At 73.5% G+C, this 57,671-nt stretch carries 4 protein-coding genes and 1 pseudogene (1 of these 5 running past the window's edge); all 5 read left to right on the forward strand.

Features of this window, described 5'->3' with window-relative positions; translation table 11 throughout:
- Nucleotides 1-10 precede the first annotated feature (10 nt).
- Nucleotides 11-7,300 (forward strand): annotated as a pseudogene (locus VFZ92_RS13065) (type I polyketide synthase); the annotation flags it as partial.
- A gap of 182 nt (nucleotides 7,301-7,482) precedes the next feature.
- The gene (locus VFZ92_RS13070) at nucleotides 7,483-22,296 is read left to right on the forward strand and encodes a type I polyketide synthase (RefSeq protein WP_330876152.1); all 14,814 of its coding nucleotides are present in this window, start codon (nucleotides 7,483-7,485) and stop codon (nucleotides 22,294-22,296) included.
- Between the two features lie 25 nt (nucleotides 22,297-22,321).
- Nucleotides 22,322-44,182 carry a type I polyketide synthase gene (locus VFZ92_RS13075; protein ID WP_330876153.1) on the forward strand — a complete coding sequence of 7,287 codons (21,861 nt, stop codon included), beginning with the start codon at nucleotides 22,322-22,324 and terminating at the stop codon, nucleotides 44,180-44,182.
- Nucleotides 44,183-44,472: 290 nt separating this feature from the next.
- On the forward strand, nucleotides 44,473-50,712 hold the full coding sequence (locus tag VFZ92_RS13080; RefSeq protein ID WP_414719888.1) for a type I polyketide synthase: 6,240 nt from the start codon (nucleotides 44,473-44,475) through the stop codon (nucleotides 50,710-50,712).
- Between the two features lie 43 nt (nucleotides 50,713-50,755).
- On the forward strand, nucleotides 50,756-57,671 hold the 5' portion of the coding sequence (locus VFZ92_RS13085; RefSeq protein ID WP_330876155.1) for a type I polyketide synthase. Its footprint extends 12,929 nt past the window's final position; only the first 6,916 of its 19,845 coding nucleotides appear in the window; the start codon lies at nucleotides 50,756-50,758; the stop codon falls past the right edge of the window.

Consider the following 57,671-nt stretch of genomic DNA (forward strand, 5'->3'; position numbering starts at 1 on the left):
GATGGACCCGATGCTGGACGACTTCCGCGCGGTGGTCTCGACGCTGACGTTCCACGAGCCGAAGATCCCGATGCTGGGCGAGGTGACGGACCCGGAGTACTGGGTGCGGCACGTCCGGGAGGCGGTGCGGTTCGCCGACGCGGTCACGACGCTGGAGGCCAAGGGCGTCACGACGTTCCTGGAGCTGGGTCCCGACGGCGTGCTCACCGCGATGGGCCAGGAGTCCGTCCGCGACGCGGTGCTGATCGCCGGCCTGCGCAGGGACCGCGACGAGGCCAAGACGCTGGTCGCCGCCGTCGGCAAGGCGCACGCCCGCGGTGTCGACGTGGACTGGGCCGCCTACTTCGCCGGGACCGGCGCGCGGCGGGTCGCTCTGCCGACGTACCCGTTCCAGCGCGAGCGGTTCTGGCTGGAGGGCTCCGGTTCGGTCGGCGACGTCACGTCGGCAGGCCTGGACTCGGCGGACCACCCGCTGCTCGGCGCGGTCCTGCCGATGCCCGACGGCGGTGTGCTGGCGACGGCGCGGCTGTCGGTGGCGTCGCACGGCTGGCTCGGTGACCACGTGGTCGCGGGCGCGGTCGTCGTGCCCGGCACCGCGCTGGTCGAACTGGTGGTCCGGGCGGGTGACGAGGTCGGCTGCGGGCACCTGGAAGAACTGCTGCTGCGCGAACCCCTCGTCCTGCCGGAGCGCGGAGGCGTCAGCCTGCACGTCGCGGTCGGCGAACCGGACGACGGCCGCCGCGCGGTGACCGTGCTGTCGCGGCCCGACGGCGACGAGGTGCTGTGGACGACCCACGCCACCGGCTTCCTGACCGACCAGACCACCGCACCGGACTTCGACCTGACCACCTGGCCGCCGGCCGGCGCCACCGCGCTCGACGTGACCACGCTGTACGACGACCTGGCCGCGAGCGGACTCGTCTACGGCCCGGTGTTCCAGGGCCTCAAGGCCGCGTGGCGCGACGGCGACGACCTCTACGTGGAGGCCGAGTCGGAGCACCGCCAGGCCGCCGAGTTCGGCGTGCACCCGGCACTGCTGGACTCCGTGCTGCACGCCATCGGCATCGGCCAGACCGGACCGGGCGCGCTGCCGTTCTCCTGGGCGGGCGTGAGCCTGTTCGCCGCGGGCGCCTCGGTGCTGCGGGCCAGGGTCACCACCCGCGGCGGCTCCGTCACCGTGCTGGCCGCCGACGGGACGGGAGCACCCGTCGTGCGGGTGGACTCGGTGGTGCTGCGGGAGTTCGGCGGCATCGACCGCAAGGCCACCGACCCGCTCTACGGCGTCGAGTGGACGGCCCTGCCGACCGACGACGTCGCCCCGGACCCGGACGCCCAGGTCCTGGTCGTGCCGGACGGCGACCTGCACGACGTGGTCGCGGGTGTGCTGGCCGACCTCCAGGAGTTCCTGGCGGGCGAACGGGACCGGCTCGTCGTCGTGACGTCCGGCGCGGTGTCGGTCGCGGGCGAGGACGTGTCCCCGGCGCAGGCCGCCGTGTCCGGGCTGGTGCGCTCGGCGCAGTCGGAGCACCCGGACCGGATCGTGCTGGTGGACAGCGACGACTCCGCACCGCTGGTCGGCTTCGGCGAACCGGAGATGGCGGTCCGCGGTGGCGCGGTGTACGCGCCGCGCCTGGTGCCGCTGGCGCTGGGAGCCCGCAAGACCCTCACCGGCACGGTGCTGGTCACCGGCGGCACGGGCGGACTGGGCGCGGAACTGGCCCGGCACCTGGTCGCGGAGCACGGCGTGCGGCACCTGGTGCTCACGTCCCGCCGCGGCCTCGCGGCACCGGGCGCGGCCGAGCTGGTCGCGGAACTGGACGCACGGGTCGACGTGGTCGCCTGCGACGTCTCGGACCGCGCTGCCGTGGAGAAGCTCCTCGCGGGCGTCGAGAACTTGACCGGTGTCGTGCACACCGCCGGTGTGCTGGACGACGGCGTCCTGGAATCCCTGACGCCGCGGCGCTTCGCGACCGTGCTGGCCCCCAAGGCCGACGCGGCCCGGCACCTGCACGAGCTGACCGGTGAGCTGGAGCTGTTCGCGCTGTTCTCGTCCTCGTCGGGTGTGCTCGGCGCGCCGGGCCAGGCGAACTACGCGGCGGCCAACACCTACCTGGACGGCCTCGCCGCCCACCGCCGCGCCACCGGCCAGGCGGCGATCTCGCTGGCCTGGGGCGTGTGGGAGCAGACCACGGGCATGGGCGCGGGCCTCTCGCCCGCCGACCTCGCGCGGATGGCCCGCGCGGGGATGCCGGTGCTGCCCGTCGCCGACGGGCTCGCGCTGTTCGACGCCGCCCTGCGGGCGGACACGGCGCTGGCGCTGCCGATGAAGCTCGACACCGCCGTGCTCCGCACGAGCACCGAGGTGCCCGCCCTGCTGCGCGGCCTGGTCCGCGCGCCGAAGCGCCGCACCGCCGCCAAGGCGTCCGCCGAATCGGCGCGGTGGTCCCAGAAGCTCCTGGGAGTCCCGACCGAGGAGCAGGACCGGCTGCTGCTGGACCTGGTGCGCGGCCGGGTCGCGACCGTCCTGGGCTACCGGGACGCCGGCCAGGTCGAACCGGGCCGCGGCCTCGTCGAGATGGGCCTGGACTCGCTGTCCGCCGTGGAGCTGCGCAACGCGCTCGGCGCCGCGACCGGACTGCGGCTGCCCGCGACCGTGGTGTTCGACTACCCGACCTCCCTGGCCCTGGCCGCGCACCTGCGCACCGAGCTGGTGGACGAGGACGAGGTCGTCGAGCAGGTCGTGGCGGCGAAGGTCGCGAACGACGACCCGATCGCGATCGTCGCGATGGCCTGCCGCTTCCCCGGCGGCGTCCGGTCGCCGGAGGACCTGTGGCAGCTCGTGCTCGACGGCCGCGACGCGGTGTCCGGGTTCCCGACCGGTCGCGGCTGGGACCTCGACGGCCTGTACGACCCGAACCCCGACGCCATCGGCAAGACCTACACCCGCGAGGGCGGGTTCCTGCACGAGGCGGGCGACTTCGACCCGGCGTTCTTCGGGATCTCGCCGCGGGAGGCCCTGGCGATGGACCCGCAGCAGCGACTGCTGCTGGAGACGTCGTGGGAGGCGTTCGAACGCGCGGGCATCGACCCCACGACGGTGCGGGGGAGCCGCACCGGCGTGTTCGCGGGCCTGATGTACCACGACTACGCCACGAACCTCGGGACCGTCCCGGACGAGGTCGAGGGCTACCTCGGCACCGGCACCTCCGGCAGCGTCGTGTCCGGCCGCGTCTCCTACACGTTCGGCCTCGAAGGCCCGGCCGTCACGGTCGACACGGCCTGCTCGTCGTCGCTCGTCGCGCTGCACTGGGCCGTGCAGGCCCTGCGGACCGGTGAGTGCGACCTCGCGCTCGCCGGTGGTGTGACCGTCATGGCCACGCCCGACACGTTCGTCGACTTCTCCCGCCAGCGCGGGCTGTCCGCCGACGGCCGTTCCAAGGCCTACTCCGAGGGCGCGGACGGCACCGGCTGGTCCGAGGGCGTCGGCGTGCTCCTGGTCGAGCGGCTCTCCGACGCGCGGCGCAACGGCCACCAGGTCCTCGCCGTCGTCAGGGGCAGCGCGATCAACCAGGACGGCGCGTCCAGCACGCTCACCGCGCCGAACGGCCCGTCGCAGCAGCGGGTCATCCGCCAGGCCCTCGCGAACGCCGGTCTGTCCACGTCGGACATCGACGTGGTGGAGGGGCACGGCACGGGCACGCCGCTCGGCGACCCGATCGAGGTGCAGGCGCTGCTGGCCACCTACGGCCAGGACCGCGAGACCCCGCTGCTGCTGGGCTCGCTCAAGTCCAACATCGGTCACGCCCAGGCCGCGGCGGGCGTCGGCGGTGTGATCAAGATGGTGCAGGCCCTGCGCCACGGGGTCGCACCCAAGACGCTGCACGTCAGCGCGCCGACCTCGCACGTCGACTGGGCTTCCGGCTCGGTCGAGCTGCTGACCGAGCAGCGCGAGTGGCCGAGCTCGGGACGTCCGCGGCGCGCGGCGGTGTCGTCGTTCGGCATCAGCGGCACCAACGCGCACACGATCATCGAGCAGGCGCCCGAAGCCGATGTTCCCGCGGCCGACCGGAAGTCCCCGGCGCTGGTCCCGATCGTGCTGTCCGGCAGGACCCCGGAAGCGCTGAGGGCGCAGGCACGACGGGTGCCGTCGGCCGACCTGCTGGACCTCGGGTTCTCGCTGGCCACCTCGCGGGCCCGGTTGGAGCACCGCGCGGTGCTCGTGGCCGAGGACCACGACGACCTGACCAGGCAGCTGGAGGCGTTCGAGCCGACCGGTGCCGCGGTCGGCGGGCGGCTCGCGTTCCTGTTCACCGGCCAGGGTTCGCAGCGGATCGACATGGGACGTGAGCTGCACGAGGCGTTCCCGGCGTTCGCCAAGGCGTTCGACGAGGTCGCCGCCGTGCTGGACGTCCGCTTGGACGAGTCCCTGGACCGCACGGAGTTCGCGCAGCCCGCGCTGTTCGCCGTCGAGGTCGCGCTCTACCGCCTCGTCGAGTCGTGGGGTGTCCGCCCGGACTTCCTGGCGGGCCACTCCATCGGCGAACTGGCCGCCGCCCACGTCTCCGGGGTGCTGACCCTGGAGGACGCGGCCGTGCTGGTCGCGGCGCGCGGCTCGCTCATGCAGGCCCTGCCCGAGGGCGGCGCGATGGTCGCCGTCCAGGCCGCGGAGGAGGAGGTGCGACCGCACCTCACCGACCACGTGTCCATCGCGGCGGTCAACGGACCGAACTCGGTGGTCGTCTCCGGCGCAGAGAGCGCCGTGGCCGACGTGCTCGCCCACTTCGGCGACCGGAAGTCCAAGCGCCTGGCCGTGTCGCACGCGTTCCACTCGCCGCTGATGGACGACGTGCTCGACGAGTTCCTGGTCGTCGCGAAGGGCATGGCGTTCAACGCCCCGCGCATCCCGATCGTCTCCACCCTCACGGGCGCGATCGCCACCACCGAGGAGCTGTGCTCGCCCGAGTACTGGGTGCGGCACGTCCGCGAGGCCGTGCGGTTCTCCGACGCGGTGCGGACCCTGGAGGCCGAGGGCGTGTCCACGTTCCTGGAACTGGGCCCGGACGCCGTGCTCACCGCGATGGGCGCGGACAGCGTGACCGACGCCGAACTGGTGCCCGCCCTGCGGAAGAACCGGCCCGAGGCCCGCACGCTGCTCGCCGCGCTGGGCAGGATCCACGAGCGGGGCGTGCCGGTCGACTGGGCCGCGTACTTCGCGGGCAGCGGCGCTCGGCGGATCGACCTGCCGACGTACGCGTTCCAGCACGAGCGGTTCTGGCTCGCGGGCGACCCGGCCGCGATCACCGTGGACGAGGTGGACGCCCGGTTCTGGGAGGCCGTGGAGAACGGCGACCTGGAGTCGATCAGCTCGACCCTGGCGCTGGACGGCGACCGGCCGCTCAGCGAGGTGCTGCCCGCGCTGTCGTCGTGGCGCCGCACCCGCCGGGAACGCTCCGCCGCCGACGGCTGGCGCTACCGGGTCCGCTGGGAGCGGATCACCACGGGATCGTCGACGGCGGGCCGCTGGCTGGTCGTGGCACCGGAGAACGGCCACGACGCCGCCCTCCTGGCGGGCCTGACCGCCCGCGGTGTCGAGGTCGTGCCGGTCGACGCGTCGACCGACCGCGACCGGCTCGCCGAAGAGCTGATCACCGCCGGCCCGGTCGACGGCGTGCTGTCGCTCGCGGCCGACCCGCTGTCGACCGCGGTCCTGGTGCAGGCCCTCGGCGACGCCGTGGTCGACGCGCCCCTGTGGTGCCTGACCCGCGGCGGGGTGTCGACCGGCGGCGAGGACGTGGACCCGGTGCGGTCCGGGGTCTGGGGACTCGGCCGGGTCGTCGCCCTGGAGCACCCGAACCGCTGGGGTGGCCTGGTCGACCTGCCGTCCACCCTGGACGACCACGCGCTGGACGCCCTCACCGCCACCCTGGCGGGCACCGAGGACCAGGTCGCGATCCGCGAGAACGGCGTGTTCGGCCGACGCCTCGCGCACGCACCCGCCGAGGACGGCGCCGCGGAGTGGACACCGAGCGGCACGGTCCTGGTCACCGGCGGCACGGGCGCGCTCGGCGGGCACGTGGCCCGCTGGCTGGCCGGTGCGGGCGCGGAGCACCTGGTGCTCACCTCCCGCCGCGGTGCCGCCGCACCGGGAGCCGCGGAGCTGACCGCCGAACTGGAGGCCCTCGGCGCACGGGTCACCGTGGCCGCGTGCGACGTCGCCGACCGGGACGCCGTCGCGGCACTGGTGGCCGAGCACCCGCCGACGTCCGTGGTGCACACGGCGGGCGTGGAGCTGTTCCAGCCGCTGGAGGACCACGACCTGGCCGAGTTCGACGCCGTGCTGGCGGCGAAGGTGGCCGGGGCCCGGAACCTGGACGAGCTGGTCGGGGACGTGGACGCGTTCGTGCTGTTCTCCTCCATCGCGGGCACGTGGGGCAGCGGCGGCCAGTCCGCCTACTCCGCGGCGAACGCGGCCCTCGACGGCCTGGCCGAATCGCGGCGAGCCCGCGGCCTGGCCGGTCTGTCGGTCGCGTGGGGCCCGTGGGCGGACGGCGGCATGGCCGACGGCGACGCGGCGGAGCAGCTCCGCCGCCGCGGCGTCACGGTGATGCCCGCCGAGCAGGCCGTGGCCGCGCTGCGCACGTCGCTCGCGCAGCGGGACACGACCATCACGCTGGCCGACGTGGACTGGGCGCTGTTCGCGGCGGTGTTCACCGCGGCCCGACCCAGCCCGCTGCTCAGCGAGCTGCCCGAGGTCCGCGACGCGGCCACCGGGACGCCCGCCGAGCCCGAGACGTCCGACCTGGTCAGCCGTCTGAGCGCGGTGAACCCGAAGGAACGCGACCGGATGCTGCTGGACGTGGTCCGGACGCGGGTCGCCGCCGTCCTCGGGCACGCCGGGATCGACGCGGTCCAGCCCACCCGCGGCTTCAGCGAACTGGGCTTCGACTCGCTGTCCGCCGTCGAGCTGCGCAACACGCTCGGCGCGGCGACCGGTCTGGCGCTGCCCGCGACGCTCGTCTTCGACTACCCGACGTCCGCCGCACTGGCCCAGTTCCTGCGCGGCAAGCTCGCGCTCGACGAGCAGGAGGCGACGCCCGTGCTGGACGAGCTGGGGCTCCTGGAGAGCGCCGCGGCCCGCACGGACCTGGGTGAGCAGGACAAGGTAGGGGTGGTCGCCAGGCTCCAGGCGCTGCTCGCCAAGTACTCGTCCGCCGTGGAGGCCCCGAGCGTCGCCGAACAGCTCAACACCGCTGATGACGACGCCATCTTCGACTTCATCGACAAGGAGTTCGGAGTGTGACCCGAATTGCCTCGACAACCGAATAAGGGCACCTGTTTTCCCAGCTCCAGGGGGTAAATGGGTAGGGGGCGCCTAGGGGGCCGTCAGGGGTGTCATCCCTGACGGCCCCTCGTTAGTTTTCGAATCAGTGGTCTGTCGGAAGTGCCGGAGACGTGCTGGTTTCTGTGAAGAGGTGGCGTTGAATGTCCAACGAGCAGAAGCTTCGTGATTACCTCAAGCGGGTGACCGCGGACCTGCACAACACGCGCCACCGTTTGCAGGAGGTGGAGGAGAAAGGACAGGAACCCATCGCGATCGTCGCGATGGACTGCCGTTTCGCGGGTGGAATCTCCTCGCCCGAACAGCTCTGGGACTTCATCGTCGACGGCCGCGACGCGATCGTGCCTTTCCCCACCGATCGCGGCTGGGACCTGGAGAACCTGTACCACCCGGACCCCGAGAACGAGGGCACCTCCTACATCACGGAGGGTGGCTTCGTCGACGGCGCCGCCGACTTCGACCCCGGCTTCTTCGGCATCTCCCCGCGCGAGGCGATCACGATGGACCCGCAGCAGCGGTTGCTGCTGGAGACCGCGTGGCGCACGTTCGAACGCGCGGGCATCGACCCCCAGTCCCTCAAGGGCAGCCGCACCGGTGTGTTCACCTCCACCAACGGCCAGGACTACTTCTCCGTCGTCACCGAGGGTGACTTCGCCGGTCTCGAAGGCCACATCGGCACCGGCACCGCGGCCAGCATGGTGTCCGGCCGCCTCTCCTACACGTTCGGCCTCGAAGGCCCCGCCGTCACCGTCGACACCGCTTGCTCCGGGTCGCTGGTGACGCTGCACCTCGCCGTCCAGGCGCTGCGCGGCGGCGAGTGCGACCTGGCGCTCGCGGGCGGCGCGACGATCATGTGCACGCCCGGCGCGTTCATCGACTTCAGCCGCGCCCGCGGCCTGTCCGCCGACTCCCGCTGCAAGTCGTTCGCCGCCGGTGCCGACGGCACGGTGTGGGGCGACGGCGTCGGCCTCGTCCTGGTGGAACGCCTCTCCGACGCCCGCCGCAACGGCCACCAGGTCCTCGCGGTCGTGCGCGGCTCGGCGGTCAACCAGGACGGCGCGTCGAACGGACTCACCGCCCCCAACGGTCCGTCGCAGCAGCGCGTGATCCGCAAGGCGCTGTCGAACGCCGGTCTGACGCCGCTCGACGTCGACGTGATCGAGGCCCACGGCACCGGCACCAAGCTGGGCGACCCCATCGAGGCGCAGGCGCTCATCGCGGCCTACGGCCCGGAGCGCGAACGCCCGCTGCTGCTCGGCTCGGTCAAGTCCAACATCGGCCACACCCAGGCCGCCGCCGGTGTCGCCGCGGTCATCAAGACCGTCCTGTCGCTCCAGCACGGCGTCATCCCGAAGACGCTGCACGTCGACGAGCCGTCGCCGCAGATCGACTGGAGCTCCGGCGCGGCCGAGCTGGTCACCGAGACCCGCCCGTGGCCCGAGACCGGTCACGCCCGCCGCGTCGGCGTCTCGTCCTTCGGTTACAGCGGCACCAACGCCCACGCGATCCTGGAGCAGGCTCCACTCCTCGATGTGGAGGTGGCCGAGCGCCACGAACTGCCGATCGTGCCCGTGGTGCTGTCGGGCAAGACCCCCGAGGCGCTGCGCGAGCAGGCCGCGAACCTGGTCCCGCTGGTGGAGCGGGGGATCGACCTCGCCGACCTCGCGTTCTCCGCCGCCACCACGCGGGCCAACCTGGAGCACCGGTCCGTGCTCGTCGCCGACGGCCGCGACGACCTGCTCGCCGGTCTCGTCGCACTGGCCGACGGCTCCACCGCACCCGGCCTGGTCCGCGACGAGGCCGTGATCGGCCGCACCGCCGTGCTGTTCACCGGCCAGGGCAGCCAGCGGATCGCGATGGGCCAGGAGCTGTACGCCGCGTTCCCGGTGTACGCCGAGGCCTACGACGCCGTGTGCGCGCACCTGGACCCCCGCCTCGCCGAGGCGATGGCCGACGCGGACCTGCTCAACCGGACCGAGTTCACCCAGCCCGCCCTGTTCGCGATCGAGGTCGCGCTCTACCGCCTGGTCGAGTCCTGGGGCGTGCGCCCCGACTTCCTGGCGGGCCACTCGATCGGCGAACTCGCCGCCGCCCACGTCGCCGGGGTGCTGTCCCTGGCCGACGCCGCCGCGCTGGTCACCGCGCGCGGCAAGCTGATGCAGGCCCTGCCGACCGGCGGTGCGATGGTCGCGGTGCAGGCCACCGAGGACGAGGTTCGCCCCCACCTGACCGACCGCGTGTCCATCGCCGCGGTCAACGGGCCCCGCTCGGTCGTCGTCGCGGGCGACGAGGACGCGGTCGAGCAGGTCGTGGCGCGCTTCGCGGACCGCAAGTCCAAGCGGCTCACCGTGTCGCACGCGTTCCACTCGCCGCGCATGGACGGGATGCTGGCCGAGTTCCGGACGGTCGCGGCGGGTCTGTCGTTCCGCGCCCCGATGATCTCGATCGTCTCCACGCTGACCGGCGGGCTCGTCACGGCCGAGGAGATCACCTCGCCGGACCACTGGGTCAAGCACGTCCGCGAGGCCGTCCGCTTCGCCGACGCGGTGAAGACCCTGGAAACCGCCGGTGTGGCGACGTTCCTGGAGCTGGGCCCGGACGGCGTGCTGACGGCGATGGCCGCCGAGAGCACGACCGCCGCCCTGGTGCCCGCGCTGCGCAAGGACCGCTCCGAGGTGCGGAGCGTCGTGTCCGCGCTGGGCGCGGTGCACAGCCGTGGCGTGCGGGTCGACTGGTCCTCCTACTTCGCAGGCTCCGGCGCGGTGCGCGTCGAGCTGCCCACCTACGCGTTCCAGCGCGAGCGCTACTGGCTCGACGGCACGAAGTCCAAGCAGGACGTGCGGTCCGCGGGCCTCGGCGCCACCGACCACCCGCTGCTCGGCGCGGTCCTGCTCTCGCCCAACGGCGAAGCCCTGTTCACCGCCCGCCTCTCCCGGTCCGGCAACGCCTGGCTCGCCGACCACGTGGTCGCGGGCAACGTCGTCGTGCCCGGCACCGCCCTGGTCGACCTCGCCATCCGCGCCGGTGACCAGCTCGGCTGCGGCCACCTCGACGAGCTGCTGCTCCAGGCGCCGCTGGTGCTGCCCGAGCGCGGCGGCGTCATGGTGTGCGTGTCGGTGTCCGAGCCCGACGCCTCCGGCCGCCGCCCGGTCACCCTGTACTCCCGCCCGGAGGGCGACGAGGAGACGGCGTGGACCACCCACGCCACCGGTGTCCTCGCCGACGAGACCGTCTCCGCCGGGTTCGACCTGACCGCGTGGCCGCCGCCCGGCGCCGAGCCGGTCGAGGTGGGCCCGGTCTACGACGACCTGGCCGGTGCCGGCCTGTCCTACGGCCCGGTGTTCCAGGGCCTCAAGGCCGCGTGGCGCGACGGCGACGACGTGTACGCCGAGGTGGCGCTGCCCGACTCGGAACACCGCCAGGCCGCCAAGTTCGGTGTGCACCCCGCGCTGCTCGACGCCGTGCTGCACGCCCTCGCGCTGAACTCGGGGAAGGGCGAGGGCGGCTCGCTGCCGTTCTCGTGGAACGGCGTGAGCCTGCACGCCGCGGGCGCGACGGTGCTGCGCGCCAAGATCTCCCCGTCCGGCCACGGCGACGCGGTCTCGGTGCACGTCGCCGACGGCGGCGGCTCGCCGGTCGCGCGGATCGACTCCCTGGTGCTGCGGCCCATCGGCGGCCAACCGCTGAAGTCCGCCACCGGTCACGCCGACTCGCTGTTCCGCATCGACTGGACGCCGCTGTCCCTGGAGGACAAGGCGCCCGACACCAACGCGGTCACGCTGGTGGTCCCGGACGGCGACGTCCGCGAGGTCACCGCCTCCGTGCTCGCCGACGTGCAGGCGTTCCTGGCCGAGGAGTCCGACGCGGTGCTGGTCGTGGTGACCAGCGGTGCCGTCACGGCGCTGCCCGGCGAGAACACCACGAACCTGGCGCACGCCGCCGTGTCCGGCCTGATCCGGGCCGCGCAGTCCGAGCACCTCGACCGGATCGTGCTGGTCGACGCCCCGGAGGGCCTGCTGGGCACCGAGGTCGCCAGCGGCGAGAGCGAACTGGCGGTCCGCGGCGGCAAGGCCTACGCGCCCCGGCTGGTGCGGGCGTTCTCCGGCACCGTCCCCCGCTTCGACGCCGAGGGCCCGTGGCGGCTGGACTTCTCCGCGCAGGGCACCGTCGACAACCTCATCACCGTCCCGTGGCCCGAGGCCGAGCGCGACCTGGAGCCCGAGCAGGTCCGGATCGGCGTCCGCGCGGCGGGCGTGAACTTCCGCGACGTCATGAACACCCTCGGCATGTACCCCGGTGACGCGGGCCTGATGGGCCTGGAGGCGGCCGGCGTCGTGCTGGCCGTCGGGTCCGCCGTGGACCGCCTCGCCGTCGGCGACCGGGTCATGGGCATGATGGACGCCTCGTTCGGCCCCGTCGCGCTGGCCGACCACCGCATGGTGTGCCCGATGCCCGACGGCTGGTCGTTCGCCGAAGCCGCCGCCGTGCCGCTGGTGTTCCTGACCGCCCTGTACGGCCTCAACGACCTGGGCGGCCTCAAGCCCGGCGAGTCGGTCCTCGTCCACGCAGCCGCCGGTGGTGTCGGCATGGCCGCCACGCAGGTGGCCCGCCGGCTCGGCGGCGAGGTCTACGGCACCGCGTCCACCGGCAAGTGGCACGTGCTGCGCGCGGCCGACCTGCCCGAGGACCACATCGCCTCCTCCCGCACCACGGACTTCGAGCGGCAGTTCACCACCGCCACCGGCGGACGCGGCGTCGACGTCGTCCTGGACGCCCTCGCGGGCGAGTTCGTGGACGCCTCCCTGCGCCTGGCCGGTCTCGGTGACGGCGGCCGGTTCGTCGAGATGGGCAAGACCGACATCCGCGACGCCGACGAGGTCGCCGCCCAGTACCCCGGCGTCACCTACCGGGCGTTCGACCTGATCGAGGCCGGGCCCGAGCGCATCCGCGAGATGCTCTACCAGCTCTACGACTGGTTCTCCGCGGGCGACATGAGCCCGCTGCCGGTCACCACCTGGGACCTGCACCGCGCACCCGAGGCGTTCCGCTACCTCGGCCAGGCCAAGCACATCGGCAAGGTCGTCCTCACCATCCCGGCGAAGCTCGACGGCACCGTCCTCATCACCGGCGGCACCGGTGGTCTCGGCGCGGAACTGGCCCGGCACCTCGTCGGCCAAGGAGTTCAGCACCTCGTGCTGACCTCCCGCCGAGGCCCGGACGCGCCCGGTGCCGCCGAACTGGTCGCGGAACTGGACGCGCGGGTCGACGTCGTGGCCTGCGACGTGTCCGACCGCGCCGCCGTGGAGGCGCTGCTGGCGGGCATCCCGAACCTCTCCGGCGTCGTGCACACGGCCGGTGTGCTGGACGACGGGGTCCTGGAATCCCTGACGCCCGAACGGTTCGACGCCGTGTTCGCGCCGAAGGTCGACGCCGCCCGGCACCTGCACGAGCTGACGCTGGACCGAGACCTGGCCGTGTTCGCCCTGTTCTCCTCCTCGGCCGGTCTGCTGGGCTCGCCCGGCCAGGCCAACTACGCCGCCGCCAACACCTACCTCAACGGCCTCGCCACCCACCGCCGGTCGCTGGGCCTGCCCGCCGTCGCGATGGACTGGGGCCTGTGGGACCAGAGCGCGGGCATGGGCGCGGGCCTGTCGAAGGTCGACCTCGCCCGCATGGCCCGCGCGGGCATCCCGGCCCTGTCGGTGCCCGAGGGCCTGTCGCTGTTCGACGCCGCGCTCGCGCTGGACGCGGCCGTGGCCGTGCCGATCAAGCTCGACCTCGCCGCGCTGCGCACGAGCAAGACCGAGCTGCACCCGCTGCTGCGCGGCCTGGTCCGCCAGCCGGTGCGCAGGGCCGCCGCCGGTAGCGGCGCGGAATCCTCGCAGTGGAGCCAGAAGCTCGCCGCGCTGAGCCCCGCCGAGCAGGACGACCTGCTGCTGGACATGGTCCGCGGCCAGGTCGCCATCGTGCTCGGCTTCTCCTCCGCCCACCAGGTCCAGGCCGGTCGCGGCCTGGTCGACATGGGCCTCGACTCGCTGTCCGCCGTGGAGCTGCGCAACACCCTCAGCTCCGCCACCGGTCTGCGGCTGCCCGCCACGGTCGTCTTCGACTACCCGACGCCCCAGGCGCTCGCCGGTCACCTCCGCGAGGAACTGGTCGACACCGGCGACTCCGGCGCCAAGAAGGCCGTCGCGTCCACGGTCGGCTCCGACGAGCCGATCGCGATCGTGTCGATGGCGTGCCGCCTGCCCGGCGGTGTCCGGTCGCCGGAGGACCTGTGGGACCTGGTGACCTCGGGCCGCGACGCGATCACGCCGTTCCCCACCGACCGCGGCTGGGCCACCAAGCTCGGGTTCGACGTGTCCGGTGGAGGTTTCGTCGAGACCGCGACCTCTTTCGACCGCGACTTCTTCAGCATCAACCCGCGCGAAGCGCTGGCGATGGACCCGCAGCAGCGGATGCTCCTGGAGACCACGTGGGAGACGTTCGAGCGCGCCGGCATGGACCCGACGTCCGTGCGGGGCAAGCAGATCGGCGTCTACATCGGCGGCAGCGCCACCGACTACGGCGACGGCATGGACATCCCGGAGGAGCTGGCGGGCCTCGTGCTCACCGGCATCACCCCCAGCGTCATGTCCGGTCGCATCGCCTACACGTTCGGCCTGGAAGGCCCCACGTTCACCGTCGACACCGCCTGCTCGTCCTCGATCGTCGCGCTGCACCTCGCCGCGCAGGCCCTGCGCAACGGCGAGTGCGACAGCGCGCTCGTCGGCGGCGTCATGGTCCTCGCCACGCCGTCCGTCTTCGCCGAGTTCGCCACGCAGAGCGGTCTCTCGCCCGACGGCCGCTGCAAGGCGTTCTCCTCCGGCGCCGACGGCACCGGCTGGTCCGAGGGCGTCGGGATGCTCCTGGTGGAGCGCCTGTCCGACGCCCGCCGCAACGGCCACGAGGTCCTCGCCGTCGTGCGGGGTTCCGCCATCAACCAGGACGGCGCGTCCAGCACGCTCACCGCCCCCAACGGCCCGTCGCAGCAGCGCGTCATCCGCCAGGCCCTCGCCAACTCCGGCCTCACGCCGGACGAGGTCGACGTGGTCGAGGCGCACGGCACCGGCACGCGGCTCGGTGACCCGATCGAGGCGCAGGCGATCCTGTCCACCTACGGCCAGGACCGCGACCGCCCGGTGCTGCTGGGCTCGCTGAAGTCGAACCTCGGCCACACGCAGGCCGCCGCCGGTCTCGCGGGCATCATCAAGATGGTCGAGGCCCTGCGCCACGGCGTCGCGCCGAAGACCCTGCACGTCGAGGAGCCGTCGCCGCACATCGACTGGGCCGCGGGCGCCGTCGAGCTGCTGGCCGAGAACACCCCGTGGCCCGAGACCGGCCGTCCCCGCCGGGCCGCCGTGTCCGCGTTCGGCATCGCGGGCACCAACACCCACCTGATCCTGGAGGAGGCGCCCGCAGCCCGGCCCGAGAAGGTCGAGCGGACGTCGGTTCCGCTGGTGCCGGTGCTGGTGTCGGGCAAGACGTCCGAGGCGCTGCGCGAGCAGGCCGCGAACCTGGCCGCCTACCTGCACGACGAGAACACCGAGCTGGTCGACGTCGGCTACTCGTCCGTGGCGACCCGTGCGACGTTCGACCACCGCGCGGTGGTCGTGGCGCGGGACTGGAACGAGCTGATCGACGGCCTGGACGCGCTCGTGCTCGGCCAGGCGCCGACCGGTGCCGTGGTGGACGGGGCCCTCGCCGTCCTGTTCACCGGCCAGGGTTCGCAGCGGCTCGGCATGGGCCGCGAGCTGCACGAGACGTTCCCCGCCTACGCCAAGGCCTTCGACGAGGTGTGCGCGGAGTTCGACGTGCCGGTCCGCGAGGTCGTCTTCGGCACCGACGCCGACGCCCTCGACCAGACCGGTCTCACGCAGCCCGCGCTGTTCGCCGTCGAGGTCGCGCTGTACCGGCTGGTCGAGTCGTGGGGCGTCAAGCCCGACTACCTGGCGGGCCACTCCATCGGCGAACTCGCCGCCGCCCACGTGTCCGGCGTGCTGTCCCTGGCCGACGCCTGCGCGCTCGTCGGCGCTCGCGGCCGGTTGATGCAGGCCCTGCCGACCGGCGGGTCCATGGTCGCCATCCAGGCCACCGAGTCCGAGGTCCGCGCCCGGCTGGTCGGCCGCGTCTCGATCGCGGCCGTCAACGGCCCCACGTCGGTGGTCGTGGCCGGTGACGACGACGCCGTGGAGGCCGTCGTGGCCGCGTTCGCGGACCGCCGCACCAAGAAGCTCAGCGTCTCGCACGCGTTCCACTCACCGCGCATGGACGCCATGCTCACCGACTTCCGCGCGGTCGCCGACCGGCTCACGTTCCACGCGCCGCGCATCCCGATCGTGTCCACGCTGACCGGGCAGCTCGCAGACCCGGAGGACCTGGCGTCGCCCGACTACTGGGTCCGCCACGTGCGCAACGCCGTCCGGTTCGCCGACGCCGTCCGCACGCTGGAGGGCAGGGGCGTCAGCACGTTCCTGGAGTTGGGCCCGGACGGTGTGCTCACCGCGATGGGCCAGGACAGCGTCACCGACGCCGTGCTGGTCGCCGGGCAGCGCCGCGACCGGCCGGAGGCCAAGGGCCTGCTGCGCGCGGTCGGGCTCCTGCACGCCCGCGGTGTCCGCGTCGACTGGTCCGCGTTCTACGAGGGCAGCGGCGCGCAGCGCGTCGACCTGCCCACCTACGCCTTCCAGCGCGAGCACCTGTGGTTCGAGCCCGCCAAGGAGGCCGGGTACGCCCCCGACTCGATCGAGGCCAAGTTCTGGGACGCCGTCGAGCACGAGGACCTGGCGTCGCTGGGCGCGGCACTGTCCGATGAGGACTCGCAGGCGTTCGACGCCGTGCTGCCGGTGCTGTCGCGCTGGCGCAGGGACGCCCGCAGCGAGTCCACCGTGGACGGTTGGCGCTACCGGGTCGAGTGGCGGCCCACCGACGTCGGCACCGCCTCGGCCCGTGGCCGCTGGCTGGCCGTCGGGACCGACGACGCCGCGTCCGCGCTGACCGACCGCGGGGTCGAGGTCGTCACCGTCACCGACCCGGCGTCCGCCGCCGACCTCGGCCGGTTCGACGGCGTGCTCGCGTTCCCCGCCGACGTCACCGAGGCGCTGCTGACCGTCCAGGCGCTCGCCGACGTCGACGCGCCGCTGTGGCTGGTGACGCGCGGAGCCGTGATGACCGGCCGCGCCGACCGCCCCAGCACCCCCGAGGCCGCGCAGCTGTGGGGCCTCGGCCGGGTCGTCGCCCTGGAGCACCCCGAGCGCTGGGGTGGCCTGGTCGACCTGCCCGCCGACCTCGACAAGCGCGCCGCGGACCGGTTCGCCGCCGTGCTGGCCGGGTCCGAGGACCAGGTCGCCGTCCGCTCGTCCGGCGTCTTCGGCCGCAGGATCGTCCACGCCCCCGCGGGCGCGGGAACGGCGTGGACGCCGCGCGGCACCGTCCTGGTCACCGGCGGCACCGGCGCGCTCGGCGGGCACGTCGCCCGCTGGCTGGCCGGTGCGGGCGCGGAGCACGTCGTGCTCACCTCCCGCCGCGGCGCCGGGGCACCGGGTGCCGCCGAGCTGACCGCCGACCTCGAAGCCCTGGGCGCTCGCGTCACGATCGCCGCGTGCGACGCGGCCGACCGCGACGCCGTCGCCGCGCTCGTCGCCGAACACCCGCCCACCGCCGTCTTCCACGCCGCGGGCACGGACCACACCGAAGCGGTGGAGGGACATCGGCTCGACACGTTCGCGCGGGTGCTGGCGGGCAAGGTCTCCGGTGCCCAGCACCTGGACGAGCTGGTCGGGGAGGTCGACGCGTTCGTGCTGTTCTCCTCCATCGCGGGCATCTGGGGCAGCGGCGGCCAGGCCGCCTACGCCTCCGCCAACGCCCACCTGGACGCGCTCGCCGAGTCCCGCCGGGCCCGTGGGCTGACCGCTCTCGCGGTGTCCTGGGGCCCGTGGGCCGACGCGGGCATGGCCGTCGAGGGCAGCGACGCCGCCGAGCAGCTCCGCCGCCGCGGTGTGGTCGGCATGGCGACCGCCCCCGCGATCACCGCGCTGCGCCGGGCGATCCGCGCCGACGACACCACCGTCACGGTCGCCGACGTCGACTGGACCCGGTTCGCGCCGGTCTTCACCGCCGCCCGGCCGAGCCCGCTGCTCGCCGAACTCCCCGAGGTCGCCGAGAAGCCCGTCCAGACCACCGAGGACTCCTCGCTGGCCCGCCGGATCGCGGCCCTGCCGGAGGCCGAGCAGGCGCACGCGCTGGTGGAGCTGGTGCGCGCGCAGGTCGCCTCGGCCCTCGGCCACGCCTCCGCCGACGCCGTCCGCCCGGACCGCGCGTTCAAGGAGCTGGGCTTCGACTCGCTGACCGCCGTCGAGCTGCGCAACAGCCTCGTCACCGCGACCGGGCTCAGCCTGCCCGCGACGCTGGTGTTCGACTACCCGAACCCGGCCGCGCTCGCCGCGCACCTGCGCACCGAGCTGGTCGGGTCCCGCTCCGCCACATCGAACACGACAGCGCTGACCCCCGTCACCGCGGCCGTGACCGACGACCCGATCGCGATCGTGGCCATGTCGTGCCGCTTCGCCGGTGGTGTCTCGTCGCCGGAAGACCTGTGGAGCCTGCTCGTCGAGGGCCGCGACGCGATGACCGGCTTCCCCGCCGACCGCGGCTGGGACCTCGACCTGTACGACCCGGACCCCGACGCCGCGGGCAAGTCCTACGCCCGCGAAGGCGCGTTCCTGCACGACGCGGGGGAGTTCGACCCGGCGTTCTTCGGGATCAGCCCCCGCGAGGCCCTGGCGATGGACCCGCAGCAGCGCCTGCTGCTGGAGACGTCGTGGGAGGCGTTCGAGCGGGCCGGGATCGACCCGGCGTCCGTGCGCGGCCAGCAGGTCGGCGTGTTCGCTGGCACCAACGGCCAGGACTACGGCGCCGCGCTCACCTCGCTGCCCAGCGAGCTGGAGGGCTTCTTCGGCACCGGCAACGCGGCCAGCGTGTTCTCCGGCCGCATCTCCTACACCTTCGGCCTGGAGGGCCCGGCCGTCACGGTCGACACCGCGTGCTCCTCCTCCCTCGTGGCCCTGCACCTCGCCGTGCAGGCGCTGCGCAACGGCGAGTGCGACCTGGCCCTGGCCGGTGGCGTGACGATCATGTCGTCGCCGGGGGCGTTCATCGACTTCTCCCGCAACCGCGGCCTGGCCGTGGACGGGCGCTGCAAGGCGTTCGCGTCCGGCGCCGACGGCACGGCGTGGGGCGAGGGCATCGGGATGCTGCTCGTGGAGAGGCTGTCCGACGCGCGGCGCAACGGCCACCAGGTCCTCGCGGTGGTGCGCGGCACGGCCGTGAACCAGGACGGCGCGTCGAACGGCCTGACCGCCCCGAACGGTCCTTCGCAGCAGCGGGTCATCCGCCGTGCGCTGGACCGCGCGGGCCTGGCACCGTCCGACGTGGACGTCGTCGAAGCCCACGGCACGGGTACCGCCCTGGGCGACCCGATCGAGGCGCAGGCGCTGCTCGCGACCTACGGCCAGGACCGGGGAACGCCGCTGCTGCTGGGCTCCGTCAAGTCCAACATCGGCCACACGCAGGCCGCCGCCGGTGTCGCCGCGATCATCAAGTCCGTGCTGGCGATGCGGCACGGGATCGTGCCCAAGACCCTGCACGTCGACGAGCCGTCCGCGCAGGTCGACTGGTCCGCCGGTGCGGTCGAACTGGCGACCGAGACCGTCGAGTGGCCCGAAACGGGCCGCGTTCGCCGGGTCGGCGTGTCGTCGTTCGGCATGAGCGGCACCAACGCCCACGCCATTGTGGAGCAGGCTCCAGCCGAACCGGAGGTGGAGCGGGCCCCCGTTCCCGTTGTGCCGATCATCCTGTCGGCCAAGACCCCGCAGGCCCTGCGCGAGCAGGCCGCTCGCCTGATGACCGTGGACGCCGACCTGGCCGACATCGGCTTCACGCTGGCCACCGGCCGGGCCGGGCTGGAGCACCGCGCGGTGGTCATCGCGGGTGGTCCCGACGAGCTGGAACGCGGTCTCACGGCCGTGGCAGGCGGCACCGGGGCGCCCGAGGTGGTGCGCGGGTCGACCGCGACCGGCCGACTGGCGTTCCTGTTCACCGGTCAGGGCTCGCAGCGGCTCGGGATGGGGCGTGAGCTGTACGAGGCGTTCCCGGTGTTCGCGGACGCGTTCGACGCGGTGTGCGCCCGGTTCGACCTGCCGCTGCGCGACGTCGTGTTCGGCGACGACGCCGACCTGCTGAACCAGACCGGCTACACGCAGCCCGCGCTGTTCGCGGTCGAGGTGGCGCTGTTCCGGCTCACCGAGTCGTGGGGCGTCAAGCCCGACTACCTCGCGGGCCACTCCATCGGCGAACTCGCCGCCGCCCACGTGTCCGGGGTGCTGTCGCTGGACGACGCGGCCACGCTCGTCGGCGCTCGCGGTCGGCTGATGCAGGCCCTGCCGACCGGCGGCGCGATGGTCGCCCTGCAGGCCACCGAGGGTGAGGTGCTGGAGCACCTGACCGACCGGGTCTCGCTCGCCGCCGTCAACGGGCCGTCGTCGGTCGTGGTGGCCGGTGACGAGGACGCCGTGCGGGACGTGGTCGCCCGCTTCGGCGACCGGAAGTCCAAGCGCCTGGCCGTGTCGCACGCGTTCCACTCGCCGCGCATGGACGCCATGCTGGAGGAGTTCCGCGTGGTGGCGAAGGAACTGACGTTCTCCGCCCCGCGCATCCCGATCGTCTCCACGCTGACCGGGGAACTCGCCACCGCCGAGGAGCTGACCTCGGTCGACTACTGGGTCCACCACGTCCGCGACACCGTCCGCTTCGCCCACGCCGTGCGCACGCTGGAAACCGCCGGTGCGTCGACGTTCCTGGAGCTGGGCCCGGACGCGGTGCTGACCGCGATGGGCGCCGAGAGCGCCACCACCGCCACCCTGGTCCCGACGCAGCGGGCCGACCGGTCCGAGGTGCCCGCACTGCTGGGCGCGCTCGCCGCACTGCACGTGCGCGGCGTGGCGGTCGACTGGACGCCGTTCTTCGCCGGTTCCGGCGCCCGCCGGGTCGACCTGCCCACCTACCCGTTCCAGCGTGAGCGCTTCTGGCTCGCCTCCGACGAGAACCCCGGCACGGACGCCCTGCGCTACCGCGTCGAGTGGACGCCGGTCGCCGACGGCGGCCCCGCGGCCACCGGCCGCTGGCTGGTCGTCACCCCGGCGGGTGCGGAGGAGTCCGAGCTGGTCACCGGCCTCGGGCAGCGCGGTCTCGACGTGGTCACCGTCGGCTCGTCCGACGACCGGGCCGCGCTGACCGCCGCGCTCGCGGGTGTCGACGCGGTCGACGGCGTGCTGTCGCTGTCCGACAGCGCCACCGACACCCTGGTGCTGGTGCAGGCCCTCGGCGACGCCGAGATCGGCGCTCCGCTGTGGGCGGCGACCCGCGGCGCGGTGTCGACCGGTTCCGGCGACCCGGTGCTCAGCCCCGCGCAGGCCCAGGTCTGGGGCCTCGGCGTGGTCGCCGCGCTGGAGCACCCCGACCGCTGGGGCGGCCTGATCGACCTGCCGGAAGCCCTGGACGGGACCGTGCTCGACCACCTCGCCCGCGTCCTCGCGGGCACCGAGGACCAGGTCGCGATCCGCGAGGGCGGCGTGCTGGCCCGCAGGCTGGCGCACGCGCCCGCCGGGCCGTCCACCGGTCCGTGGACGCCGCGCGGCACCGTCCTGGTGACCGGCGGCACCGGAGCGCTCGGCGGGCAGGTCGCCCGCTGGCTGGCCGGTGCGGGCGCGGAGCACCTGGTGCTCACCGCCGCCCCGGACGCCGAGGAGGCACCGGAGCTGCTGGCCGAACTGGCCGACCTCGGGGTCAGGACCACGGTCGTGCGCTGCGACGTGACCGAACGCGACCAGGCCGCCGTGGTGGTCGACCAGCACGCGCCGAACGCCGTGGTGCACGCGGTCGAGGTCGGCCAGTCGACCCCGGTGCGGGACAACGACCTCGCGGAGTTCTCCTCGGTCCTGTCCGCCAAGATCATGGGCGCGGCGCACCTGGACGACCTGCTCGGCGACACCCCGCTGGACGCGTTCGTGGTGTTCTCCTCCACGGCCGGTGTCTGGGGCAGCGCCAACCAGGCCGCCTACGCGGCGGGCAGCGCCTTCCTGGACGCGCTGGCCCAGCAGCGCCGGGCCCGCGGCCTCGCGGGGCTGTCGGTGGCGTGGGGCCCGTGGGCGGGTGGCGGGCAGGACGAGGTGCTGCGCCGCAGCGGACTCCCAGCCCTCCGGCCGGAACGGGCGGTGGCCGCGCTGCGGCAGGCCGTCGAGTCCGGCGACACCACGGTCACCGTCGCCGACGTCGACTGGGACCGCTTCGCGACCCTGTTCACCGCCGCCCGGCCGAGTCCGCTCATCGCGGACCTGCCGGAGGTGCGCAAGGCGCTCGCGGTCGAGACCTCCGACGGCGACAGCGCGCTGCGGACCACCCTCCTGGCGCTGCCCGAGACCGATCGTGACCGCGTGCTGCTGGACCTGGTGCGCGAGCAGGTCGCCGCGGTGCTCGGCCACGCGAACGCGGGCGGCATCGAGGCCGACCGGGCGTTCCGCGAACTCGGCTTCTCCTCGCTCACCGCGGTGGAGCTGCGCAACAACCTCAACGGCGCGACGGGGTTGACGCTGCCCGCCACGCTCGTCTTCGACTACCCGACCCCGCTCGTCCTCGTGGACCTGCTGCGCACCGAACTGCTGGGTGACGCGGCGGAAACCGAGGTGCGCCGAGCGCTCGCCGGACTCTCGCTGGACCGGCTGCGCGACGCGGGCCTGCTCGACGCCCTGTTGCGGCTGGTGAACGGCGAAGCCGAAACGGTCGCCGCCGACGACGGGGACTCGGTCGACGACATGGACGTCGACAGCCTCGTCTCGATGGCCCTCGACAGCAGCAACTCCTGATCAGCCCCGAAGTGCGGAGCACATGATGACCTCCAACGAAAAAGTCGTCGCGGCGCTGCGGGCGTCCCTGAAGGAGACCGAGCGGCTGCGGAAGCAGAACCAGCAGCTCACGTCCGCGGCCCGTGAACCGATCGCGATCGTGTCGATGAGCTGCCGCTACCCCGGTGGCGTCAGCTCGCCGGAAGACCTGTGGCGCCTGGTGTCCACCGGCGGCGACGCCGTCGCGGGCCTGCCCGCCGACCGCGGCTGGGGCGACGACCTCACGTTCGGCGTGGCCGCGGGCGGGTTCCTCTACGACGCTGGCGAGTTCGACCCGGCGTTCTTCGGGATCAGCCCCCGCGAGGCGCTGGCGATGGACCCGCAGCAGCGGCTGCTGCTGGAAACCTCGTGGGAGGTCGTGGAACGGGCGGGCATCGACCCGCGTTCGCTGAAGGGCAGCCAGACCGGAGTGTTCGTCGGCGGCAGCGCCACCGGCTACGGCTCCGGCCTGGACGAGGTGCCCGAGGGCCTGGAAGGCCACCTGCTGACCGGCAACACGCCCAGCGTGTTCTCCGGCCGCGTCGCCTACACGTTCGGCTTCGAGGGCCCGGCCGTCACCATCGACACCGCGTGCTCCTCCTCGCTGGTCGCGATCCACCTGGCCGCGCAGGCGCTGCGCAACGGCGAGTGCACGCTCGCCCTCGCCGGTGGCGTCATGGTCATGGCGAACGCGGCGGTGTTCTCCGAGTTCGACAAGCAGGGCGGCCTGTCCCCGGACGGGCGCTGCAAGGCGTTCTCCTCCACCGCCGACGGCACCGGCTGGGCCGAGGGCGCGGGCATCCTGCTGCTGGAGAAGCTGTCCGACGCCCAGCGCAACGGCCACCAGATCCTCGCCGTGGTCAAGGGTTCCGCCATCAACCAGGACGGTGCCTCGAACGGCCTCACCGCCCCCAACGGCCCCGCCCAGCGCCGGGTCATCAAGGCCGCGCTGAGCAGCGCCAAGCTGTCACCGTCCGATGTGGACGTGGTGGAGGCGCACGGCACCGGCACCCGGCTCGGCGACCCGATCGAGGCGGGCGCGCTGCTCGCCACCTACGGCCAGGACCGCGAACGCCCGCTGCTGCTGGGGTCGTTCAAGTCGAACATCGGCCACTCGCAGGCCGCCGCGGGTGTCGGTGGCGTGATCAAGATGGTCATGGCGATCCGCAACGGGATCGCGCCGCGCACCCTGCACGTCCAGGAGCCGACCTCGCAGGTCGACTGGTCCGCCGGGGCCATCCAGCTGCTGACCGACGAGCAGGCCTGGCCCGAGACCGGCAAGCCGCGCCGCGCCGCCGTGTCGTCGTTCGGTGTGAGCGGTACCAACGCGCACACGATCATCGAACAGGCGCCGGAAACCGACGTCGTGGAGACCGCCTCCGGCGTCGTCGGCGGGCTGGTGCCGTGGGTGCTGTCCGGTCGCGGTGAGCAGGCGCTGAAGGCGCAGGCCGACCGGCTCCGGTCGTTCGACCTGGGCGACCCGGCCGACGTGGCGTTCTCGCTGGCCACGACCCGTGCCGCGTTCGAGCACCGCGCCGTCGTCCTCGGCTCGACGCCAGAGGAACTGCGTCGGGGCGTGGACGCGCTGGCCGCCGGTGAGCGGGCCGAGAACGTGGTCTCCGGGCGGACGGTCGACGGCCGCACGGCCGTCGTGTTCACCGGCCAGGGGTCGCAGCGGGCCGGGATGGGGCGTGAGCTGCACGCCGCGTTCCCGGTCTACGCCGCCGCGTTCGACGAGATCGCCGCGCTGGTCGACGTCCGGCTGGACGACCAGGACCTGCTGGACCGCACCGAGTTCACCCAGCCGACGCTGTTCGCGCTGGAGGTGGCGCTCTACCGGCTGGTCGAGTCGTGGGGCGTCAAGCCCGACTTCGTGACCGGCCACTCGATCGGCGAGATCGCCGCCGCGCACGTGTCCGGGGTGCTGTCGCTGGAAGACGCCACGAAGCTCGTGGCGGCTCGCGGCAAGCTCATGCAGGCACTGCCCGCCGGTGGCGCGATGGTCGCCCTCCAGGCCACCGAGGACGAGGTCACGCCGCACCTCACCGAGAAGGTGTCGCTGGCCGCCGTCAACGGGCCGTCGTCGGTCGTCGTGGCCGGGGACGAAGCCGGTGTGCTGGCGGTCGTCGAGGCGTTCGGCGGCCGGAAGTCCAAGCGCCTGGCCGTGTCGCACGCGTTCCACTCGCCGCTGATGGACCCGATGCTGGACGAGTTCCGCGCGGTCGTCTCCACGCTCACCTTCAACCAGCCGCGGATCCCGGTGCTCGGCGAGGTGACGGACCCGGAGCACTGGGTGCGGCACGTGCGCGGCACGGTCCGCTTCGCCGACGCCGTCACGACCCTCGAAGCGCAGGGCGTGCGGACGTTCCTGGAGTTGGGCCCGGACGGCGTGCTCACGGCGATGGGCCAGGAGTCCGTCACCGAGGCCGTGCTGGTCCCCGGCCTGCGCAAGGGCCGTCCCGAGGTCGCGACGCTGCTGCGCGCGGTCGCCGAACTCCACGTCCGGGGCGTTCGGGTTGACTGGACAACCCTGATCGAGGGCGCTCGCCCGGTCGAGCTGCCGACGTACGCGTTCCAGCGCGAGCACTTCTGGCTGGAGATGTCCCCGATCCGCACGGTGTCCGCGAGCGGCGAGGTGGACTCGGAGTTCTGGGCCGCCGTCGACACCGGCGACCTGGGGTCGCTCGACGACCTCGACCTGGGTGCCGACGCCGTCGCCGCGCTGGCGAGGTGGCGGCGCGCCCGCAAGGAGAGCAGCACGGTCGACGCGTGGCGGTACCGCGTCTCCTGGCTGCCCCTGACCGACCTGGGCGCCACCGTGGCGTCCGGTCGCTGGCTCGTGCTCGGCGGGAACCACGACGACGTCGTGGACGGCCTCGCCGAACGGGGCCTCGACATCGTCCGGGTCGCGTGCGATCCGGGAACCGACCGCGAGACCCTGGCCGCCGCGCTGAGCGCGGCGGGCGAGGTCGACGGCGTGCTGTCGCTGGTGGCGCTGGACGCGCCGTCGTCGGCCACCGTCGTCGTGGTCCAGGCGTTGGGCGACGCGCGGATCGCGGCCCCGCTGTGGATCGCGACCCGCGGCGCGGTGTCGACCGGCCGTTCCGACGGCGTGGTCGAACCGACGCAGACCCAGGTGTGGGGCGTCGGGTACGTGGTGGGTCTGGAGCACGGCGACCGCTACGGCGGTGTCGTCGACCTGCCGGAGGTCATGGACAAGCGGGCGGCGGACCGCCTCGTGGCCGTGCTGGCCGGGACCGGTGGCGAGGACCAGATCGCCATCCGCGCGTCCGGCGTCTTCGGCCGCAGGCTGGTGCACGCGCCCCTCAACCCGGAGGAGACGCAGTGGAAGCCCAACGGCACGATTATCGTCACTGGTGGTACTGGAGCGCTGGGTGGACGTGTTTCTCGCTGGCTGGCTACTTCTGGATGTGAGCACGTCGTCCTGACCAGCCGCCGCGGCCCGGCCGCGCCCGGCGCGGCCGAGCTGACCGCGGAGCTGGAGGCGCTCGGCGCCCGCGTGTCGATCGTCGCGTGCGACGTGGCCGACCGCGACGCGGTGGCGGCGCTGCTGGCGGAGTACCCGCCGAACGCCGTCGTGCACGCGGCCGGTCTGGACTACCTGGAAGCGATCGAGACCCACGGCGTCGAGAAGTTCGACGAGGTGCTGGCGGCCAAGGTCGACGGTGCCGCGCACCTCGACGAGCTGCTGGCCGGCGCGGACCTGGACGCCTTCGTGGTGTTCTCGTCCATCGCGGGCACCTGGGGTTCCGGTGGGCAGGCCGCGTACTCCGCGGCCAGCGCCTACCTCGACGGTCTGGCCGAATCCCGTCGGGCGCGCGGCCTCGTGGCCACGTCGGTGTCGTGGGGCCCGTGGGCCGAGAGCGGCATGGCGACCGTCGGCGAGACCGAGGAGCACCTGCGCAAGCGCGGTCTCACCTCCATGTCGCCGGAGCTGACGCTCAGCGCGCTGGAGAAGGCGATCCGCTCGGGCGAGCCGACCGTGACCGTCGTCGACATGGACTGGTCGAAGTTCACCGTCGCGTTCACCATGGCGCGGCCGAGCCCGTTCATCAGCGACCTGCCCGAGGTGCGGGCGGCGCTGGAGTCGATGGAGACCGCGGCTCCGACCGGGGAGTCCGAGCTGGTCCGGAAGCTGGCCGGGCTCGGCGGGCGCGAGCAGCGCCACGCCGTGGTGGAACTGGTGCGCGAGCACACCGCCGCGGTGCTGGCCTACTCGTCGGTCGACGCGATCGAGACCGACCGGGCGTTCCGGGAACTGGGCTTCGACTCGCTGACCGCCGTCGACCTGCGCAACCGGCTCACCGCCGACACCGGCCTGCGGCTGCCCGCGACCCTGGTGTTCGACTACCCGAACGCCGGGGTGCTCGCGGACTTCCTGCACGCCGAACTCGCGGGCACCCGGACGGAGACCGCCGAGGTGGTCACCGGGACGCACACCGACGAACCCATCGCCATCGTCGCGATGAGCTGCCGCTACGCCGGTGACGTGTCGTCGCCGGAAGACCTGTGGCAGCTCGTGTTCGACGGCGTGGACGCGGTGTCGGCCATGCCGACCGACCGCGGCTGGGACCTCGACGCGCTGTACGACCCGGACCCCACCCGCCAGGGCACGTCCTACGCCCGCGACGGCGGGTTCCTCTACGACGCGCCGCGGTTCGACCCGACGTTCTTCGGCATCTCGCCCCGCGAGGCCACCGCGATGGACCCGCAGCAGCGCCTGCTGCTGGAGACCTCGTGGGAGGCGTTCGAGCGGGCCGGGATCGACCCGACCTCTCTGCGCGGCAGCCGGACCGGTGTCTTCGCGGGCACCAACAACCACGACTACCTCGCGCTGCTGGACGAGGTGCCGGACGGCCTCGAAGGCCACCTCGGCACCGGCAACGCCGCCAGCGTCGTGTCCGGCCGCGTGTCCTACACGTTCGGCCTGGAGGGCCCGGCCGTCACGGTCGACACGGCCTGCTCGTCGTCGCTCGTCGCGCTGCACCTCGCCGTGCAGGCGCTCCGCGGCGGAGACTGCGACCTCGCGCTGGCCGGTGGCGTCACGGTGATGGCCACGCCCGGCACGTTCATCGACTTCTCCCGCCAGCGCGGTCTGGCCACCGACGGGCGCTGCAAGGCGTTCGCCGCCGCCGCCGACGGCACAGGCTGGGGCGAGGGTGTCGGCATGCTGCTCGTCGAGCGGCTGTCGGACGCCCAGCGCAACGGCCACGAGATCCTCGCCGTCGTGCGCGGCACGGCCGTGAACCAGGACGGTGCCTCGAACGGCCTCACCGCGCCGAACGGGCCGTCGCAGCAGCGGGTCATCCGCCACGCGCTCGGCAACGCCGGTCTCACGCCGTCCGAGGTGGACGTCGTGGAGGCCCACGGCACGGGTACCGCTCTCGGCGACCCGATCGAGGCCCAGGCACTGCTGGCCACCTACGGCCAGGACCGCGAACGGCCGCTGCTGCTCGGTTCGCTCAAGTCCAACATCGGCCACACGCAGTCGGCGTCCGGCGTCGGCGGCGTGATCAAGATGGTCATGGCGATGCGCCACGGCCTCGTGCCGAGGACGCTGCACGTCGACGCGCCGTCCCCGCAGGTCGAGTGGGACGCGGGGTCGGTCGAGCTGGTGACGTCGACCACGGAGTGGCCGGAGACCGGCCGTCCGCGTCGAGCCGCCGTGTCGTCGTTCGGCTTCAGCGGCACCAACGCCCACGCGGTCATCGAGCAGGCGCCCGGAGCCGCGAACAGCGGCTCCGGAAGCTCTGATCCTTCCCGGCTCGTCGGTGGGACCAAGAGGACCCCGCTGCCGGCCGTGCCGCTGGTCCTGTCCGGCAAGACGGCCGCCGCCCTGCGCGACCAGGCCGCCAAGCTGCGGTCCGCTGTGGACGGTGCCGACCTGACCGACCTGGGTTTCTCGCTCGCCACCACGCGGGCGCGGCTCGACCACCGCGCCACGATCGTCGCGCGGGACCACGACGAACTCCTCGCGGGCCTGGACGCCGTCGCGAACGGGGCGGGGGAGCGGGGTGTCGCGGCCGAGGGCCGGTCGGCGTTCCTGTTCACCGGCCAGGGTTCGCAGCGGCTCGGCATGGGCCGCGAGCTGTACGAGGCGTTCCCGGTGTTCGCGGACGCGTTCGACGCGGTGTGCGCGCAGCTCGACCTGGACCGCCCTCTCCGTGACGTGGTGTTCGGCGACGCGGAGGCGTTGGACCGCACGGAGTACACGCAGCCCGCGCTGTTCGCCGTCGAGGTCGCGCTGTACCGGCTCGTCGAGGCCTGGGGCGTCCGTCCCGACTTCGTCGCGGGCCACTCCATCGGCGAGATCGCGGCGGCCCACGTCGCCGGTGTCCTGACGCTGGAGGACGCGACCACGCTCGTCGCCGCTCGCGGTCGCCTGATGCAGGCGCTCCCGGCGGGCGGCGCGATGGTCGCGTTGCAGGCCACCGAGGACGAGGTTCTGCCCCACCTCGGCACCAACGTTTCCATCGCCGCGGTCAACGGCCCGAACTCGATCGTCGTCGCCGGTGACGAGAACGCCGTGGACGAGGTGCTGGCACGGTTCGCGGACCGGAAGTCCAAGCGGCTCACGGTGTCGCACGCGTTCCACTCACCGCTGATGGACCCGGTGCTGGACGAGTTCCGCGCGGTCGTCGCAGGCCTGACGTTCTCCGAGCCCACCATCGGGATGCTCGGCGAGGTCACCGACCCCGAGCACTGGGTGCGGCACGTCCGCGAGGCCGTGCGCTTCCACGGCACGATGACCGCGCTCGAGGCCAAGGGCGTCAAGACGTTCCTGGAGCTGGGCCCGGACGGCGTGCTGACCGCCATGGCGGCCGAGTCCGTGGCGGACGCCGTGCTGGTCGCGGCGCAGCGCAAGGACCGCGACGAGGTCACGACCCTGCTCCGCGCGATCGGCGCGCTGCACGTGCGCGGTGTCGCCGTCGACTGGACCGCGTTCTACGCGGGCACCGGCGCCCGCCGGATCGACCTGCCCACCTACGCGTTCCAGCGCGAGCGCTACTGGTTCGACGTGGCCCCGGCGAAGCCGAGGGAGACCGCGGGCTACCGGGTCACCTGGCAGCCGGTCGCCAAGCCCGGCACCGCCATGGCCTACGGCCGCTGGCTCGTCGTCGGTGACCAGGAGGTCGCCACCGGACTGGCCGACCGCGGCCTGGACGTGACCGCGATCGACGACGTCTCCGACCTGCCGGACCAGGAGTTCGACGGCGTGCTGTCGGCCGCGGGCGTCGAGTCGACGCTCCTGCTGGTCCAGCGCACCACCGCGCCGCTGTGGGCCATCACCCGCAACGCCGTCTCCATCGACGGTCAGCCCGCGAACCCCGACGCCGCGCAGGTGTGGGGCTTCGGCCGGGTCGCCGCGCTGGAGCACCCCGGCCGCTGGGGCGGCCTGGTCGACCTGCCGGAGGCGCTGGACGGCCGCGTGCTCGACCGGCTCGCCATCGCGCTGGTCGGCACCGAGGACCAGGTGGCCGTGCGCGGGACGGGGATCTTCGCCCGCCGCCTCGACCACGCCCCCGCCACCACCACCGAGGCCTGGAAGCCGACCGGCACCGTGCTCGTCACCGGCGGCACCGGCGTGCTGGGCGGTCACGTGGCCCGCTGGCTCGCGGCCGAGGGGGCCGAGCACCTGGTGCTCACGTCCCGCCGCGGCGTCGCGGCGCCGGACCTGGTCGCCGAACTCGAAGGACTCGGCGCACGGGTCACGGTCGCCGCGTGCGACGTGACCGACCGCGCCGCGATGACCGCGCTGGTCCAGGAGTTCCCGCCGAACGCCGTCCTGCACCTCGCCGGTGCCGGCCAGGACGCCTCGATCGCCGAGACCGACCTCGACCTGCTGGCCGAGGTCCGGTCGGCCCGTGTCGACGGTGCCCGCCTGCTGGACGACCTGGTCGGCGACGTCGACGCGTTCGTGCTGTTCTCCTCCACCTCCGGTGCCTGGGGCGCGAGCAGGCAGTGCGGCTACGCCGCCGGTGACGCCTTCCTCGACGCGCTCGCCGAGTCCCGGCAGGCCCGCGGGCTCGCGGCGCTGTCGATCTCGTGGGGCCCGTGGGCCGGTGGGGACGCCGAGTGGGCGGACCTCCTGCGCCGCCGCGGTGTCACGCCGCTGGCCCCGGCCTCCGCTCTCGCCGGACTCGGGAAAGCCGTGGCGGGCAAGCGCTCCACGCTCGTCGTCGCCGACGTCGACTGGGCGCGGTTCGCCCCCGCGTTCACCGCGACCCGCCCGAGCCCGCTGCTCGGCGACCTGCCCGAGGTCGTCGCGGCGCTCAAGCCCGCCGAGGAGACCACCGACACCGACCTGACCGACAGCCTGGCCGGTCGCGCGACCGCCGAGCAGGAGGCGGCGCTCGTCGACCTCGTGCGCGAGCAGGTCGCCCAGGTGCTCGGCTACACCTCCGCCGACTCGGTCGACCCCGGAACCGCCTTCCGCGACCTGGGCTTCGACTCGCTGACCGCCGTCGAGCTGCGCACGAAGCTGGCCGAGGCGACCGGGCTCCGCCTGCCCGCCACGCTGGTCTTCGACTACCCGAACCTCACCTCGCTCGCCGCGCACCTGCGGGACGAGCTGTTCGGCAGCGCGCCGGAGGTGGCCGCCGCGGTCGCCGCGGGTGGCGCGTTCGACGAGCCGATCGCCATCGTCGGCATGGGTGTCCGGCTGCCGGGCGACGTGCGGACGCCGGAAGACCTCTGGCAGCTCGTGTTCACCGGCACGGACGCCGTCGGCGGCTGGCCGACCGACCGCGGCTGGGACCTGGAGAACCTCTACGACCCGGACCCCGACCACGAGGGCACGTCCTACTCGCGCGAAGGCGCGTTCCTGCACCAGGCCGCCGAGTTCGACGCAGGCTTCTTCGGCATCAACCCGCGGGAAGCCCTGGCGATGGACCCCCAGCAGCGGATGCTGCTGGAAACCTCGTGGGAGGCCGTGGAACGGGCCGGGATCGACCCGGAGTCGTTGCGCGGCAGCAGGACCGGCGTGTTCACCGGCACCAACGGCCAGGACTACGCGGCGTCCACCTACGAGCTGCCGCCGGGCATCGAGGGCTACCTCGGCACCGGTCTCGCGGCCAGCGTCGTGTCCGGCCGCATCTCCTACACGTTCGGTCTGGAGGGCCCGGCCGTCACGGTCGACACGGCGTGCTCGGCCTCGCTGGTCGCGATCCACCTGGCCGTGCAGGCGCTGCGGGCCGGTGAGTGCGACCTGGCGCTGGCCGGTGGCGCGTCGATGATGTCGACGCCCGGCGCGTTCATCGACTTCTCCCGGCAGCGCGGCCTCGCGGTCGACGGCCGGTGCAAGTCGTTCGCCGCCGCCGCAGACGGCACCGGGTGGGGCGAGGGTGTCGGCATCCTGCTCGTCGAGCGGCTGTCCGACGCCCAGCGCAACGGCCACCAGGTCCTCGCGGTCATCCGCGGCTCGGCCGTCAACCAGGACGGTGCCTCCAACGGCCTGACCGCCCCGAACGGGCCGTCGCAGCAGCGGGTCATCCGCCAGGCCCTCGCGAACGCCGGACTGTCCACCCAGGACGTCGACCTGATCGAGGCGCACGGCACCGGCACCAAGCTGGGCGACCCGATCGAGGCCCAGGCGCTGCTCTCGACCTACGGCCGCGACCGCGAGATCCCGCTCCGCCTGGGGTCGCTCAAGTCCAACATCGGCCACACGCAGGCAGCGGCGGGCGTCTCCGGCGTCATCAAGGTGGTCATGGCGATCCGCAACGGGATCATGCCCAAGACCCTGCACGTCGACGAGCCGTCGCCGCACATCGACTGGACCTCCGGATCGGTCGAACTGCTGACCGAGGCGCAGGAGTGGCCCGAGACGGGTCGCGCCCGCCGCGCGGCGGTGTCGGCGTTCGGCATGAGCGGCACCAACGCCCACCTGATCATCGAGGAAGCACCCAACGCGGTCGTCGCGGGCGAGACGGCTGAGCTGCCGGTCGTGCCGGTGGTGCTGTCGGCCAAGTCGGTTGACGCGCTCAAGGGCCAGGCCGCCGCACTGCTGGCCGCCAACCCGACGGTCTCCTTGACCGACCTGGCGTTCTCCACGTCGCTCCGCACCCCGATGCCGCACCGCGCGGCCGTGGTCGCGAGCGATCACGACGAGCTGGCGCGCGGCCTGACCGCCATCGCCGACGGCCGCGGGCTCGACGCCGTGACCGACGGCAAGCTGGCCGTCCTGTTCACCGGTCAGGGTTCGCAGCGCGCGGGCATGGGCCGTGAGCTGCACGCCGCGTTCCCGGTGTTCGCCGAGGCGTTCGACGAGATCGCGGCCCTGGTCGACATCCGGATCGACGACCAGGAGACCCTGGACCGCACCGAGTTCGCCCAGCCCGCGATCTTCGCCCTGGAAGTGGCGCTGTACCGCCTGGTCGAGTCGTGGGGCGTGAAGCCCGACTTCCTGGGCGGCCACTCCATCGGTGAGATCGCCGCGGCCCACGTGGCCGGTGTGCTCTCCCTGGAGGACGCGGCCAAGCTCGTCTCCGAACGCGGTCGCCTCATGCAGGCCCTGCCGTCCGGTGGCGCGATGGTCGCCATCCAGGCCACCGAGGACGAGGTCCTCCCACATCTCGACAACACTGTTTCCATCGCGGCGGTCAACGGCCCGAACTCGGTCGTCGTCGCTGGTGGGGAAGCCGCCGTCGACCGGGTGCTCGCGCACTTCGCGGACCGGAAGTCCAAGCGGCTGGCCGTCTCGCACGCGTTCCACTCGCCGCTCATGGAGCCGATGCTCGACGAGTTCCGCTCCGCGGTCTCGGAGCTGACGTTCACCGAGCCGACGATCCCGCTGCTGGGCGACGTGACCGATCCGGAGCACTGGGTCCGCCACGTCCGCGACGCCGTGCGGTTCGCCGACGCGGTCACGACGCTGGAGGCCAAGGGCGTCAGCACGTTCCTGGAGCTGGGTCCGGACGGTGTGCTCACCGCGATGGGGCAGGAATCCGTCACCGACGCGGTGCTCGTGGCGGGTCAGCGGAAGGACCGGCCCGAAGCCGCCGTGCTCACCTCCGCCATCGCGACCCTGCACAACCGGGGCGTCCGCGTGGATTGGGACGCGTTCTTCGCCGGAACGGGAGCGCGGCGGGTCGAACTGCCGACCTACGCGTTCCAGCGGCAGCGGTTCTGGTTGGAGACGCAGGGCTTCCCGACCTCGGGCGGAGGTGCGACCGACGAGGCCGAGGCGAAGTTCTGGGAAGCCGTGGAACGCGAGGACTTCGGGCTCGTCGGCACCACGCTCGCCCTGGACGAGAGCGCGCTGGGCGAGGTGCTGCCCGCGCTGTCGTCGTGGCGCAAGGCCCGCCGGGCGCACAACAAGATCGACGGCTGGCGCTACCGGGTCTCCTGGCTGCCGCTGACCGACCTGGGCGCCCCGACGCTCACCGGCCGCTGGGCGATCGTCGTCCCGGACGGGTTCGACGCCACCGAGATCACCTCGGGCCTCACCGCCCGCGGCGCGGAGGTCGTGCCGGTCGAGTTCGCCGACCGCGCCACCCTCGCCACGTCGTTCGCCGACCTCGGCCCCCTCGACGGCGTGCTGTCGCTGGTCGCGCTCGTCGGCACGACCACCGCGTCCGTCGTGGTCGTGCAGGCCCTCGGCGACGCGGGAGTCGCGGCGCCGCTGTGGATCGCGACCCGCGGCGCGGTGTCGACCGGCCGTTCCGACGGCGTGGTCGTCCCGTCCCAGAGCGAGGTCTGGGGTCTCGGCTACGTGATCGGCCTGGAGCACCCCGACCGCTGGGGTGGCCTGGTCGACCTGCCGGACACCCTGGACGCCCGGCTGTTCGACCGCCTCGTCGGCGTGTTCAACGGCGACGAGGACCAGGTCGCGCTGCGCTCGTCCGGTGTCTTCGGCCGACGCCTCGTGCACGCCCCGCTGGGCGACAAGCTCGCCGACTGGTCCCCGAGCGGCACGGTGCTCGTCACCGGCGGTACCGGCGCCCTCGGCGGCAAGGTCGCCCGCTGGCTCGCGACCGGTGGCGCCGAGCACCTGGTGCTCACGTCCCGCCGCGGCCCCGACGCCCCCGGTGCCGCCGAACTCCAGGCGGAGCTGGAAGAACTGGGCGCCCGCGTCACGATCGCCGCGTGCGACGTGGCCGACCGCGACTCGCTGTCGAGCCTGCTCACCGAGTTCCCGCCGAACGCCGTGGTCCACGCGGCCGGTGCCGACCACACGATGGGCATCGCCGACCACGACCTCGCGGTCTTCGACGACGTCCTGTCCGGCAAGGTGTCCGGCGCGGTACTGCTCGACGAACTCCTCGCCGACGCCGACCTGGACGCCTTCGTGGTGTTCTCGTCCATCGCGGGCACCTGGGGTTCCGGTGGCCAGTCGGCCTACTCCGCCGCCAGCGCGTTCCTCGACGGCCTCGCGGAGTCCCGCCGGGCGCGCGGCCTCGTGGCCACGTCCGTCTCGTGGGGTCCGTGGGCCGAGAGCGGCATGGCGACCGTCGGCGACACCGAGGCGCACCTGCGCAAGCGCGGTCTCGTCACGATGCCGCCCGCCCTCACCCTGAACGCCCTGGAGCGGGCCATCCGCTCCGGCGAGCCGACCGTGACCGTCGTGGACATGGAGTGGGAGAAGTTCACCCCCGCGTTCACGCTCGCCCGGCCCAGCGCGTTCATCGGCGACCTGCCCGAGGTGCGGAAGGCGCTCGCCGACGACAGCCCCGCCGAGACGGGCGCGGACTCCGAGCTGGCGGGCCGACTGGCCGGACTGCCGGAGGCCGACCAGGTCACGCTGCTGGTCGACGTCGTCCGCGACCAGGTCGCCTCCGTGCTCGGGCACAGCTCGTCCGACGCGGTCGACAAGGACCGCGCGTTCCAGGAACTCGGCTTCGACTCGCTCACGGCCGTGGAACTGCGCAACACCCTCAACACCGCCACCGGGCTGCGGCTGCCCGCGACGCTGGTGTTCGACTACCCGAACGCCGTCACGCTGGCCAACCACCTGCGCACCGAGCTGCTGGGCTCGCAGGTCGAGGTCGCCGACGTCGTCACGGCGGTCAACACCGACGAGCCGATCGCCATCGTCGCCATGAGCTGCCGGTTCGCGGGCGGGATCGCCTCGCCCGAGCAGCTCTGGGACCTGGTGCTGGCGGGCGGTGACGCCGTCACCCCGTTCCCGACCGACCGCGGCTGGGACCTGTCGACCCTGTTCCACGACGACCCCGACCACCAGGGCACGACCTACGCCCGCGAGGGCGCGTTCCTCGACGGGGCCACGAGGTTCGACCCCGCGTTCTTCGGGATCAGCCCCCGCGAGGCCACCGCGATGGACCCGCAGCAGCGACTGCTGCTGGAGACCTCCTGGGAGGCGTTCGAGCGGGCGGGCATCGACCCCGTGTCGTTGCGCGGCAGCCAGACCGGTGTGTTCGCTGGCAGCAACGGCCAGGACTACCTGGCGCTGCTGGAGGAGATCCCGGAGGGCGTCGAGGGCCACCTCGGCACGGGCAACTCCGCCGCCATCGCGTCCGGCCGCATCTCCTACACCTTCGGCCTCGAAGGCCCGGCCGTCACCGTCGACACCGCGTGCTCCTCGTCGCTGGTCGCCCTGCACATGGCCGTCCAGGCCCTGCGCAACGGCGACTGCGACCTGGCGCTCGCCGGTGGTGTGACGATCATGTCCACGCCCGGCACGTTCATCGACTTCTCCCGCCAGCGCGGTCTCGCGACCGACGGCCGGATCAAGTCGTTCGCCGCCGCGGCCGACGGCACGGGCTGGGGCGAGGGTGTCGGCATGCTGCTCGTTGAGCGGCTGTCCGACGCTCAGCGCAACGGCCACGAGATCCTCGCCGTCGTGCGCGCCTCGGCCGTGAACCAGGACGGTGCCTCGAACGGCCTCACCGCGCCGAACGGCCCGTCGCAGCAGCGGGTCATCCGCAAGGCGCTGGCCTCGGCCGGTCTGTCCACCTCGGACATCGACGTCGTGGAGGCGCACGGCACCGGCACCTCGCTGGGTGACCCGATCGAGGCTCAGGCGCTGCTGGCCACCTACGGCCAGGACCGCGACGAGCCGCTCCTGCTGGGCTCGGTGAAGTCCAACATCGGCCACACGCAGGCCGCGGCGGGTGTCGCGGGCATCATCAAGATGGTCATGGCGATGCGCCACGGCCAGGTGCCCAAGACCCTGCACGTGGACGAGCCGTCGCCCGCGATCGACTGGTCGGCCGGTGCGGTCGAGCTGGTCACCTCGCAGGTGGCGTGGCCCGAGACGGGCCGGGTGCGCCGCGCGGCGGTGTCGTCCTTCGGCATCAGCGGCACCAACGCCCACACGATCATCGAGCAGGCGCCGATCGCCGAGGAGGCCGCGCCGCGCCGGGTGGAGCTGCCGGTCACGCCGTACCTGGTGTCCGCCAAGAACGCCGCAGCACTGGCCGAGCAGGCCGGACGCATCGGCGAGCAGCTGGAGTGGACCTCCGTCGAGGCCGCCGACGTGGCGTTCTCGCTGGCCACGACTCGCGCCACGCTGGCCCACCGCCTGGTGGTGCTGGGCGAGGACCGCGACTCGGCCATCGCCGCCCTGACCACCGCCCGTGACGGCGGCACCGCCCCGAACCTGCTGCGCGGCACCGCCGCCGACGGTGGACTGGCGTTCCTGTTCACCGGCCAGGGTTCGCAGCGGCTCGGCATGGGTCGTGAGCTGTACGAGACGGTTCCCGTGTTCGCCGACGCGTTCGACGCGGTCTGCGCGCAGCTCGACCTGGACCGGCCGCTGCGGGACGTGGTGTTCGGCGACGCGGAGGCGTTGGACCGCACCGAGTACACGCAGCCCGCGCTGTTCGCCGTCGAGGTCGCGCTGTTCCGCACCCTCGAAGCCTGGGGCGTTCGGCCGGACCACGTGGCCGGGCACTCGATCGGCGAGATCGCCGCGGCCCACGTGGCCGGGGTGCTGTCCCTGGCCGATGCGGCGACGCTCGTCTCCGCCCGTGGCCGCCTGATGCAGGCGCTCCCGGCCGGTGGCGCGATGGTCGCTATCCAGGCGACTGAGGCGGAGGTGCTGCCCCACCTCACGGACCTGGTCTCCATCGCCGCCGTCAACGGCCCGAACGCCCTGGTCGTCGCCGGGGCCGAGGACCAGGTCGAGCAGGTGCTCGCGCACTTCGCCGACCGGAAGTCCAAGCGCCTCACCGTGTCGCACGCGTTCCACTCGCCGCTGATGGACCCGATGCTGGACGACTTCCGCGAGGTCGTCTCCGCACTCACCTTCTCCGCTCCGAAGATCCCGATGCCCGGCGACGTGACGGACCCGGAGCACTGGGTGCGCCACGTCCGCGGCACGGTCCGGTTCGCCGACGCCGTCACGAGCCTGGAGGGCAGGGGCGTCAGCACGTTCCTGGAGCTGGGCCCGGACGGGGTGCTCACCGCGATGGCCCAGGACAGCGTCACCGACGCGGCACTGGTCGCGGCGCAGCGCAAGGACCGCGCCGAGGTCACGACCCTGGTCCGGGCACTGGCCGCGCTGCACGTCCGCGGCGTCGCGGTCGACTGGGCCGCCTACTTCGCCCGCTCCGGCGCGCGGAAGGTGGACCTGCCGACCTACGCGTTCCAGCGCGACCGCTTCTGGCTCGACCCGAGCCCGGCCAAGGCCCCCGTGGTCGACGCCGAGTTCTGGGAGGCCGTCGAGAACGGCGACCTGACCTCGCTGAACCTCACCCTGGACGCGGACGCCGTCGACACGCTCTCGTCGTGGCACCGCTCGCGCCGCGAGCACAGCGCGGTCGACGGCTGGCGCTACCGGATCGACTGGACGCCCGTCACCCCGACCGGGGTCGTGGCAGGCCGCTGGCTGGTCACCGACCCCGAGCTGGCCGAAGGCCTGGCCGCCCGCGGTGTCGACGTCGTCACCGACGGCCCGTTCGACGGCGTGCTCGCGCTGACCAACGACGTCACCGAGGCGCTCGACCTGGTCAAGACCCACACCGCGAAGCTGTGGATCGCCACCCGCGGCGCGGTCGCCACCGGCCCGGCCGACACCGCCGCCGACCCGCACGCCGCCGAGGTGTGGGGCTTCGGCCGCGTCGCCGCGCTGGAGCACTCCGACCGCTGGGGTGGCCTGGTCGACCTGCCAGACACCCTGGACGCCAGGGCGTTCGACCGGATCGCCTCCATCCTGGGCGGCACGGAGGACCAGGTCGCCGTGCGCGGCTCGGTCGTCCACGCCCGCAGGCTCGTCGCGGCCCCGGCGGGCAGCGGCTCCGACTGGACGCCGCGCGGCACGGTCCTGGTGACCGGCGGCACGGGTGCCATCGGTCGCCACGTCACGGCGTGGCTCACCGAAGCAGGCGCCGAGCAGGTCGTGCTGGTCAGCCGCGGCGGGGGAGAAGTCCCCGGCGCCACGGTGGTCGCGTGCGACGTGACCGACCGCGACGCCCTGACCGCCGTGATCGCCGAGTACCCGCCGGACGCCGTGGTGCACCTCGCCGGGGTCGGCCAGGACACGGCGCTGGCGGACATGGACGCCGACGAGCTCGCCCACGTCATGGCCGCCAGGGTCGAGGGCGCCGTCAACCTGGACGCGCTGGTCGGTGAGGTGGACGCGTTCGTCCTCTTCTCCTCCACCTCCGGTGTCTGGGGCTCCGGCCGCCAGGGCGCGTACGCCGCGTCCGACGCCCACCTCGACGCGCTGGCCGAACGCCGCCGCGCCGACGGCCTCGCCGCCACCTCGGTGGCGTGGGGCCCGTGGGCCGGGGGAGCGATGACCCAGGAGGGCCGGGACGCGCTCAGCCGACGCGGGCTCCCCGCGCTGGCACCGGAGCAGGCGCTCGCGGCGCTGCGCCGGGCCGTCGGCCTCGGCGAGGCCACCGTCGTCGTCGCCGACGTCGACTGGACCCGCTTCGCCCCGGCGTTCACCGCCGCCCGGCCCAGCCCGCTGCTCAGCGCGCTGCCGGACGTGGTGGCGGCGCTGGAGACCCCGGCCGGGGACAACGACACCGGCCTGGTCGCCACGCTGACCGGGCTGTCGGAGAACGAGCAGCGGTCCCTGCTGGTCGACCTGGTCCGCACGCAGGTCGCCGACGTGCTCGGCTACTCCTCGCCGCAGGCCGTCGAACTCGGGGTCGCGTTCCGCGAACTCGGCTTCGACTCGCTCACGGCCGTGGAGCTGCGCGGCAAGCTCAACGACGTCACCGGGCTCCGCCTGCCCGCCACGCTGGTGTTCGACTACCCGAACCTGGCCGCGCTGTCGGCGTTCCTGCGCGACGAGCTGGTCGGCACCCGGCCGGAAGCCCTCACCGCCACCGCCACCGGGTTCACCAACGAGCCCATCGCGATCGTCGGCATGGGCCTGCGGCTGCCGGGCGGCATCGAGACGCCCGAACAGCTCTGGGAGCTGGTCACCTCGGGCAGCGACGCCATCTCGGACTTCCCGACCAACCGCGGCTGGGACCTGGCGAACCTGTTCGACCCGGACCCGGACCACGAGGGCACGTCCTACGTGACCCGAGGCGGGTTCCTGCACGACGCGGGCGAGTTCGACGCGGCCTTCTTCGGGGTCAACCCGCGTGAGGCCCTGGCCATGGACCCGCAGCAGCGGATGCTCCTCGAAACGTCCTGGGAGGCCGTGGAGCGCGCGGGCATCGACCCGGACTCGCTGCGCGGCAGCCGGACCGGCGTCTTCACCGGCACGAACGGCCAGGACTACGCGATGCAGACGTTCGAGCTGCCGCCCGGCATCGAGGGCTACCTCGGCACCGGCATCGCGGCCAGCGTCGTCTCCGGTCGCCTGTCCTACACGTTCGGCCTGGAAGGCCCGGCGGTCACCGTCGACACGGCGTGCTCCGCGTCGCTGGTCGCGATCCACCTGGCGGCTCAAGCACTGCGGGCAGGCGAGTGCGACCTGGCACTGGCCGGTGGCGCGTCGATGATGTCCACCCCCGGCGCGTTCATCGACTTCAGCCGCCAGCGCGGCCTCGCGGTCGACGGCACGTGCAAGTCGTTCGCCGCGGCGGCCGACGGCACGGCCTGGGGCGAGGGCGTCGGCATGCTCGTCGTCGAACGCCTGTCCGACGCGCAGCGCAACGGCCACGAGGTGCTCGCCGTCATCCGCGGCAGCGCCATCAACCAGGACGGCGCCTCCAACGGCCTCACCGCCCCGAACGGCCCGTCGCAGCAGAGGGTGATCCGGCAAGCGCTTGCGGCCGCCGGACTGTCCACGACGGACGTCGACGTGGTGGAGGCCCACGGCACCGGCACGAAGCTCGGCGACCCGATCGAGGCCCAGGCGATCCTGTCGACCTACGGCCAGGACCGGGAGACCCCGCTGCTGCTGGGCTCGCTGAAGTCCAACATCGGCCACACGCAGGCCGCGTCCGGTGTCTCCGGCATCATCAAGATGGTGCTGGCCCTCCAGCACGGCATCGCACCGAAGACCCTGCACGTGGACGAGCCGTCGCCGCAGATCGACTGGACCTCCGGGTCGGTGGAGCTGCTGACGGAGGCCGCGTCCTGGCCGGAGACCGGGCGTCCGCGCCGGGCCGCCGTCTCGTCGTTCGGCATGAGCGGCACCAACGCCCACGCGATCATCGAGCAGGCGCCGAAGGCGGACCTCGTGGTCGAGACGGCTACCAGCACGCTGCCGGCACTGCCGGTGGTGCTCGCGGCGAAGTCGGCGGAAGCCCTGAAGGACCAGGCGGAACGGCTGCGCGAGCACGTGGCGACCAACGACGTCGACCTGACCGACCTGGCGTACTCGTTGCTCACCAGCAGGTCCGGCCTCACCCACCGCGCCGTCGTGGTGGCGGGGGAGACCGACGAACTGCTCGACGGTCTCGCGACCGTGTCCGCCGGTGACGCCGTGGTCGAGGGCAAACTCGCGGTGCTGTTCACCGGTCAGGGCAGCCAGCGGGTCGGCATGGGTCGCGAGCTGCACGCCGCGTTCCCGGTGTTCGCGAAGGCGTTCGACGAGATCGCCGCCCTGGTCGACATCCGGATCGACGACGAGGAGACCCTCAACCGCACGGAGTTCACCCAGCCCGCGATCTTCGCGGTCGAGGTGGCGCTCTACCGCCTCTTCGAGTCGTGGGGCGTGGAGCCCGACTTCCTGGGCGGCCACTCCATCGGCGAGATCGCCGCGGCCCACGTGGCCGGTGTCCTGTCCCTCCAGGACGCGGCCACGCTCGTCGGCGAACGCGGTCGCCTCATGCAGGCCCTGCCCGCCGGCGGCGCGATGGTGGCTCTCCAGGCCACCGAGGAAGAAGTGCTGCCCCTGCTCACCGACGCCGTCTCCATCGCGGCGATCAACGGACCCACGTCGATCGTCGTCGCGGGTGCGGAAGACGCGGTGCGGCAGGTCGTCGGGGCGTTCCCCGACCGGAAGTCCAAGCGGCTGGCCGTGTCCCACGCGTTCCACTCGCCGCTCATGGAGCCGATGCTGGACGAGTTCCGCGAGGTCGTCGGCGAGCTGACCTTCACCCAGCCCAGCATCCCGATGCTCGGTGACGTGACCGACCCGGAGCACTGGGTGCGGCACGTGCGGGACGCGGTGCGGTTCGCCGACACCGTGACCACCCTCGAAGGCCAGGGCGTGAAGACGTTCCTGGAGCTGGGTCCGGACGCGGTGCTCACCGCGATGGGGGCCGACAGCGTCACCGACGCCGTGCTCGTCCCGGCGCTGCGCAAGGGCCGGGACGAGGTCCGCACCCTGCTGACGGCACTCGGCCGGGTCCACGCCCGCGGCGGCGCGGTCGACTGGGCGGCCTTCTTCGCCGGAACCGCCGCGAAGCGGGTCGACCTGCCCACCTACGCGTTCCAGCACCAGCACTTCTGGCTGGACTCGCAGCCGTGGCCGACCACGACGGCCTCCACCGAGGTCTCCGAGGTCGACGCCCAGTTCTGGGCCGCCGTCGACAGCGAGGACCTGGCGTCGCTCGGCGCCGACATCGACCCGTCCACGCCGTTCGGCGACGCTCTGCCGGTGCTGGCGTCGTGGCGCAAGCAGCGCGGCGACAACGCCGCGGTGGAAGGCTGGCGCTACCAGGTCGAGTGGAAGTCGGTCCCGCAGGAGAAGGCGAGCGCGTCCGGCCGCTGGCTGGCCGTCGTGCCCGCCGGGCAGGCCGAGCACGCCGTGCTGGCAGGCCTGAGCGCCCGTGGTGTGGAGGTCGTGCCCGTCGAGTGCGAGGCCGACACCGACCGCACGGGCCTCACCACCCTGCTGGAGAAGGCGATGACCGACGGTCCCGCCGAGGGTGTGCTGGCCATCGGAACCACGGCCACCACGACCGTGCTGACCGTGCAGGCGCTCGGTGACGCCGGGATCGAGGCCCCGCTGTGGGTCGCGACCCGCGGCGCGGTGTCCACGGGCCGGTCCGACGGCGTCGTCGACCCGACCCAGTCCACGATCTGGGGCACCGGCTACGTGATCGGCCTGGAGCACCCCGAGCGCTGGGGTGGTCTGCTCGACCTGCCGGAGAAGCTGACCGACAAGGCCCTCGACCGGATCGCGAGCGTGCTCGTCGGCTCCGAGGACCAGGTCGCCGTCCGCTCGTCCGGCGTGTTCGGCCGACGGCTGGCGCACGCGCGGGCCGCGACCGGCCTGTCCGACTGGTCGCCGCGCGGCACGGTCCTGGTCACCGGCGGTACGGGTGCCCTGGGCACCAGGGTCGCCCGCTGGCTGGCCGCGGAGGGCGCCGAGCACCTCGTGCTCACGTCCCGGCGCGGCCCCAGCGCCCCCGGCGCGGCCGAGCTGGCCGCCGAGCTGGAGGCGCTGGGCACGAAGGTCACCATCGCCGCCTGCGACGTGGCCGACCGCGACTCGCTGTCGACCCTGCTCACCGAGTTCCCGCCGAACGCCGTGGTCCACGCGGCCGGTGCGGACCACTACGGGGCCATCGCCGACCACGACCTGGGCACGTTCGACGAGGTCCTGTCCGCGAAGGTCGCGGGCGCGGTCCTGCTGGACGAGCTGCTGGCGGACGCCGACCTGGACGCCTTCGTGGTGTTCTCCTCCATCGCGGGCACCTGGGGTTCGGGTGGCCAGTCGGCCTACTCGGCGGCCAGCGCGTTCCTCGACGGCCTGGCGGAGTCCCGCCGGGCACGGGGACTGGTCGCGACCTCGGTGTCCTGGGGTCCGTGGGCCGAGAGCGGCATGGCGACCGTCGGCGACACCGAGGAGCACCTGCGCCGTCGCGGCCTGATCGCGATGCCGCCCGCGCTCACGCTCAGCGCCCTGGAGAAGGCCATCCGCTCCGGCGAGACCACGGTGACCGTGGTCGACATCGAGTGGGACAGGTTCGCCCCGGCGTTCACCATGGCCCGGCCCAGCCCGTTCCTCGGCGACCTGCCCGAGGTGCGCGCGGCCCTGGAGGAGACCGCCCCCGCGGCCGGTGAGGAGTCCGACCTGGTCGGGAGGCTCGCCGCGCTGTCCGAGGTCGAGCAGCACGCGCTGCTGGTCGACCTGGTCCGCGGGCAGGTCGCGACCGTCCTGGGCCACGGCTCGGCGGACGCGGTCGCCAAGGACAAGGCGTTCTCCGACCTCGGCTTCGACTCGCTCACGGCCGTGGAACTGCGCAACACCCTGACCAGCGCCACCGGGCTCAAGCTCCCGGCGACCCTGGTGTTCGACCACCCCAGTGCCGAACCGCTCGCGAAGTTCCTGCACTCCCAGCTCGTCGTCGGCGGCGCCGCGGTGCCGGTCCTCGACGAACTCGACAAGTTGGAGGCCGTGCTCGCCGCCGCCACCCCGGACACGCTCACCCGGACCAAGATCACGATCAAGCTCCAGTCGCTCGTGTCCCAGTGGAACTCGGGCAAGGCCGCCCAGAAGGAGGCGACCGGGACCACGAGCGGTCTGGACGACGCGTCCGACGACGAGCTGTTCGCCCTCATCAACAAGCAGCTCGGGAAGTAGGCGCCCCACCCCTGCCGCCCCCTCGCCACCCCCTCCGACCTGGTCGGAGGGGGTAGCGGTGCTGGGGAGAACCCGGTTTTCAGGCCCTTTCCTCAGGGGCCGGTAGGGGCGCGCTAGGGGTTGAGGGGGGTTGGGGCCACGGACAGAATCGTTTCGTGAGCTGAAGTGTGCCAAGCGCTTCTGAATTCACGACGATCTCATTCTCCTGCGCCGGAGAAACCCTGTCGTCCGTAGCGAAGAGGTGCTCTTAAATGGCGAATGAAGACACGCTCCGGGAGTATCTCAAACTGGTGACGGCGGATCTCCAGACCACCCGGCAGCGTCTTCAGGAGTTGGAGGAAGGCAACCAGGAGCCGATCGCGATCGTGGCGATGAGCTGCCGTTACCCCGGCGGTGTCCGCTCGCCCGAGGATCTGTGGCGGCTGGTCGAGTCCGGCGGCGACGCCATTTCCCCGCTCCCCGACGACCGCGGCTGGGGCACCGAAAACGGTGTTTTCGCCGTGGAGGGTGGCGGGTTCCTCTATGACGCGGCCGATTTCGAGCCCGCGTTCTTCGGAATTTCCCCGCGTGAAGCACTGGCCATGGACCCCCAGCAGCGGCTGCTGCTGGAAACGACGTGGGAAGTGTTCGAGCGGGCCGGAATCGACCCCAGGTCCCTGCGCGGCAGCCAGACCGGTGTGTTCATCGGTGGCAGCGCCATGGGCTACGGCATCGGCCTGACCGAGGTCCCCGACGAGGTCGCGGGCCACCTGCTCACGGGCGCGGCCCCCAGCGTCCTGTCCGGCCGCCTCTCCTACACGTTCGGCCTCGAAGGCCCGGCCGTCACGGTCGACACCGCCTGCTCCTCCTCCCTCACCGCGCTGCACCTCGCCGCCACCGCGCTGCGCAACGGCGAGTGCTCCATCGCGCTCGCGGGCGGCGTCATGGTGATGAGCACCCCCGCCGTGTTCGCCGAGTTCGGCAAGCAGGGCGGGCTCTCCCCGGACGGCCGCTGCCGCGCGTTCTCCGACGACGCGGACGGCACCGGCTGGTCCGAGGGCGTCGGCCTGCTGCTCGTCGAGAAGCTGTCCGACGCGCGGCGCAACGGCCACGAGGTCCTCGCGGTCGTGCGCGGCAGCTCGGTCAACCAGGACGGCGCGTCCAACGGCCTGACCGCCCCCAACGGCCCGTCGCAGCAGCGGGTGATCCTCCAGGCCCTGGCCAACGCCGGTCTGGCCCCCGCCGACGTGGACGTGGTGGAAGCCCACGGCACCGGCACCCGCCTCGGCGACCCGATCGAGGCGCAGGCCATCCTCTCCACCTACGGCCAGGACCGCGAGCGCCCGGTGCTGCTGGGCTCGCTCAAGTCCAACATCGGCCACACCCAGTCCGCGGCCGGCGTCGCGGGCGTCATCAAGATGGTCATGGCCATCCGCCACGGTCTGGCTCCCAGGACGCTGCACGCCGACGAGCCGTCGCACCAGGTCGACTGGGACGCGGGTTCGCTGGAGATCCTGACCGAGGCCCGCCCGTGGCCCGAGACCGGCAACCCGCGCCGCGCGGGCGTCTCGTCGTTCGGCGTCAGCGGCACCAACGCCCACGTCGTGATCGAGCAGGCGCCCGCCGCCGAGCCGGTCGAGGTCCGGCGCGCGGGCCGCGAGGTGCTGCCGTGGCTGCTGGCCGCGCGCACCGAGGACGGGCTGCGCGAGCAGGCCCGCCGCCTGCGCGACCACCTCGCCGCCGCCGACCCCCACCTCGACGACGTGGCCTTCTCCCTGGCGACGACCCGCACCGCGCTCGCCCACCGCGCGGTCGTGGTCGGCGCCGACGCCCCCGCCCTGCACGCCGGCCTGGACGCGCTGGTCGACGGCGGCGCGGCGGCGAACCTCCAGCGCGGCACCGTCACCGACGGCGGCCTCGCGGTCCTGTTCACCGGGCAGGGCAGCCAGCGGCTCGGCATGGGCCGCGAGCTGCACGACGCGTTCCCGGTGTTCGCGCAAGCCTTCGACGCCGTGTGCGCCGAGTTCGACGGCCCGGTGCGCGAGGCGGTGTTCGGCGACGACGCCGCCGCGCTGGACCGGACCGGCACGACCCAGCCCGCGCTGTTCGCGATCGAGGTGGCGCTCTACCGCCTCGTCGAGTCGTGGGGCGTGAGGCCGGAGTTCCTGGCCGGGCACTCGATCGGCGAGCTGGCCGCCGCCCACGTGGCCGGTGTCCTGTCCCTGGAGGACGCCGCGACGCTGGTCGAGGCGCGTGGCCGGTTGATGCAGGCGCTGCCGACCGGCGGCGCGATGGTGGCGCTCCAGGCCACCGAGGAGGAAGTCCTCACGGTCATTGGTAACGACGTTTCTATTGCCGCGGTCAACGGCCCCGACTCGATCGTCCTCGCGGGCGACGAGGACGCCGTCCTCGCGGTGGTCGCCCGGTTCCCGGACCGGAAGTCCAAGCGGCTCAGCGTCTCCCACGCGTTCCACTCGGCGCACATGGACGCCATGCTCGACGACTTCCGCGCGGTGGCGGCGCGGCTGACCTACTCCTCGCCCACCATCCCGATCGTCTCCACGGCCACCGGCCGGGTCGCGACCGCCGTCGAGCTGTGCTCCGCCGACCACTGGGTCTCCCACGTGCGCGACGCGGTCCGGTTCGCCGACGCCGTCCGCACGCTGGAAGGCCAGGGCGTGTCGACGTTCCTGGAGCTGGGCCCCGACGCCGTGCTCACCGCGATGGGCGCCGACAGCGTCGAGAAGGCCGTGCTGGTCCCGGCGCTGCGCAAGGACCGCCCCGAGGTCTCGGCCATCACCACCGCGCTCGCCGCGCTGCACGTGCGGGGCACCCGGATCGACTGGGCCGCCTACTTCGACGGCACCGGCGCCCGCCGCGTCGACCTGCCGACCTACGCGTTCGACCGCCAGCGCCTGTGGCTGGAGGACAACGGCTCGGTCGGCGACGTGACCTCCGCGGGCCTGTCGGCCGCCGGGCACCCGCTGCTCGCCGCGGTCCTGCCGATGCCCGACGGCGGCGTGCTGTTCACCGCGCGCCTCTCGGTCGCCACGCACGCCTGGCTGGCCGACCACGTCGTCGCGGACAACGTGGTCGTGCCCGGCACCGCGCTGGTGGAGCTGGCGATCCGCGCGGGCGACCAGGTCGGCTGCGGCCACCTGGAGGAGCTGCTGCTCCAGGCCCCGCTGGTCGTCCCGGCCCAGGGCGGCATCAGCCTGCACGTCGAGCTGGACGCCGAGCCCGGCCGCCGGATGATCACCGTCTACTCCCGCACCGATGACGACGACGCCGCGTGGGTCGTGCACGCGACCGGCGTCCTCACCGACGAGACCACGGCCCCCGCGTTCGAGCTGGCGCAGTGGCCGCCCGCCGGAGCCGTTCCCCTCGACCTGACCGGCCTCTACGAGGACCTCGCCGTCGGCGGTCTGCGCTACGGCCCGGTGTTCCGCGGGCTGGTGAACGCCTGGCGCGGCGGCGGCGACGTGTACGCCGAAGTCGTGCTGCCCGAGGCGGAACAGCGTCGGGCGGGCGCGTTCGGCGTCCACCCGGCGTTGCTCGACTCCGTCCTGCACACCCTGGGCATCGCCGACGGCGACGCCCAGGAGCAGAGCGGCCCGGCGTCGCTGCCGTTCTCCTGGACCGGCGTGAGCCTGTTCGCCGCCGGGGCCGAGACGCTGCGCGCCCGCGTTTCCCCGTCGCCGCAGGGGGACGGCATCTCGGTGGACGTCGCCGACGGCACCGGTTCACCGGTCGCCCGCGTCGACTCGCTGGTGCTGCGCCCGATCAGCGGCGAGCAGTTCACCCGAGCGGGCGGCGGCACCGACTCGCTCTACCGGGTCGACTGGACGCCGGTGACCACCGAGGCCGCGTCGGTGGAGGACGTGACGATCCTGCACGTCGCCGACTCGGCCGACGTGCACACCGTGACCGCGGAACTGCTCACGGGACTCAAGTCCTTCGTGGACGGTGAGCGCACCGAGGAGTCCGTGCTGGTCGTCGTGACCAGCCACGCCGTCGCCGCGCTGCCCGGCGAGGACGTCACCGTCCCCGCCCAGTCCTCGGCGTCCGGCCTGGTGCGCTCCGCGCAGTCCGAGCACCCCGGCGCGATCGTGCTGGTGGACCTGGACGACGTGGCCGCGCTCGACGCGGTCCTGCCCGCCGTGCTGGGCGCGAACGAGCTGGAGGTCGCGGTCCGCGCGGGCACGTTGTACGCCCCGCGCCTGGTCCGCGCGAACTCGGGTTCGATCGCCCCCTCCGCCACGGACTCCGCCTGGCGCCTGGACTTCACCGCCCCCGGCACGGTCGACAACCTCACCACCATCCCCTGGCCCCACGCCGAGTCGGCGCTGGAGCCCGGCGAGGTCCGCATCGCGATGCGCGCCGCGGGCGTCAACTTCCGCGACGTGATGAACGTGCTCGGCATGTACCCCGGCGACGCCGGGATCATGGGCCTGGAAGGCGCGGGCGTCGTGCTGGAGGTCGGTCCCGGTGTGGACGACCTCGCCGTCGGCGACCGGGTCATGGGCATGGTCGACGCCGCGTTCGGCCCCGTCGTGATCGCCGACCGCCGCAAGGTCTGCCCGATCCCGGACGGCTGGTCGTTCACCCAGGCCGCGGGCGTGCCGCTGGTGTTCCTCACCGCGCTCTACGCCCTGGAGGACCTGGGCGGCCTCAAGTCCGGCGAGTCGATCCTCGTCCACGCCGCCGCCGGTGGTGTCGGCATGGCCGCCACCCAGATCGCGAAGCACCTGGGCGCCGAGGTCTACGGCACCGCGAGCAAGGGCAAGTGGGACGCGCTGCGGGCCGCCGGGATCGCCGACGACCACATCGCCTCCTCCCGCACCACCGACTTCGAGCACGAGTTCACCATCGCCACCGACGGCCGGGGCGTGGACGTCGTCCTCAACGCCCTGTCCGGCGAGTTCGTGGACGCCTCGCTGCGCCTGCTGGCGCAGGGCCACGGCGGCCGGTTCCTGGAGATGGGCAAGACCGACGTGCGGCGCCCCGACGAGGTCGCCCGGCAGCACCTCGACGTGGAGTACACCGCGTTCGACCTGATCGAGGCCGGACCGGACCGCATCGGCGAGCTGCTGACCCGCCTGCACGGCTGGTTCGCCGACGGCTCGCTGTCGCCGCTGCCCGTGACGACGTGGGACGTCCACCGCGCCCCGGAGGCGTTCCGCTTCCTCGGCCAGGCCAAGCACACCGGCAAGGTCGTGCTGACCATCCCGACCCCGCTCGACCCGAACGGCTCGGTGCTGATCACCGGCGGCACCGGGGGACTGGGCGCGCTCGTGGCCCGGCACCTCGTCGCCGAGCACGGTGTGCAGCACCTGGTCCTGACCTCCCGCCGCGGCGCGGACGCCCCCGGCGCCCGCGAACTGGCCGACGAGCTGATCGGCCTCGGCGCGACCGTCGACCTGGCGGCGTGCGACGTCGCCGACCACGCCGCCGTCGCGGCCCTGCTCAAGGGGATCGAGCACCCGCTGACCGGCGTGGTGCACGCGGCGGGCGTGCTCGCCGACGGCGTCCTCGACTCGCTCACCCCGGAGCGGCTGTCCGCCGTGCTCGGCCCGAAGGCGGACGCCGCGGCCCACCTGCACGAGCTGACCGCCGACGCGGACCTGGCGATGTTCGTCGTCTTCTCCTCGTCCTCCGGCCTGTTCGGCGGTGCGGGGCAGGCGAACTACGCCGCGGCCAACACCTTCCTCGACGGGCTCGCCGTGCACCGCCGCCACCGCGGCCTCCCGGCGGTCTCGCTGGCCTGGGGCCCGTGGGACCAGACCGCGGGCATGGGCTCGACGCTGTCCGACGCGGACTTCGCCCGCATGGCCCGCTCGGGGATGCCCGCGCTGGCCGCGGCCGACGGCCTGGCGCTGTTCGACCTGGCCCGCGCCACCGACGACGCCCTGCTCGCGCCGGTCAAGCTGGACCTCGCGACGCTGCGCGACTCGGGTGAGGTCCACCCGCTGCTGCGCGGCCTGGTCCGTGCCCCGGCCCGGCGCGCGGCGGCCACCACCGCGGGCAAGGCCGAACCGGCCTCCTGGTCGCAGCGGCTCGCGGGCAGGACCAAGGCCGAGCAGGACGAACTGCTGCTGGACCTCGTGGTCGGGCAGGTCGCGACCGTGCTCGGCTACGAGTCGGCGCTGGACATCAAGCCCACGCTGGCGTTCAAGGAACTCGGCTTCGACTCGCTGTCGGCGGTGGAGCTGCGCAACACGCTCAGCGCCGCCACCGGCGTGAAGCTGCCCGCGACGCTGGTCTTCAACTACCCCAACGCGATCGAGCTGGCCGCCCACCTGCGCGTGGAGCTGGCGGGCGACGACAGCACGGCCGCGACGCTCCTGGACGACCTCGACCGCCTGGAACTCGCGTTCGGCGAGGTCGGCGCGGACGACCCGATGCGCACCAAGATCACCAGCCGGTTGCAGCGCGTGCTGGCCAAGTGGAACGGCGGCTCCTCGGAGGAGAGCGCCGGAAAGGCCACTTTGGACGAGGCGGGCTACGACGAGCTGTTCGACTTCATCGACAACAACCTCAGCTCCTCGTGATCACCCCCAACCCGCCTGCACCGCTGTAGAGGAGACGACTCGAATGGCCAACGAAGACAAGGTCCTCGCCTACCTGCGAAAGGTGACGAGCGAGCTCGACGACGCGAAGCGGAAGCTGCGCGAGCTCGACCGCGAGGGCCAGGAGCCCATCGCGATCGTCGGCATGGGCTGTCGTTTTCCCGGCGGTGTGTCGTCCCCCGACGAGCTGTGGCGGTTCGTGGAGTCCGGCGGTGACGCGATCGGCGGCATGCCGGGCGACCGCGGCTGGGAGCTGAACCTCGACGACGACCCGGAGGCCGCGGGCAGCGCGTACGTGGCCGACGGCGGCTTCCTGCACGACGCCGCCCAGTTCGACGCGAACTTCTTCGGCATCAGCCCCCGCGAGGCCCTGGCGATGGACCCGCAGCAGCGGGTGCTGCTGGAGGCGTCGTGGGAGACGCTGGAGCACGCGGGCATCGACCCGCACACCCTGCGCGGCAGCCAGACCGGCGTGTTCGTCGGCGCCGCCCAGTACCAGTACGGCAACGCCGCCGAGACCGCCGACGCCGAGGACGGCGTCGAGGGCTACCTGCTCACCGGCAACGCCACCAGCGTCGCGTCCGGCCGCATCTCCTACACCCTGGGCCTGGAGGGCCCGGCCGTCACGATCGACACCGCGTGCTCCTCCTCGCTGGTCGCGCTGCACTGGGCCATCCAGGCGCTGCGCTCCGGCGAGTGCACGCTCGCGCTCGCGGGCGGTGTCGCGGTCATGGCGACCCCCGGCATGTTCGTCGAGTTCTCCCGCCAGCGCGGCCTGTCCACCGACGGCCGCTGCAAGGCGTTCTCCGCCGACGCCGACGGCACCGGCTGGGCCGAGGGCGTCGGCATGCTCGCCGTCGAGAAGCTGTCCGACGCGCGCCGCAACGGCCACCGGGTCCTCGCGATCGTGCGCGGCTCCGCCATCAACCAGGACGGCGCGTCCAACGGCCTGAGCGCCCCCAACGGCCTCGCCCAGGAGCGCGTCATCGCGCAGGCGCTGGCCTCCGGCAGGCTCTCACCGTCCGATGTGGACGCCGTCGAGGCGCACGGCACCGGCACCAAGCTCGGCGACCCGATCGAGGCGCAGGCGCTGCTCGCCGCGTACGGCCAGGACCGCGAGACCCCGCTGCTGCTGGGCTCGTTCAAGTCCAACATCGGCCACGCCCAGGCCGCCGCCGGTGTCGCCGGTGTCATCAAGATGGTCATGGCGATCCGCAACGGCGTCGTCCCGAAGACCCTGCACGCCGAGAACCCCACCCCGCACGTCGACTGGGCCTCCGGAGCCGTCGAGCTGGTCACCGAGACCACGCCGTGGCCCGAGACCGGCCGCCCGCGCCGCGCCGCCGTCTCGTCGTTCGGCATCAGCGGCACCAACGCCCACACGATCATCGAGCAGGCGCCCGAAGCCGCGAACAGCGGCTTCGGAAGTTCTGATCCTTCCCAGCCCGTCGTGGGGACTCTTGAGCGAAAGCCGCTCCCCGTCGTCCCGCTGCTGCTGTCGGCCAAGACGTCCGACGCGCTGCGCGCCCAGGCCGCCCGGCTCGTCGCCCTGATCGAGGACGACGTCGACCTGACCGACGTCGCCTACTCGCTGGCCACCAGGCGTTCCCGCTTCGACCACGCCGCCGTGCTGGTCGGCGACGACCGCGCCGAGCTGGCCGCGGGCCTGCGCGCCTTCGCCGAGGACGGCCCCGTCACCGACCTCGTGCGCGGCACCGCCGACGTGCGCGGCAAGACCGCCTTCGTCTTCCCCGGCCAGGGTTCGCAGTGGGCGGGCATGGCCGGTGAGCTGCTCGACTCCTCCCCGGTGTTCGCCGCCCGCATCGCCGAGTGCGAGCAGGCCCTGTCCGCGCACGTCGACTGGTCGCTGACCGCCGTGCTGCGCGCCGAGGACGGCGCGCCGGGCCTCGACCGCGTGGACGTCGTGCAGCCCGCGCTGTTCTCCGTCATGGTGTCGCTCGCGGCGCTGTGGCAGTCCCACGGGATCAAGCCCGACGCCGTCATCGGCCACTCGCAGGGCGAGATCGCCGCCGCGTGCGTGGCGGGCGCGCTCTCCCTGGAGGACGCCGCCCTCGTGGTCGCCCTGCGCGGCAAGGCGCTCATCGCCCTGGCGGGCAAGAGCGGCATGGCCTCGGTCGGCCTGCCCCTCGCCGACCTGCGCGAGCGGATCGCCGGCGTGGACGGCGTGACGATCGCGACCATCAACGGCCCGCGCTCCGTCACGCTCTCCGGCGAGCCCGAGGTGCTGGACCGCCTGGTCGCCGAGCTGGAGGCCGAGGGCCTGCGCGCCCGGCGCATCCGCGTCGACTACGCCTCGCACTCGCCGGTCGTGGAGATCATCCGTGACGAGGTCCTGGCCGCGCTCGCGCCGATCACCCCGCGCGCCACCACGATCCCGATGTTCTCCTCCGTGACCGGCGAACTGGTCGACGGCGCCGAGCTGGACGCCGAGTACTGGTACGGCAACGCGCGCGGCACGGTCGTCTTCGCCCCGACGGTCGAGGACATGATCGGCCGGGGCTTCCGGTCGTTCGTGGAGGTCAGCCCGCACCCGGTGCTCACCATGCCGGTGCAGGACATGCTCGACGACGCCGAGGTCACCGGTCTCGCCCTCGGGTCGCTGCGCCGCGACCAGGGCGGCCTCCGCCGCTTCCTCGCGTCGCTGGCCGAGGCGCACGTCCGCGGCCTGCCCGTGGACTGGCCCGCGCTGTTCGACGGCTCCGGCGCCCGCGCCGTCGAGCTGCCCACCTACGCCTTCCAGCACCGCCGCTACTGGATGATCGGCGGCACCTCGTCCGTCGTGGACGTCACCGCCGCCGGTCTCGGCGAGGCCGACCACCCGCTGCTCGGCGCGGTCGTGGACCTGTCCGACGACGACGGCGGTGTGGTGTTCACCGGCCGCGTGTCCGTCGGCACCCACCCGTGGCTCGCCGACCACGTCGTGTCCGGCCTGGTGTTCGTGCCCGGCACCGCGTTCGTGGACCTCGCGATCCGCGCCGCCGACCACGTCGGCTGCGCGCTGCTGGACGAGCTGACCGTGCAGGCGCCGCTGGTGCTGCCCGAGCACGGGGCCGTGCAGCTCCAGGTCGCCGTCGCCGAGGCCGACCCGTCCGGCCGCCGCTCGTTCACCATCTCCGCCCGCCAGGACGAGGGCGCCTGGGTCCGGCACGCGACCGGCACCCTCGCGCCGTCGTCGCTCGGCGAGCGGGCCGACCTGACGACGTGGCCGCCCGCGGGCGCGGAGTCCGTCGACCTGGACGGTCTCTACGAGGCCCTCGCGGCCGGTGGCCTGCACTACGGCCCGGTGTTCCAGGGCCTGCGCGCGGTGTGGCGCGACGGCGACGCCGTCTACGCCGAGGCCGCGCTGCCCGAGGGCACCGACGTCGACGGTTTCGGCCTGCACCCCGCGCTGCTGGACGCCTCGCTGCACGCCATCGCGCACGGCGAGTTCCTCAGCTCCGCCGACGGCCCGTGGCTGCCGTTCTCCTGGAGCGGCGTCGAACTGGTCGCCGCCGGTGCCACCGCGCTGCGGGTCCGCATCACCCGCGCGGGCACCGACGCCGTCTCGCTGCTCGTCGCCGACGGCGCGGGCCAGCCGGTCGCGTCCGTGGAATCCCTGGTCCTGCGGGCGATCTCCACCGACCAGCTCAGCGCCGTCCGCTCCACGACCTCCGAGTCGCTGTTCACGCTCACCTGGATCCCGGTCACCGACGGTGCCGACGACGAGTCGCCCGCCGTGGTCATCCCGGTGCGCGGCACCAACGACGTCGACTCGGTCCACTCCACCGCGCACTCCGTGCTCCAGCTCGTGCAGGAGTGGCTGGGCGGCGACCACGCCGAACGCCTGGTGCTGGTCACCTCCAACGCCGTCTCCACGAGCGGTGAGGACGTGCTCGACCTCGCCGCCGCCGCGGCCCGCGGCCTCGTCCGCTCCGCGCAGTCGGAGAACCCCGGCCGCATCCTGCTGGTCGACACCGACGGCCTGCCGTCGTCGGAGTCGGCGCTGAGCATCGCGCTCGCCGCCGACGAGTCCGAGGTCGTCATCCGCGACGGCGTCGTGCTCGCTCCCCGTCTGGCGAGGGCCGTTCCCGCCGGTGAGGCCCCCGTCGTCGACGGCGCGGTCCTCGTCACGGGCGGCACCGGCGGACTGGGCGCGCTGCTCGCCAAGCACCTCGTCACCGCCTACGGCGTGCGCGACCTGGTCCTGACCTCCCGCCGCGGCCCGGACGCCGACGGCGCCGCCGACCTGCTGTCCGAGCTGGCCGGGTTGGGCGCCGACGCCCGGATCGTCGCCTGCGACGCCGCCGACCGCGACGCGCTCGCCGCCGTGCTGGCCGACATCCGGACCGGGCACCGCCTCGCGGGCGTCGTGCACGCGGCCGGTGTGCTCGACGACGGGATCTTCGCCTCCCTGACGCCGGAGCGGGTCGACGCCGTGCTGCGGCCCAAGGTCGACGCCGCCTGGCACCTGCACGACCTCACCGCCGACGACGACCTGGCGCTGTTCGTCTCCTTCTCCTCCGCCGCGGGCGTGCTCGGCTCGCCCGGCCAGGGCAACTACGCCGCCGCGAACGCGTTCCTCGACGCCCTCACCGCTCACCGCCGCGCCCTCGGGCTGCCCGGCGTCTCGCTGGCCTGGGGCCTGTGGGAGCGCGCAAGCGGCATGTCCGGCGCGATGGGCTCCAGTGGCCAGGACCGCCTGTCGCGCGGCGGGTTCAGCGCGCTGACCGACGCCGAGGGTCTGGCGCTGTTCGACACCGCGCTCACCACCGGCGACGACCTGCTGCTGCCGGTGCGCGTCACGCTGAGCGCCCTCAAGGCCGCCGACGGCTCCGTGCCCCGCCTGTGGCGCGGGCTCGTCCGCACCACCACCCGCCGCAGGGCGACCGCCGCCGACGAGGCCGCCGTCGCGGGTCTCGCCGGTCGGCTGGCCGCGCTGCCCGAGGCCGAGCGGCTGCCCGAGGTGCTGGAGATCGTCCGCGCCTACGTCGCCGCCGTGCTCGGCTACGGCTCCGGCTCCGAGGTGGACGCGAGCCGCGCGTTCAAGGAGCTGGGCTTCGACTCGCTGACCGCCGTCGAGTTCCGCAACCAGCTCTCCGCCGCGACCGGCCTCCGCCTGCCCGCGACGCTGGTGTTCGACTACCCGACCTCCGCCGTGCTCACCGACTTCCTCTGCGGCGAACTGCTCGGCACCGTGCCCGCCGAGGTCGTCGCGAAGCCCGCCGCCCGCAAGAACACCGACGAGCCCCTCGCCATCGTGTCGATGGCCTGCCGCTTCCCCGGCGGCATCGCCTCGCCGGAGGACCTGTGGCAGGTCATGACGGACGGCGTGGACGCGATCTCGCCGTTCCCGACCGACCGCGGCTGGGACCTCGACCTGCTGCGCCAGGCGCTGGACTCGACCGAGGCCGGGTTCCTGCACAACGCCAGCTCGTTCGACTCCGCGTTCTTCGGCATCACGCCCCGCGAGGCCGTCGCGATGGACCCGCAGCAGCGGCTGCTGCTGGAGGTCTCCTACGAGACGTTCGAGCGCGCGGGCATCGACCCGGCCACGCTGCGCGGCAGCAAGACCGGTGTGTTCACCGGCCTGATGTACCACGACTACGTCAACGGCCTGACCACGATCCCGGAGGAGGTGTCCGGCTACCTGGGCACCGGCAACTCCGGCAGCGTCGCGTCCGGCCGCGTCTCCTACACCTTCGGCCTGGAGGGCCCGGCCGTCACGATCGACACGGCCTGCTCCTCCTCGCTGGTCGCGCTGCACGTGGCCACGCAGTCGCTGCGCAGCGGCGAGTGCGACATGGCGCTGGTCGGCGGGGTCGCCGTCATGGCGACCCCCGGCACGTTCGTCGACTTCGCCAGCCAGGGCGGCATGGCCCCCAACGGCCGCTGCAAGCCGTTCGCCGCCGCCGCCGACGGCGCCACCTGGTCCGAGGGCATCGGCCTGCTGCTCGTGGAGCGGCTGTCCGACGCACAGCGCAACGGCCACCAGGTGCTCGCGCTGGTGCGCGGCTCCGCCGTGAACCAGGACGGCGCGTCCAACGGCCTGACCGCCCCGAACGGTCCGTCGCAGCAGCGGGTCATCAAGGCCGCGCTCGCCGACGCCGGACTGTCCACCCAGGACGTCGACGTGGTGGAGGGCCACGGCACCGGCACGAAGCTGGGCGACCCGATCGAGGCGCAGGCGCTGCTGGCCACCTACGGCCAGGACCGCGAGCGCCCGCTGCTGCTCGGCGCGCTGAAGTCCAACCTGGGCCACACGCAGGCCGCCGCCGGTGTCGCGGGCATCATCAAGATGGTGCTGGCCATGCGCCACGGCGTCCTGCCCCGCACGCTGCACACCGACGCGCCGACCCCGCAGGTCGACTGGACCGCCGGTGACGTCGAGCTGATCACCGAGCAGGTCGGGTGGCCGACGACCGGCCACCCGCGCCGCGCGGGCGTCTCCTCGTTCGGCATCGGTGGCACCAACGCCCACACGATCATCGAGCAGGCGCCCGAAGCCGGGAACAGCGGCTTCGGAAGTCCTGGTCCCTCCCGGCCCGTCGGTGGGACCAAGGCTTCCCCGCCGGTCACGCCGGTCGTCCTGTCGGCCAAGAGCGCGGACGCGCTGCTGGGCCAGGCGTCGAACCTGGAGTCGATCGCGGACTCCGTCGACCTGACCGACCTCGGCTTCTCCGCCGCCACGACCCGCGCCCACCTGGAGCACCGGGCCGTCGTGGTCGCCGCCGACACCGACGAACTGCTGTCCGGCCTGAAGTCCCTGGCCGTGCGGGACACGGTGGTGCAGGGCAGGACCGCGATCCTGTTCACCGGCCAGGGTTCGCAGCGCCTCGGCATGGGCCGCGAGCTGTACAACTCCTACCCGGTGTTCGCCGAGGCGTTCGACGCCGCGTGCGCCGTGCTGGACGCGCCGGTCGCCGAGATCGTCTTCGGCGTCG

Origin of the sequence: Umezawaea sp. (assembly GCF_036375055.1) — a bacterium.
Taxonomy (GTDB): Bacteria; Actinomycetota; Actinomycetes; order Mycobacteriales; family Pseudonocardiaceae; genus Umezawaea.

Coding starts and splice junctions, on each gene's coding strand:
- VFZ92_RS13070 (WP_330876152.1), top strand. CDS start 7,483: ATGTCCAACGAGCAGAAGCTTCGTGATTACCTCAAGCGGGTGACCGCG.
- VFZ92_RS13075 (WP_330876153.1), top strand. CDS start 22,322: ATGACCTCCAACGAAAAAGTCGTCGCGGCGCTGCGGGCGTCCCTGAAG.